This is a genomic window from Streptomyces sp. NPDC059008, assembly GCF_042749045.1.
GTDB lineage: Bacteria > Actinomycetota > Actinomycetes > Streptomycetales > Streptomycetaceae > Streptomyces.
Genome location: NZ_JBHYJC010000014.1, coordinates 115,344 through 171,809, shown reverse-complemented (window position 1 = coordinate 171,809; position 56,466 = coordinate 115,344). Strand labels below are relative to the sequence as shown.

Sequence of the window (56,466 nt, the reverse complement as noted above, 5' to 3'; positions counted from 1 at the left end):
GTCCGCCAGCAGCTGCCCGCGGCCGATCACGATCAAGTGGTCGGCGGTCAGCGCCATTTCACTCATCAGGTGGGAGGAGACGAAGACCGTACGGCCCTCGGCCGCCAGCTGCTTCATCAGGTTGCGCACCCACAGGATGCCCTCGGGGTCCAGGCCGTTGACCGGCTCGTCGAAGAGCAGCACCTGCGGATCGCCGAGCAGCGCCGCGGCGATGCCCAGGCGCTGGCCCATGCCGAGCGAGAAGCCCTTGGAGCGCCGGCCCGCGACGTCCTGGAGACCGACCACGCCGAGCACCTCGTCGACCCGGCGGGCGGGGATGCCGGACAGCTGGGCGAGCGAGAGCAGGTGCTGGCGCGCGCTGCGGCCGCCGTGCACGGCCTTGGCGTCGAGCAGCGCGCCCACCTGGCGCGGCGCGTTGGGAAGGCTGCGGAACGGGCGGCCGGCGATGGTGGCATGCCCCGAGGTCGGCGCGTCCAGGCCCAGGATCATGCGCATGGTGGTCGACTTGCCGGAGCCGTTGGGCCCCAGGAAGCCGGTCACCGCACCCGGCCGTACCTGGAACGACAGGTTGTACACGGCCGTCTTGGCGCCGTAGCGCTTCGTCAGGCCGACTGCCTCGATCATTCTCCGCCCCTCGCGAGATGGTCGGGGCAGAGGTGCTCTCGTACCCCCGTGAGGGTTAGGAGGCTATCCGGGCGTTGACGGTTCCCGTCAATTTCGCTGCGTGCTGCCCGACCGCCGTGCGGGGACGGGCGCGGGCGGCTATGCGTCCCGTCTCTTCAGCAGTACGTAGCCGCCGATCAGGGCGGCCGCGGTCCAGGCGACCATGATGCCGAAGCCGCCCCACGGGCCGTACGGCACATCGCTGCCGACGGGCGGCACCACCTCCATGATCTTCTGGCCCGCCTGGTCCGGCAGGAAGCGGCCGACCTTGCGGGTCGCGGAGACGTTGCCCAGGATGCGCGAGATCAGGAAGAAGAACGGCATCAGGATGCCCAGCGAGAGCATCGGGCTGTGCAGCATCGTGGCGACCGCCATCGAGAACAGCGCGATCAGGGTCATGTAGAGGCCGCCGCCGATCACCGCGCGCAGCACCCCCGGATCACCGAGGTGCGCGCGCAGGTCCTCGCCCAGCGCCGCCTGCCCGGTGAAGAACGCGGCGAAGCTGGTCGCCAGGCCGACGACGAAGACCAGGGCGGTGGCCACCAGCAGCTTGCAGAACAGGAAGGTGCCGCGCTGCGGTACGGCCGCGAGCGAGGCGCGGATCATGCCGGTGCTGTACTCGTTCGAGACCACCAGCACCCCGAAGACGATCATCGCGAGCTGGCCCAGTCCCATCCCGGCGAAGCTCAGGTTGGTCGCGTCGAACGACAGCCGTTCCCGGGCCGGCATGGCGGCGAAGTCGTTGCCGACCAGCGTGCAGATCAGCACGCCGAGCGCGAGGGTGACCACGACGGCGGTGCCCAGCGTCCACACAGTGGACCGCACCGACCTGATCTTGGTCCACTCCGAACGGATGACCTGCCCGAACACCGCCATCGGTCAGCTCCCCTTCTTGCGCCAGTCGGCGCCCCAGCCGGTCGGCCGGAGCGCTTCGGGCCCCGCTCCGGCCGGTCCCGGGGGCCGCGGCGGCCGCTCCGGCGCGGTGTGCGGTTCGCCGTCGTGCGCGTGGTACTCCACCGACCCGGCGGTCAGTCGCATGAACGCCTCCTCCAGGGACGCCTGCTGGGGGCTCAGCTCGTGCAGGATCAGGTGGTGGGCGGTGGCCAGTTCACCGAGCCGCTCGGCGGGCACCCCGTCGACCTCCAGCGAGCCGTCGCCGACCGCCACCGCGTGGATGCCCTCGTCCCGCAGCACACCGAGCAGCCGCTCCCGCTCCGGGCTCCGCATCCGGACGTACGACCGCGAGTTCTGGTGGATGAAGTCCTTCATGGACGTGTCCGCCATCAGCCGGCCCTGCCCGATGACCACCAGGTGGTCGGCGGTCAGTGCCATCTCGCTCATGAGGTGGGAGGAGACGAAGACCGTACGGCCCTGGGCCGCGAGGTTCTTCATCAGGTTGCGGATCCAGTGGATGCCCTCGGGGTCCAGGCCGTTGACCGGTTCGTCGAAGAGCAGCACCCGGGGGTCGCCCAGGAGGGCGGCGGCGATGCCGAGCCGCTGGTTCATGCCGAGGGAGAAGCCCTTGACGCGCTTCTTCGCGACCGAGCTCAGCCCCACCGTGTCGAGCACCTCGGCGACCCGGCTGCGGGGGATGCCGTTGCTCTGCGCCAGGCACAGCAGATGGTTGGCGGCGCTGCGGCCGCCGTGCACCGCCTTCGCCTCCAGCAGCGCGCCTATGTACGTCAGCGGATCGTGCAGCTGCCGGTAGTGCCGGCCGTCTATGCGGACCGTACCGGAGGTGGGGTTGTCCAGATCGAGCATCATCCGCATGGTCGTGGACTTGCCCGCGCCGTTGGGGCCGAGGAAGCCGGTGACGATGCCGGGCCGGACCGTGAAGGTGAGGTCGTCGACGGCGACCGTGTCGCCGTAGTGCTTGGTCAGCCCGTCGAGCTCGATCATGTACAGCACGCTAGGGGCGGCGCACGGGCCCTGCCACCGGGGCGGGGCCGCCCGGTCGACCCCTACGACGGCGCCCCCGTATCCGCCTCGATGGGCGCAATACGGGGGCGCGGTCGCACGGGGGAGTGGTGAAACCTTCCGACAGTCAGCGGGTCTGCTGGGCCGGGACGCCGCGGGAGATGGCCTCCTCGTCGCCGGGGGCGCCGGCCGCGGCCACCGCCGCGCCGGTCAGCGTCGCCAGCATCTCGCGGACGTTGGTCAGCTGCGCGTTGATCGAGTCGCGGCGGTTGGTCAGCGCCGCCAGCTCGCGCTCGGATTCGCTGCGGATGCGGTCGGCCTTGGCGTTGGCGTCCGCCACGATGTCCTCGGCCTGGCGCTGCGCGGTCTCCACCGTCTGGCGGGCCCGGCGCTCGGCGTCCGTACGCAGCTTCTCGGCCTCCAGGCGGAGCTGCTCGGCGCGGTGCTCGATCTCCGCGAGCCGCTTCTCGGCCTTGGCCTGACGCGAGGCCAGGTCGCGCTCGGACTGCTCGCGGCGCTTGGCGAGGTTGGTCTCGAAGTCCGCGGCGGCCTGGGCGGCCTTGGCGCGGGTCTCCTCGAAGAGGGAGTCCGCCTCCTCGCGCTTGGACTGCGCGTCCTTCTGCGCCTCGGCACGCAGCGTGGACGCCTCGCCCTTGGCCTTCTCGACGATCCGGGCGCCTTCGTCCTCCGCCTTCGCCTTGCGCTCGGCGGCGAACGCCTCCGCGTCGTTGCGGACCTGCTGGGCGGCCGACTCGGCCAGCTCGCGGTGCTGCTCGGCGGCCCGGCGGGCCTCCTCGCGCAGATCCTTCGCCTCCTCCTCGGCGAGACGGAGGATCTTCTCCACGCGCGCCCCGAGGCCCGCGTAGGACGGTTCGGCGTCATTGACCTGCGCCTGGGCGTTCTGCGTCTCGAGGTGCAGCTCCTCGATCCGCTTTTCCAGCGACGTGATGCGGGCCAGCGCGCTGTCGCGGTCGGCGACGAGCTTCGTGATGCGGTCGTCCACCTGACCGCGGTCGTACCCACGCCGCACGAGCTCGAAGCCGAAGGGGGAGGAAGTGTCGCTCATGGGGTTCCTGTCGAAGAGACCGGTGAGGTGATAAGGAGAATCCTAGGGGTCACAACGGCGTGTCATCGAGTCATTGCCCGTTTGATCTGGAGAATGACCCCTCATTTGAGTGGCTACCCTTCAGACTGCTTGCCACTCGAACGAGTTGCACCGGCTCCCGCGCCCGCTTTCACCCCGTTGGTCTTGCCTTCTGCGCCCCCACCGGGTGCCTCGAACGACTCCAGGGCTTCCAGAACGTCCTGAACGCGGGAGATTTCGGCGTTGATGTCCTCCCGCCGGCGCACCAGGACCTCCAGCTCCCGCTTGCCCTCGTCCACGATGCGGGCAGCCTCCGCCTCGGCCTCCGTACGCCGGCGCTCCGCGTCGCGCACCGCCTCGGCCTTCTTGTTCTCGGCCTCCTTGATCAGGCCCTCGGCCTTCTTCACCGCCGCGATCCGGACCTTGCTCGCCTCGCTGTTCGCGTCCGCCATCATCCGGTCGGCCTTCTCCTCGGCCTCCACCTGCTGGGCCGTGGCCTGCGCGATGAGCTTGTCGACGCGTTCGCCGGCGTTCTTCATCGTCTCGGCCGACTCCCGGCGGGCCCGCTCGTGCAGCTCCTCGACCTCGGACTCGATGCGCTGGCGCAGCTCTTCGGCGCGCTCCCTTATGGCCGTGGCGTCCCCGCGGGCCTCCTCCAGCAGCGAGTTGGCGTCCGTACGGGCCTTCTCGACCCGCGCGTTGCCGTCGGCGGTCGCCTCCGTGACGATCCGCTCGGCCTCCTTGCGGGCCGCCCCGACCATCGTGTCGGCCTGCTCCTCGGCGGCGGTGGCCGCCTTCAGCGCCTCCTCCTGCGCCTTGGCGACGAGCTGGTCGGCCTGCTCGGCGGCGTCCCCGCGGCGCTTGGCGGCGTCCTTGCGGGCCTCGTCGAGCAGCTGCTCCGCCTCCTGCTGGGCCTCGGCGCGCATCCGCTCGGCCTCCGCCTCGGCGTCCTCCTTGACCTTCGCGGACTCCCCGCGGGTGCGGTTGGCGTGCTCCTGCGCGGCGGTGACCGTCTCGGCCGCCTCCGCCCGGAGCCGGTCCGCCTCCGCGGTGGCCGTCGCGATCATGCGGTCGGCCTGCTCACGGGCGTCGGCCCGGGTGCGGTCCGCGTCCCGCTCGGCGTCCGCGGTGGTCTCGGCCGCGTCGTTGCGCAGCCGCTCCGCCTCGGTCGCGGCCTCCGACATCAGCTCGTCGGCCTGCTGCGCGGCGTCCGAACGCGTCTTGTTGGCCGCCTTGCGCGCCTCGTCGCCGGTCTGCTCGGCGTCCTTGCGGGCGCCCTCCAGCACCTCGGCCGCCTCGGCGCGCAGCCGCTGCGCCGTCTCGGTGGCCTCCGCCACCAGGGACCGGGCCTGCTGCTCGCCCTCGGCGCGCAGCCTCTCGGCGGCCTCGCGGCCCTCGGCGAGGGTGCGGTCCGCCTCGTCCTGTGCCGAAGACGTCAGCTCGGTGGCCTCGGTGACGATCCGTTCGGCCTCCGTACGGGCCTCGGTGATCAGACGGTCGGCCTGCTCCGCGGCGTCCGAGCGCATGCGGTTCGCGTCGTCCCGCGCCTCCGCACGGGCCCGCGCCGCGTCCTGCTCGCCGGACGCCAGCGCGTCCGAGGCGTCCGTACGCAGCTGCTGGGCCTTCGCCGAGGCGTCCGCGACCAGCTTCCCGGCCTGCGCGGTGGCCTCCGACACCAGCCGGTCGGCCTGCTCGCCGGCCTGCGTCCGCGCCGTGTCGGCTTCCCGGCGCGCCTCGTCCAGCACCCCGGCCGCCTCGGCGCGCAGCCGCTCGGACTCCTCGATCGCCTCCGCGACCGACCGTTCGGCCAGGGACTTCGCAGCCTCCGACGCCTCCTGCGCCTCGCGCCGGATCCGCGCCGCGTCCTGCGAGGCGCGCTCCCGCTCGTCGTAGGCGTCGGTGCGGACCCGGTCGGCCTCCTCCTGCGCCTCCGTCCTGGTGCGGTCGGCCGCGTGCTCGGCCGCCGACCGCAGTCCGGCGATCTCCTCGGCGGCCTGCTCGTGCAGCCCGGCGACCGAATCCCGCACCTGCTGTGCGGTCTGCTCGGCCGTCGCCACCAGCTCGGCGGCGCGCCGGTCCGCCTCCTCGACCAGCCGCGCGGCCTCCTCCTGGGCCTCGCTGACCCGCGTACGGGCCGAGGCCAGCAGCTCCTCGCTCTGCTCGCGGGCGGCGGTGCGCTCCTGGTGGGCCTCCTCGCGGGCCTCGCCCAGCAGCTGCTCGGCCTCCCGGCGCCGCCGCGCGGCCTCCTCCTGCGCCTCGGCCAGCGCCTGGGTGGCCTCCGTGCCCGTGCGCTCGGCGGCGGCCGCCGCCTCCGCGCGCACCCGGTCCGCGGTCTCCTGGGCCTCCGCCTTCAGCCGCTCCGCCTCGGCCGCGGCCTCGCTGCGCAGCCGCGAGGCGACCGACTCGCTCTCGGCGCGTGCCGCCGAGGCGTCCGCGGCGGCCTCCGTGCGCAGCCGCTCGGCCTCGTCCTCGGCCTCCTGCTGCAGCGTCCGCCGCCGCTCCGCGGCCTCCGCCTTGAGCCGGGCCGCCTCCTCCTGGGTCTCCCGGCGCAGCCGCTCGGCCTCCGCGCGGGCCTCGCGCAGCGACTCCTCGGCGGCGGCGACCTTGTCGTCCGCCTCACCGCGCAGCCGGTCAAGCTCCGCCTGCGCCTCGGTGCGCCGCTCCTCGGCGGCCGCCTCGGCCTCCGCGCGCAGCCGCGCCGCGGCCGCCTCGGCCTCGTCGGTCACCAGCTCGGCGGCCTCGGCGCCCTCGGTCAGCAGCTGCTCGGCCTCGGCACGGGCCCGCTCCAGCGCGTCCTCGGCCTGTCGGCGCAGCGCCGAGGCGCGCTCGATGGCCTCCGTCCGCACCCGCTCGCTCTCGGTGACGGCGCCCGAACGGGTCTCCTCGGCATCGGACTTCGCCTTGGCCAGCAGGTCCTCGGCGGTACCGGCCGCCTCCTCGATCTGCTGGACCGCCTCCCGGCGGGCCTCGCTGCGGATCCGCTCGCCCTCGGCTACCGCGTCGGCGCGCAGCTGCTCCGCCTCGCCGCGCAGCCGCCGCGCCTCCTCCTGGAGCTCGACGGTCTTGGCGCGGTACTCCTTGGTGTCGTCCTTCGCCGCGCCCTTGAGCTGCGCCGCGGTGTCATGGGCCTCTTCGCGCAGCCGGTCCGCCTCGGACTCGGCCTCCCTGCGCAGCCGTTCGGCCTCCTCGGCCGCGGCCTTGGTGGTGGCCTTGGCGTCCTCCGAGGCCTTGGTCAGCACCTCCTCGGCGGTGCGCGCGGCCTTCGCCAGCTGCGCCGCGGAGTCCTCGGCCACCTTCGACCGCGCGGTCTCCTGCGCCTCGGCGACCAGCCGCTCGGCCTCCGTACGGGCGTCGGAGCGCAGCTGTTCGGCCTCCGCCTTGAGGGCCTCGGCCTCCTTGGTGGCCTCACCGACCAGTCGGGCGATCTCCGCCTTGGCCGTACGGGTGCGCTGCTCGTTCTCCGACTCGGCCGCCGACAGCCGCTTGGTGGCGCTCTGCTGCGCCTCCTCGACCAGCTTCTCCGCCTCGGCGCGCGCCTCGCGCAGCGCCGTGTCCGCCTCCTGGACGCGGGACTCGGCGGTGCGGGTGAGCTCCGTCGCCTGCCGGCGGGCCTCCTCCGCGTCGGTGCCGGCGCTGGTACGCAGCTGCTCGGCCTGGTCGGTGGCCTCCTGGGCCTGGTTGGAGGCGGCGGTCAGCAGCCGCTCGGCGTCCGTACGGGCCCGGCGCAGGATGGATTCCGCCTCGGCGCGGGCCTCTTCGGCCTCGGTGCCGAGCCGCTCACGGGCCCGTTCGACCAGCCGCTGGGCCTCGGCCCGCGCGGAGGCCAGCGCCTGCTCGGACTCCGCCCGGGACTCCTCCATCAGGCGGCGGGCCTGCGACTCGGTACGGGCGCGGAGTTGTTCGGCCCAGGCGACGTTCTCGTTGACGTGCGATTCGACGGTCTGCCGGCGCTCGTTGAGCTCCTCGTCGAGGCGCTGGCGGCGGCTGACCGCCTCGGCGTGCAGCTCGGCCTCCAGCCGGGACTGCCGCTCGGCCTGCTCCTGCAGCAGTCGCTGGGTCTGCGCTCGCGCCTCGCGCAGCTCGCGCTCGGCGTCCGAACGCAGCTGGTCGGCCTGGATCTGCGCATTGCGCAGCAGCTGTTCGGCCTGGTGACTGATGTTGTCGTAGGCAGGGCGGGTCGCGAGGTTGCGGCGCGCCTCATGCAGCTTGGCGCGCAGCACCTCGACCTGGTAGCCGAGGTCGTCGGCGTGCTGGACGGCCTTGTCCCGCTCGGTCTTCAGCCGCTCCATCTCGGCTTCGAACTGCGAGAGGTGGTCGTCAGCCTCGTAGCGGTCGTTGCCCCGCACTGCGCGGTCCCATCCGTCCCCTGGTCATGGTGGCGGCCGGCTCCGGTCCTGCAGTGGTCGTCCCGTACACGTCACGTCGTACCGGACTCACACCCGTTGGAGCCGACCCTTCCGAAGAAATGGTGTCAGATCATCGGCAGAGTATGGATCGAGCCCCATTCCCGTACCCCGGCCGAGGCTGCACTCTACCGGCCGGGGAACGCGAAGGTCAGTGGTCCGTCGCGGCGGGGGGCGCGGCGGTGACGAGTTCGGTCAGCACGCCGTGGCAGTCCTTGGGGTGCAGGAAGGTGATCCGCGACCCCATCGAACCCGTCCTGGGCTCGTCGTAGAGGACCCGGACGCCCTTGTCGCGGATGGCCGCGGAGTCGGTGTCGACGTCCGCGGTGCCGAAGGCGATGTGGTGGACGCCCTCACCGTTCTTGGCCAGCCATTTGCCGACCACGGAGTCCTCGCGGGTCGGCTCCAGCAGCTGCAGGTACGTGGCGCCGCCGTCCGACGTCTCGTTGATCTTGAGCATGGCCTCCCGCACGCCCTGCTCCTCGTTGACCTCGGAGTGGAACACCTCGAAGCCGTACGTGGCACGGTAGAACTCGGCAGTCTTGTCGAGGTCGAAACAGGCGATCCCGATGTGGTCGATTCGCGTCAGCATGGCTCCAGTGCACCCCTCTCACGGCTGGTTACGCAACGTGCGCGCGATCACACCCGCTTGCCGGTGACCCGGCGCGTACCGCTCAGTACATTGACGGGAACCCTCGTTAACTTCCCTGCAAAGGAAGGCCGCATCGCATGTCTGCAACGAACGGCACCACCTCAGTCATCGTGGCGGGAGCACGCACCCCCATGGGGCGGCTCCTGGGATCCCTGCGGACCTTCTCGGGCGCCGATCTGGGCGGTGTCGCCATCAAGGCGGCGCTGGACCGGGCGGGCATCGGCGGCGACCAGGTGCAGTACGTGATCATGGGCCAGGTGCTGCAGGCCGGCGCGGGACAGATCCCGGCACGCCAGGCCGCGGTCAAGGCCGGCATCCCCATGAACGTCCCCGCGCTGACCGTCAACAAGGTCTGCCTCTCGGGCCTGGACGCCATCGCACTGGCCGACCAGCTCATCCGCGCAGGTGAGTTCGACGTCGTCGTCGCGGGCGGCCAGGAGTCCATGACCAACGCCCCGCACCTGCTCCCCAAGTCCCGTGAGGGCTTCAAGTACGGCGCCATCGAGATGCTCGACGCGATGGCCCACGACGGCCTGACCGACTCCTTCGAGGGCATCGCGATGGGCGAGTCGACCGAAAAGCACAACACCCGGCTGGGCATCGCCCGTCCGGAGCAGGACGAGATCGCCGCGCGCTCCCACCAGCGGGCCGCCGCGGCCCAGAAGAACGGGCTCTTCGAGGCCGAGATCACCCCCGTGGAGATCCCGCAGCGCAAGGGCGAGCCGGTCGTCTTCAGCAAGGACGAGGGCATCCGCGCGGAGACCACGGCGGAGTCGCTGGGCAAGCTGCGTCCGGCGTTCGCCAAGGACGGCACGATCACCGCCGGCACCTCCTCGCAGATCTCCGACGGCGCCGCCGCCGTGGTCGTCATGAGCAAGGCCAAGGCCGAGGAGCTGGGCCTGGAGTGGATCGCGGAGATCGGCGCGCACGGCAACGTCGCGGGCCCGGACAACTCGCTGCAGTCCCAGCCGTCCAACGCCATCAACCACGCGCTGGACAAGGACGGCCTCACCGTCGACGATCTTGACCTGATCGAGATCAACGAGGCGTTCGCGGCCGTCGCCGTGCAGTCAATGAAGGATCTCGGGGTATCCCCGGAAAAGGTGAATGTCAACGGCGGAGCGATCGCGCTGGGGCACCCGATCGGCATGTCCGGCGCCCGCATCGTGCTGCACCTCGCGCTGGAGCTGCGCCGGCGGGGCGGTGGCGTGGGTGCCGCCGCGCTGTGCGGTGGCGGTGGCCAGGGCGACGCGCTGATCATTCGCGTACCGGGTAAGTAAGCGCGTACGGGCGGGCCGGACGCGGACGAGCGAGCCGAAGGAGACGGGCAGCGATGGTGGACGTCCCCCAGCTGGTGGAGCAGGCACGGCAGGGCCGGCCCCGGGCCGTGGCCCGGCTGATCTCCCTCGTGGAGGGGGCGGCGCCGGAGCTGCGCGAGGTGATGGCGGCGCTGGCGCCGCTCACCGGCAACGCCTATGTGGTCGGGCTGACCGGCTCGCCCGGAGTCGGGAAGTCCACCACCACCTCCGCGCTGGTGACGGCCTACCGCAAGGCGGGCAAGCGGGTCGGCGTCCTCGCCGTCGACCCGTCCTCGCCGTTCTCCGGTGGCGCGCTGCTCGGTGACCGGGTCCGGATGAGCGAGCACGCCTCCGACCCCGGCGTGTACATCCGCTCGATGGCCACCCGCGGCCATCTGGGCGGCCTGGCCTGGGCCGCGCCGCAGGCGATCCGGGTCCTGGACGGGGCCGGCTGCGAGGTGATCCTCGTCGAGACGGTCGGCGTCGGCCAGTCCGAGGTGGAGATCGCCTCGCAGGCCGACACCAGCGTGGTGCTGCTCGCGCCCGGCATGGGCGACGGGATCCAGGCCGCGAAGGCCGGAATCCTGGAGATCGGCGATGTCTACGTCGTCAACAAGGCGGACCGGGACGGCGCCGACGCCACCGCCCGCGAGCTCAACCACATGCTGGGGCTGGGCGAATCCCGGGCGCCGGGGGACTGGCGCCCCCCGATCGTCAAGACGGTCGCGGCACGCGCCGAGGGCGTCGACGAGGTCGTCGAGGCCCTGGAGAAGCACCGCGCCTGGATGGAGGAGCACGGCGTGCTGTCCGAGCGCCGCCGCGCCCGGGCCGCCCACGAGGTCGAGACCATCGCGGTCACCGCGCTGCGCGAACGCATCGGGGACCTGAGCGGCGACCGCCGTCTGGACGCCCTGGCCGAGCGCATCGTCGCCGGCGAGACGGACCCCTACCGGGCGGCGGACGAGCTGGTGGACGGGTTGACGAACGGGGGCTGACGCCCGGCGTCCGGCCCGTCGGACAGGCCTGGAGGCCGGGGCGCCGTGGTGCCCCGGCCTCCGCGCGGTCCTCAGTCGTCCGCGCCGTCGTTGTCGTCGTCGTCCGCGTCGTGTGCGGGCGCGGCGCTCAGCTTGCCGGTCTGCGGGTCGACCAGCAGCTTGTGCTCCTTGCCGTCCTTGGTGACGGTCTCGACCTCCCAGACGGCCTTGGCCCGGTGGTCGCCGTCCAGCTCGACGGAGGTCACCGTGCCGTGCGACGCGGCGCTGCGGGCGGCGGCCGCGGCGTCGGTGCGCGCGCCCTTGAGGGCGGCCTGGGCACGGGCGTGATCGTCGTCGTCGCCGTGCTCGACGTGCTGGTTCAGCACCCGTGCGGTGCCCGCGTCCAGCGTGAGCTCGTGCCACTTGCCGTCCTTGCCCAGGACGTCCGCGTCCCAGACCAGGCCGGGCCGGTCGGTGTCCAGGTCCAGGCCGGTGACGGCGCCGGGGACGGCCTTCAGGGCGGCGGCCGCGGCCTCGGGCGCGGTCACCTTGGCGGCGCCGGCCTCGCGGACCTCCTCCTGGCCGTGGTCGTCCGCGTCCCGCAGCTGGACGCTGGACTCCTTCGCCAGCTGCGCCGAGGTCTGCGCACCGGACTGGGCGCTGCCGGGGCCGCTGTCGTTGTTGACCGCGACGGCGGTGACCGTGCCCCCGGCGATCAGGGCGGCCGCGGCGGCGGTGGCGATGACGAGGTGGCGCTTCATGTTTCTCTCCCCTGAGGTCGGTGGTGCCAGCGCTTTCGAACGCTGTGTCCCCACCATGGCCGGGCGAAGCTGAAGGGGAGCTGAAGGCACCTGAAGGGGTCTTCAGGTTCGGCCTGGCAAGGTACGTGTATGCGCCCTCCCGTCACCCACCACCACCCTGACCGAGGCGCTGCGCGCCGCCCCCTTCGACTGTTGATCGTGGAGGACGAAAAGCGGCTGGCCCTGTCGCTGGCGAAGGGCCTGCGGGCCGAGGGGTACGCGGTCGATGTGGTGCACGACGGCCGGGAGGGACTGCACCGGGCGGGTGAGGGCGACTACGACCTGATCGTGCTCGACATCATGCTGCCGGGCATGAACGGCTACCACGTCTGCGGGGCGCTGCGCGCGGCCGGCAACGAGGTGCCGATCCTGATGCTGACCGCCAAGGACGGCGAGTACGACGAGGCCGAGGGGCTGGACACCGGCGCCGACGACTACCTGACCAAGCCGTTCTCGTACGTGGTGCTGGTGGCGCGGGTGAAGGCGCTGCTGCGGCGGCGCGGGCGCAGTGCGCAGCCCGTGCTGCGGGTGGGGTCGCTCGCCATCGACCAGGGGGCGCGCCGGGTCGAGCGGGACGGCGCGGAAGTGGCGCTGACCACGAAGGAGTTCGCCGTACTGGAGCAGCTTGCGTTGCGGCCGGGCGACGTCGTCTCCAAGGCGGAGATCCTGGAGCACGTCTGGGACTTCGCCTACGAGGGCGATGTCAACATCATCGAGGTCTACGTCAGCGCGCTGCGGCGCAAGCTCGGCGCCGGGCACATCGCGACGGTGCGCGGCGCGGGATACCGGCTGGTGGCCGGTGACTAGGGCGCCGGGGTCCGTACGGGCCAGGGCGGCGGCCGGCGCGACCGTGGTGGTGGCGCTGGCGCTGATCGCGGCGGGCACCGCGGTGCTGCTGGTGCTGCGCGGCAATCTGCAGCAGCAGGCCGGGCTGCGGTCCGAGGTCGCCGCGCGCGAGGTCGCCGCGCAGATCGCCACGGGCACCGGGTATCCGAAGCTCGATCTGCCGGACGGCGACGATCACCCGGTGGTGGTCACCGACGAGGACGGCCGGGTGCTGGCGGTGGGCGAGGACGTACGGGCGGTCGACGGCAGGCGCGTGGCGGGCGGGCAGCAGGGCGCGGGGCACGCCCCGCCGCCGGACGAGGACGACGACGGCGGGGATGACGACGACGCGACCGGGCTCAGGCCCGGCGAGGTCGACGAGGACGTCCGCTATCTGGACGGCACCGCGGACGTCGACGGTACGGTCGGCGACTACCGGTTCGCGGTGGTCGAGGCCAAGGACAGCCGCGGGGAGAAGGCCACGGTGCGGGCGGGCTCGGCGCTGGCGCCGGAGCGGGACGCCGTCGGGTCGGTGCGCGACGCCATGCTGGTCGGGCTGGTGCCGCTGCTCGCGGTGGTGGCGGGGGTGACCTGGCTGGTGACCCGGCGGGCGCTGCGGCCGGTGGAGGGGATCCGTGCGGAGATGGCGGCGATCACGGCGAGTACGGACCTGTCGCGGCGGGTGCCGGAGCCGGCCGCGCGGGACGAGATCGCCCGGCTGGCGCGGACGACCAACGAGACGCTCGCCGCGCTGGAGACGAGCGTTGAGCGGCAGCGGCGCTTCGTGGCGGACGCCTCGCACGAGCTGCGCAGCCCGATCGCGAGTCTGCGCACCCAGCTGGAAGTGGCGGTGGCGCACCCGGAGTTGCTGGATGTGCCGGGAGCGGTGGCCGACACCGTACGGCTGCAGCGGCTGGCGGCGGATCTGCTGCTGCTGGCCCGGCTGGACGCGGGGGAGCGGCCGGCCGACGCCCGCGTGGACCTGGCGGCGATGGTGCGCGAGGAGAGCTCGCAGCGGGTCGGGGACCGGATCCCGGTGCGGGTGGGCGAGTCGGCGAGCGTGGAAGTGGCCGGGTCCCGGAGCCAGTTGGGGCGGGTACTGGGCAATCTGCTGGACAACGCGCAGCGCCATGCGGACTCGTCCGTGCGGGTGGACGTGGTGCGCGCGGGGGAGTGGGCGGTGCTGCGGGTCGAGGACGACGGGCCGGGGGTCCCGGAGGCGGAGCGGGAGCGGATCTTCGAGCGGTTCGTACGGCTCGACGACGCGCGGGCGCGCGACGACGGCGGGGCCGGGCTGGGGCTGGCCATCGCGCGCGATGTCGCGGTGCGGCACGGCGGCTCGCTGGCCGTCCGCCAGGGCGCGGTGTTCGAGCTGCGGCTGCCGGTGGCCGGGTGATCCGGCGCCGCGGCCCCGGGGCGGGGCCGCGGGGCTGATGGGTCAGAGGCCGCCGCGATGCGTGCGGAGGTGTTCGGCCACCGGAGTGAGCGAGGCGCGCAGCGCTTCGAGGTCGTCGGGGGCGAACAGGTCGATGAAGTGCTTGCGGACCGATGCGACATGGTGCGGGGCGACTCGGCGCATGGTGTCCCAGCCCTCCTCCGTCAGCACGGCGTACAGGCCCCGACGGTCCGACTCGCAGCTCTCGCGGCGCACCAGACCGGCGTTCTCCATCCGGGTGATCTGGTGGGAGAGACGGCTCTTGGACTGCAGGGTGCTGGCTGCCAGGTCGCTCATCCGCAGCCGGTGGTCCTCGGCCTCGGAGAGGTTGACCAGGATCTCGTAGTCGTTGTTCGTCAGGCCGAACGGCTGCAGATCCCGCTCCAGTTGGTGCATCAGCAGCCTGCTGACGTCCAAATGGGTGCGCCAGGCACGCTGCTCCTGGTCGGTCAGCCAGGGGGTGTCGCTGTCGGTCGTCATGGATGAATTCTATCCGTAAAAGTTGAATAATTAATTAATCGTGCCGGGATGGCGGCGCCGGCCGGTCGGGGTCGGACGTTGGTCATTCGTTCGACGTCACCGTCCGCAGACTACCGCTCACAGCCCGAAGCGGCGTTGGAGGCTGCCGAGGTTGCCGGGCAGTTGGGGCAGTTGTGAGCCACTTTGCGGGGGGTGTCCGCCGCCGTGCGGGCCCTGCCCGCCGCCGCCCGGCACACCCGCCTCCGCGGGAATCTCGCCGGTCGCCAGCTCCGGCATCAGCTGCTCCGTCGACTGCAGCAGGACCGTGCCGGCGCCGACGAACTCGAACTGGTGCTCCTCGCCCGACGCACCGCCGATGCCAGTGTGCGCCCGCAGCCCGCCCAGGAATCCCCGCAGGTACTGGTGGTCGTAGTGGTGGCAGGGGGAGGGGCAGTCCGCCCAGCCGACGAGCGCCTGCGGGTCCACCCGGAGCGGCGGCTCCATGAAGACCACCGGGCCGTTGGAGGCGGCCACGAACTTGCCCGTACCGATGAGGGTGAGGAAGCCCGGGATGATCGACTGCTTCAGCGACAGAGATGGCTGAAACGCGAGCAAGTTGCCCGAGCGAATAGTGAGGTTGCCCTCATCCAGATCGAAGGAATTCACATCGAACGCACGGTCCGCGAGCAGCATCTTTCCCTGCCCCTCGGCGACGACCCAGTCCGCGGCGTGCAGTGGCGAATGAAAACTTCCGGCGATCAGCCGGTCCAGCCGGCCGTGCCCGATGCCGTGGAAGTCGATCCGCCCGTAGTAGGCGATCATCTTCCCCTTCTGCAGGAACCACTGGCCGTTCAGCTCGACGCTGAAGGCGTACGGATTGACGTTGTCGTCGGCGGGGAGCGAGGAGACGTCGTGGACGACGGGACCGGTCACAGCTTCTCCTCCGACGCCTGTACGTAGACGGTGCCCTGGCCCGACAGCTCCAGCTGGAAGGCCTCGCCCGAGCCGCGGCCGACCATGTCGCGCCAGCCGAGCGCCGTGGACAGTTTGTTGCGGACGTCGCCGCGGTGGGCGACATAGGCCTGCGGGTCGACATGGACCGGGCGCTGGGGCGTGATCGGCAGCTCGATGACACCGCCGTGCGCCATCACCGCGGCCGACCCGACGCCCTTGAGGGTCGTGGTGAACAGGCCCTGGCCGGTGACCTGGCCGCGCACCATGCCCATCACCCCGCCCTGCGAGCCCATGAACATCGTGCCCTGCTGCAGCGAGCCGTCGAAGGCCAGCAGCCGGTCGGCCTCGACGTACAGCGTCTCGCCGGTCAGGTCGACGACCTGGACGTGGTGACCGCCGTGCCCGAACATCACCGTGGCGGTGGGGGCACCTCCCTGGTCATTAAGACCTTGGGGGACTTCTACTGTCATCAGGGGCGTGGCCTCACCGGCGATCCGGCGGCCGATCATCGAGCCGACGCCGCCCTGGCCGCCCTGGATGTTCGGGGTGAAGCTGACCTCGCCGCGGTAGGCGAGCATCGCCCCGCGCTGGCTGAACATCCGCTGGCCCGGACCGATCCTGGCCTCCACCATGCGGGAGTTGAGCGCTGTGAACGGCATCAGACCTCACCGCCCACGGTGTTGCGCTCGCTGGGCTGCACGTACACCAGGCCCTCACCCTCGAAGCGGATCTGGAAGGCCTCGCCAGAGCCCTCCCCTATGAAGCTGCGGAAATTCACCCCGGACTGGAAGTGCTGCTTCAGCTCGCCGGTGTGCGCGACATACGCCCCCGGGTCGACCTGGAGCGGGTACTGCTTGGTGACCCGCAGCACCACCGCGGGGCCGTGGGACATGAGCGCCGCCTGGCCGCTGCCCTCGACCGTCGTGGTGAACAGGCCGTGGCCCTGCGAGGCGCCCCGCAGGCCCGTGAACGTCGTGCCCGTATGCAGCGAGGCGTCCGTGCACAGCAGGTTGCTGGCCTCCACGTACAGCTTCTCGCCCCGCAGCTGCACCAGGCTGATCTCGCTCGCGCGATCGGCGAAGTAGCACGTGCCGTGGCCCTTCACCTCCATCACGGCCATCTGCTCACCCGTCAGCCGGCGGGTGACCATGCCGCGCAGGCCCTCGCCGCCGCCGGTCATCTTCTTGAACGACATCTGGCCGTCGTACGCGACCATCGCACCGTTTTTCGCCTTGACGGCGTCGCCCGTCATATCGACGGCGAGCACCTTGCTCCCCTGGAGCCGAAACTGAGCCACGCGTCAGACGGTAGTCGGCCCGGGCCGCACAGGGCAGGTCCCATGCCCCTGACACCGCCCTGAGATCTCCCGGACGCCGGGGCAGGGGCGCTCCCGGCGGCCCCGCGCGCGGTGATCACCGGGGCGGCTGTAACAATGGGACGCGCTTGTGAACCCTTGCACAAGCATGCGCCCGCCCGTCGCCCGACCTCCACCCCAGAAGACGGCGCCGCGCGCCGACCGCCCATCTGCACCCGAACGAGGTTGTTGTGGACATCAAGACCGCCGCCGCCCTGCACCGCCTGCGCCTGGCCTCCATCCCGGAGGCGATCTCCTTCCCGGCGCTGCTGATCTTCGGCACCGGCTTCCGTCTGGCCTTCGACTACGACGCCCTGGTGATGCCGCTCGGCCTGATCCACGGCCTGCTCTTCATCACGTACGTGGTGCTGCTGCTGGACGTGTGGAACCGCACCAAGTGGTCCTTCAAGCGGGTCGCCTTCTTCTTCCTGCTGGCGATCGTGCCGTTCGGCGGCCTCTACGGCGACCGCGTCCTCAAGCGCGAGGAGGAGGCCGGCGTGATCGCCGCCCGGGCCCGCAAGGAAGGCATCGTCAACGCATGATCGTCGCCTTCTCCGTGAGCCCGCTGGGCGTCGGCGAGGACGTCGGCGAGTACGTGGCCGACGCGGTCCGGGTCGTCCGCGAGTCGGGGCTGCCCAACCGTACGGACGCGATGTTCACCTCCGTCGAGGGCGAGTGGGACGAGGTCATGGACGTCGTCAAGCGCGCGGTCGCGGCCGTCGAGGCACGCTGCGGACGCGTCTCGCTGGTCCTCAAGGCCGATATCCGTCCCGGGGTGACGGACGGCCTGACGTCGAAGGTGGAGACGGTGGAGAGGTATCTCTCCGAGGGGTAGGCCGGGTTGGCCCCCGACGCTTTCGGCTGGCCCGCCGTGGGGGTTTCGCTTGGTTCGCCTGCGGCGGGCTGGTTGCCGCTGCGCGGGGCGTTTTCGGCAGCGGGTGCGGCCCTCCGGACTCCGTCCTGCGGTCCGCCCCCTCCCGTGGGTGGGAGGGGAGGAGACCGGTGGGGGTGAACGTCAGCGTTCGTGTGCCGGTAGTCGACGGACGGGGCCCGCCCCCACCGGCCGTCTTCCACCCACCCACGGGAGGGGACAGACCGTAGGACGGAGTCCGTAGGGCTGTCACCGCACCCGACAAACAAACGCCCGCCGCAGGCGCAACGGCGAAAAACCACCACGGCGGGAAAGCCAAAAACGTGGGAAGCAGCAAAGCGCAGCGAAAGGGCGCAACGGCGAACAACACGCACGGCGCCGCAGCCGACAACGTGGGAATCAGCCGCGCGCAAGCGCGATCCCCAGCGGGGTGCGCTCGTACAGCACCTGGTGCCCCCGGCGACGCGAGGTCAAAAGGCCCGCGTCGCGCAGGACGGACAGCTGGGCCGAGACCGACGAGGGCGCCAGTCCGAGGCGGTGGGCCAGGGCGGTCGTCGTCGACGGGACGTCGAGCGCGGCCAGTACCGCGGCGCGGTTGACTCCCAGCAGGCGGGCCAGCGCCGGCCCCGTCTCCGGTTCGCTCCACAGCCCGCCGATGCCGCGCGCCGGATAGATGACGGTCGGCTGCCACGGCGGATCGAAGCCGCTGACCACGTCCGGCCATACGAAGACGCTCGGCAGCAGCAGCACACCGCGGCCCTTGAGGTCCTGCGTCTGGACGAAGTCGATCCGGGTGCGGACCGTGAGGGTCTCGCCCGACCAGGACACCAGCGGATGCAGATCGGCGAAGAGCCGCTGCAGCCCGCCGCCGGCCAACTGGTGCGACCGGTAGGCGATCTCGGCCTCCAGCAGCGCCCGCAGCCGCGGCCAGTCCGGGGCGAGCAGCGCGTGCCAGGCGCGCTCGGTGACCTCGGCCAGTTCCTGGATCGCCGCCGCCGGATCCGCCAGCGCGGCACGGCCCCGCGCGGAGTCCAGGGCACCCGGCGTACAGGCCAGCGACTTGGCCATCTCTGCGCGGGCGAGCGCCGGATCGGTGGCCCGCAGCAGCGCCAGCTCCTCGTCGAAGGAGGCCATCGGGGTCTTCGGCGGGCGGCCCAGGAAGTCCGGTGTGTAGCCGGGTGGCGGCGACGGCATGAACAGCCACAGCGGCGTCAGATCCAGCCCCGCCAGCGCCCGGCGCATCCGGCGCAGCCACGGTGTGTGGTAGCCGTGCCGGTCGGCGCGCCGCAGGGTGCGTACGGCCTCGTGCGTCTCGCACAGCGGCGAGACGGCGAAGCGGATGCGGAGCAGGTCATCGGCGCCGAATTGCAGATGCAGCGGCATGGTCGCCGGCCCCCTCCCCAGGATTCGGCTGTAGCCGAAAGACTAGGGGGCCCGGTCCGGCCCCGGCAGGCTGCCGTCATGTCCGCGACCACGGGGCCCGTACCGCCGGGCCGCACTCCCCCCTGCCCCGGCGAGGGCCGGGCCGTCGGCGCCGGGCCGGACCGCTCGTCCGGCTACCGTGCCGTCTTCGCCGTCCCCGAGTTCCGCCGGGTCTTCGCCGCGCACCTGCTGTCCTCGCTCGGCGTGGTCGTCTGCGAGATCGCGCTGTCGGTCCTGGTCTTCCGGCTCACCGGCTCGCCGCTGCTGAGCGCCCTGACCTTCGCGCTGGGGCTGCTGCCGTACGTCGTCGGCGGCACGCTGCTGTCGGCCGTCGCCGACCGGTATCCGGCCCGCCGGGTGCTGGTCGGCTGCGATGTGCTGTGCGCGCTGGCCGCCGCGGGCATGGTGCGGCCGGGCACGCCGGTCGGGGCGCTGCTCGCGCTGCGCTGTGTGATCGCCGCCATCGCGCCGGTCTTCGCCGGTACCCGCGCCGCGACGCTGGGGGAGATCCTCGGCGAGGGCGAACTGTTCGTGCTGGGGCGCTCGGTGATCCGCATCGTCAACCAGAGCGCGCAGCTCGCCGGGTTCGGGGCCGGGGGCCTGCTGCTGGCGGTGGCGTCGCCCGGGGCGGTGCTGGGGATCACCGCGGGGACCTTCGCGGGCTCCGCGCTGCTGCTGTGGCTGGGGACCCGCGCCCGCCCGCCGCGCCGGGCCCCGGGTGCCGGTCGCGGGACGCTGCTGGGGGCCTCGCTGGGCGGCCTTCGCCGGCTGCTGGCCGACCGTCGGATCCGGGCGCTGCTGCTGCTGATGTGGCTTCCGCCGGCGTTCGTGGTCGTTCCGGAGGCGCTGCTGATCCCCTACGCCGACCGGCTCGGCGCCGGTCCGGCCGCCGTGGGCCTGCTGATGTGCAGCATGCCCGTCGGCGCGGTGCTCGCCGAGAGCCTGGCCGGCTCGTTCCTCGGCCCCCGGGCGCGCGGTCGGCTCACCTTCCCCATGGGCGTCTTCGCCGTACTGCCCTCGCTCGGCTTCGCGGCGCAGCCCCCGCTCGGCTGGGCGGTGCTGCTGCTGGTGCTGACCGGTACCGGGATCTCGTACAACTTCGGCGTCGACCGCTGGTTCGTCGCCGCGGTACCCGAGCAGCTGCTGGGGCAGGCGATGACGCTGACGCAGGCGGGGCGGATGACGGTCATGGGCCTGGCGATGGGCGCGGCCGGCCTGGCGGCGGAGTACGCCCCCCTGCGGGTGGTGATGCCGGCGGCGGGGGTGGTCGGCCTGGTGAGCGTACTGGCGGTGATCGCCGAGGTCCGCCGTACGCGGCCCGGCCCCCGGTCGCCCGGTCTCCGGGCGACCGAAAACTGAGACAAGGCTGACCACAATATGACCGCCGGGTAGGGTCGGATGCGTGCCGAAGCCGCTCAGCCTTGCTTTCGACCCCATCGCGCGCGCCGACGAACTGTGGCAGCAGCGATGGGGTGCCGTGCCGTCGATGGCCGCGATCACCTCGATCATGCGCGCCCATCAGATCCTGCTGTCCGAGGTGGACGCGGTGGTCAAGCCCTACGGGCTGACCTTCGCGCGCTACGAGGCGCTGGTGCTGCTGACCTTCTCCAAGGCCGGTGAGCTGCCGATGTCGAAGATCGGCGAGCGGCTGATGGTGCATCCGACCTCGGTGACCAACACCGTCGACCGGCTGGTGAAGTCCGGTCTGGTCGCCAAGCGGCCCAATCCGAACGACGGGCGCGGCACTCTCGCCTCGATCACGGACAAGGGGCGCGAGGTGTGCGACGCGGCGACCCGGGACCTGATGGCGATGGACTTCGGGCTCGGGGCGTACGACGCCGAGGAGTGCGCGGAGATCTTCGCGATGCTGCGGCCGCTGCGGGTCGCGGCGGAGGACTTCAAGGACGAGTGACGGGCGCCCGGTCTCCCAGGGGGCGGTGAAGATCGCCCCGGATCGGGTGGTTACGCTCGGGGGCATGAAGCGAAGCGTCCTGACCCGTTACCGGGCGATGGCCTACATCACCGCCGTGATGCTGCTGGTGCTCTGCACGTGCATGATCTTCAAGTACGGCTTCGGGATGGGCAAGGACCTCACCCTCGTCGTCTCGCAGGTCCACGGCGTGCTCTACATCATCTACCTGATCTTCGCCTTCGACCTGGGCTCCAAGGCGAAGTGGCCGTTCGGCAAGCTGCTGTGGGTGCTGGTCTCGGGCACGATCCCCACCGCCGCGTTCTTCGTCGAGCGCACGGTCGTGCGGGAGGTCGAGCCGCTGCTCGCCGGTGACGCTCCGGAGCCGGTCAAGGTCTGACGGCGGCCGCAGCCGCCGCTCCTCACGCGCCCGTCCCCCTTGCCTGGACGGGCGCGTTCGCGTTTCCCGGGTGCCCGCGCCGGTCACGCACCGTGATCCACCCCGACTTGTCACCTCCTGCCGTCGACAATTACTTGGACGTCCTAGTAAATTCGAAGGTATGGACGCTGACGCGATCGATGAAGGCCGCCGTCGCTGGCAGGCTCGGTACGACGCTGCCCGGAAGCGGGACGCGGACTTCACCACGCTCTCGGGTGATCCCGTCGAGCCGGCGTACGGGCCGCGGCCCGGCGACACGGTCGAGGGGTTCGAGCGGATCGGCTGGCCGGGCGAGTACCCCTTCACACGGGGGCTGTACCCGACCGGCTACCGGGGGCGGACCTGGACGATCCGCCAGTTCGCCGGCTTCGGCAACGCCGAGCAGACCAACGAGCGCTACAAGATGATCCTGAAGGCGGGCGGGGGCGGCCTCTCCGTCGCCTTCGACATGCCGACCCTGATGGGCCGCGACTCCGACGACCCGCGTTCGCTGGGCGAGGTCGGGCACTGCGGCGTCGCCATCGACTCGGCGGCCGACATGGAGGTGCTCTTCAAGGACATCCCGCTGGGCGATGTCACGACCTCCATGACGATCTCCGGGCCGGCCGTTCCCGTCTTCTGCATGTACCTGGTGGCCGCCGAGCGGCAGGGCGTCGACCCCGCCGTCCTCAACGGCACGCTCCAGACGGACATCTTCAAGGAGTACATCGCGCAGAAGGAGTGGCTGTTCCAGCCGGAGCCGCATCTGCGGCTGATCGGCGACCTGATGGAGCACTGCGCGCGCGGCATTCCCGCGTACAAGCCGCTGTCGGTGTCCGGCTACCACATCCGCGAGGCCGGAGCCACGGCCGCGCAGGAGCTGGCCTACACCCTGGCGGACGGCTTCGGCTATGTGGAACTGGGTCTCAGCCGCGGCCTGGACGTCAACACCTTCGCCCCCGGCCTGTCCTTCTTCTTCGACGCGCACGTCGACTTCTTCGAGGAGATCGCCAAATTCCGCGCGGCCCGCAGGATCTGGGCCCGCTGGATGCGCGACGTCTACGGCGCGACCAGCGAGAAGGCGCAGTGGCTGCGGTTCCACACGCAGACGGCCGGTGTCTCGCTGACGGCTCAGCAGCCGTACAACAACGTCGTACGGACCGCGGTCGAGGCGCTGGCGGCGGTGCTGGGCGGCACCAACTCGCTGCACACCAACGCCCTGGACGAGACCCTCGCCCTGCCCAGCGAGCAGGCCGCGGAGATCGCGCTGCGCACCCAGCAGGTCCTGATGGAGGAGACCGGGGTCGCCAATGTCGCCGATCCGCTGGGCGGCTCCTGGTTCGTCGAGCAGCTGACGGACCGCATCGAGGCGGACGCGGAGAAGATCTTCGAGCAGATAAGGGAGCGCGGCGCGCGGACGGTGCCGGACGGGCAGCACCCGATCGGGCCGATGACCTCCGGAATCCTGCGGGGCATCGAGGACGGCTGGTTCACCGGCGAGATCGCCGAGTCGGCCTTCCGCTATCAGCAGGCGCTGGAGAAGGGCGACAAGAGGGTCGTCGGTGTCAACTGCCACCACGGCTCGGTCACCGGCGATCTGGAGATCCTCCGGGTCAGCCACGAGGTCGAACGGGAGCAGGTGCGGGTGCTCGCGGAGCGCAAGGCGGCCCGTGACGACGCCCGGGTCGAGGCCGCGCTGAAGTCGATGCTCGCCGCGGCGCGGGACGGCGGCAACATGATCGAGCCGATGCTTCAGGCCGTACGGGCCGAGGCGACGCTGGGCGAGATCTGCGGGGTCCTGCGGGACGAGTGGGGCATCTACACCGAGCCGGCCGGCTTCTGACGCGCCCTCACCGTGTGCGACGCCCCGGGGGCAGTGCCCCCGGGGCGTCGCCCGTGTGGCCCGCCGGCAGGCCCGCTCAGCCGAGTCCGGGCAGGACGTGCCCAAGGGCCGTGCTGACGACGAACATGCCGACGAGGACCCCGATCGTGCTGGTGAGCACGATCGTGCGGGTTCGTGTGCCCCTGGTCGCGTCCCAGGTCTCCCGGAACCGGCGGAAGGTGACGCCGTCCGAGCCGAAGCCGGTGAGCCTGACGAACAACGCCACGGGGAGGTAGAGCAGGACCCCGAAGGCGCACAGGAAGTTCGTCGAGACCTGCGCGCCGTCGGCGAGGAGGTAGCCCGACGTCAGGAGTCCGAGAACGCCGGCGTCGTTGTGCTGGACCGACAGGCTGGTGCCCGCGTCGTAGTCCTTGTTGAAGCTGTCCAGGGACGCCTTGTCGTCGACGGTGCTGCCGTCGTCCGGGCGGAAGACTCCGGCGCATGAGAATTCATTCGTGGGCTTATTCGAACGCCTGGTGGCGGCCTCTTCCGTGCACTCCTTGACCGTGAATGTTCCGTGCGTGCCCGTGAGGCCCGCCGCGGTCAGCCCTTTCATGACAAACACGGCGCTCGCCAGGAGAACGATGACGAGGAGCCCCCATCCGATCCATCGCATCCTGAATGAGGTTTTTCCGGACATGCGGCGGGGCGTGGGCATGGCGGATTGTTCCCTTTCCTGGTCACTGACGGGGGGTGACGTCCATTTCCGGTGGCGCGTCGGACGGAGGTGATCTGTCAAATGTGAAAAGGATCTTCACGGCTCGGTCACTTCCGCCGCGGCGGGCATCGGATACCGTACGCCATGCGATTTATCCGATCCTTACGCCGCAGGTGGAGGAGGACTCATGGCAGGCTCCGGGTACGACGTCGATCCGGCCGTCCTCAAGACGCAGGGCGGTGTTTTCGGTGATATCGGCTCCGAATTCAGTACGGCCGCGAAGAAATTGAAGGCGACTCTCAAGGATGCCGAGGAGTGGGGCAGCGACGAGTTCGTCACGATCTTCAATGACTTCTACAAGCCGGTGAGCGAGGGCATCGTCGATTCGATGCCGCATCTCGGTGAGGAAATCTCCAAGATCGGCGAAAAGCTGGCGGCGATGGGCGCGCGCTATGCCGCCACCGAGCACGACCAGCAGCAGCGCCTCGACACGTACGCGGCCGGCCGTCCCGACATCACGGGCTGAGGCGGCATTCGCTCGACCCGCCCGCCCTTGCCCACCGCACCGACGTTTTCACCGCACCGACGTTCCAACGCTCACGCGCTTCCGGGGGAGTGACTCACCGTGGCCACCATCATGCTTCCGACAGAGGTCGACTGGATCCTCGACCTCCTGGGCTTCCAATGGCCCAATGTCGACGAAGACAAGATGCGGGAGGCGGCCGAGGCCTGGAGTCACTTCGCCGAGGCCTGCCGGCAGGCGGCATCGGACGGTGCCACCGCGGCGAACACCGTGCGCGGCGCCAACTCCGGTGAGGCCGTCGAGGGGTTCGACAACCACTGGAACAAGTTCGCGGGCGATGCCGGGTTCCTCGACGACGCCGCCGATGCCGCCGAGACCATCGCCGTCCTGCTCCAGGTGGTGGCCATGATCGTCATGATCATGAAGATCGCGGTGATCGTGCAGCTCATCGCGCTGGCCATCGAGCTGGCGATGGCCCAGGCCGCCGCGCCGGTCACGCTGGGCGCCTCCGAGGCCGGGGCGGCCGCGGCCACCGCGACCACCCGGACCATCGTCCGCAAGATCTTCGACGAGGCGAAGACGAAGATCGTCCAGGCCGTCAAGGAGGCCCTGGCGAAGGAGCTGCGGAAGAACTGGAAGGACATGCTCAAGGACCTGGGCCTGGACCTCGCCAAGGACGCGGCCAAGAAGCTCGGGGGAAACCTCGCCTCGCAGGGGATCAAGAACTACTTCGGGGCGCAGGACGGGTTCGACGTCAAGGACGCGGCGAAGGCGGCGGTCAACCCCGTGGTGGAGAAGGCCAAGGACGTCGGCAAGGTCGGCACCGGCGCGTACCACATGGCCGAGGGCGTCGGCGAGATGGCGCAGGGGGACTTCGCCAAGGGCGGCAAGGACTTCCTCGCGGGGCAGCAGGAGACCGCCGACGGCGCCAAGAGCGTCTACGACATCGCCTACAAGAAGAAGGGGGAGGCGCCGGCCGAGGGCGACGGTACGGGCGGCGGCTCGTCGGCCGACGGTGATTCGGGCTCCGGGGGGTCGTCGGGCTCGTCGTCCGAGGGCGGTTCCGGCTCCGGAGGGTCCTCGGGCTCGTCGTCCGACGGCGGGTCGGGCGGTTCGTCCTCCTCCGGCGGTTCGTCCTCCTCGGGCGGTTCGTCCTCCTCCGGCGGTTCGTCCTCCTCGGGCGGTTCGTCCTCCTCCGGCGGTTCGTCCTCCTCCGGCGGCGGCTCCGACGGATCGTCGGCCGCCCCGGCGGGCGGGACGAGGTCCCGGCTCGCGGACGGCATCCCCGACACCGAAGCCGCCGACCAGGACGGCGAGAGCAACCAGGGCGAGGCCGCGCGCGTCCGCAACGCCTTCGGCTGACACACCGGCCGGCACCCACGGAGAGGAACCCCCAGAACCCCATGAGCACCGACAGCGCCTTCACCTCGCCCGGCGACCGCGACTACCCCGTCGAGGAGCGGGACCTCTCCGAGGAGCAGAACGAGCATCTGACGACGTCCCTGCGGGCCGTACGGAACAACCCCTCCGCGCCGCCCGCTCTTCAGGACCTCGCGCGCAAGATGCTGGGCGGGCGGCTGGAGATGAAGGACGTCCTCGACGATCCGGCCGGGTACCGGGTCCTCACCGACGGCATCGCCGGGATGCGGGAGAGCTGGCGGTCGATGTCCCCGCAGGACCGGCAGACGCTGCGGGGACAGGTCGAGGAGCGGGCCGAGGAGGCGGCGGCCGACGGCGTCGGTGCCGCGTACCGGCCTCGTTGAACGCTTCGGCGTCGCTGTGAACGGCCCGGCCCGCTGAACGGCCCGGCGTCCGCCACGCCGGGAAGCGCGCCCGGCTACGGCTTCCCGGTCGGCATCCGCAGCCGGAACAGCGCCCCGCCCCCCGGCGCCTGCGCCGCGGTGAGCTCGGCGTCGTGGGCGCGGGCGATCTGACGGGCCATGGCCAGCCCCAAGCCCGAGCCGGGCAGGGCGCGGGCGGACTCGGCACGGTAGAAGCGGTCGAAGACATGGGGGAGGTCCTCGGCGGCGATGCCGGGGCCGTGGTCCCTGATGGTCAGCTCCAGCGCGCCCGGTACGGCGCCGAGCGTGGTGTCCACCGGGCCGCCCGGCGGGGAGAACTTCGCGGCGTTGTCGAGGAGGTTGGACAGCAGCCGGGTGAGGCGGGCCGGCACGCCGGGGACGGCCACCTCGGTGGCGGCCGGTTCGACGGCGGCGGTGAAGGCGACCTCCGGCCAGTGCTCGCGGGCGGCGGCCACCGCGTGCTCCAGGAGGGCGGCCGGGCGCACCTGCTCGACCAGGGGCTGCGGCTCCTCGTCGCGGGCCAGCTCGATCAGATCGTTGACGAGCGTGGTGACCTCGCGCAGCTGACGGCCCAGGGCGGACGAGGCGCGGTCGCGCTGGGCGCTCGTCAAGCGGTCGGCGCGGGCGAGGAGTTCGGCGTTGGTGCGCAGCGCGGTCAGCGGTGTGCGCAGCTCGTGGGAGGCGTCGGCGACCAGCCGGCGCTGAGCGGCGACGGACTGCTCCAGCTCGCCGAGCATGGTGTTGAAGCTGGCCGCGAGGCGGGTGATCTCGTCCGCGCGGTCGGGCGGGCCGTCCGGGATGTCGATGCGGTGGCGGGCGTCGCGGGTGCTGGCGATGCGCTCCGCGGTGGCGGTGAGGCGGGCGACCGGGGCCAGGCCCGTACGGGAGACCCAGTAGCCCAGCGCGGCGGCCAACAGCACGCCGGCGCCGCCGACCGCCAGTAGTGCCGCGGCGGCCTGCCGTACGCCGCGGTCGACGGTGTCGGAGCGCAGCGCGACCTGGAGTGCCAGGTCCTTGCCGGGGTGACGGGTGGTGTAGATGAGGACGGGGTGGCCGGCGACGGTGAACTTGCCGTAGTACGCCTCCTGGCGGCCGGACGCGACCGCGCGGGTGGCGTCGGTGACGGGGAGGGCGTAGGGCTCTCGCGGGTCCTTGGCCCGGTCGGCGGGGACGATCTGGATGCAGGGCGAGGCCGGGTAGCGGCAGGTCGTCTCGCCCACCATCGGCCCCCAGCTGCGGGTCTGCTGACGGAACTGGGTCGCCGTCTGGGCCAGATTCAGTTTGAGCTGACGGGTCATCTGGTACTGGATGACGACGAACGCGGCGGCGCAGACGCCGACGGCCACCAGCGCCACCGCGGCGGTGGTGGCCAGCGCGAGGCGGGTGCGCAGTGGCCGGCGGCTTCGCCACTGTGATCGGGGGTGGCGGGACCCGCACCGGCGCCGCCGCCACCGGGCCCCCAGGCCGCGGGTGCCGGTCACCGGTCCTCCGCGTGGCCCAGGCGGTAGCCGACGCCGTGCACCGTGTGGACCAGGCGCGGCTCGCCGCCCGCCTCCAGCTTGCGGCGCAGATAACCGATGTACACGGCCAGGGAGTTGGAGTCCGGCCCGAAGTCGCGGCCCCAGACCCGCTCCAGGATCGTCTCGCGCGGCAGCACCTGGCCCGGGTGCAGGAGCAGGAGTTCCAGCAGCGCCCATTCGGTGCGGCTGAACTCCAGGGGGCGGCCCGCCCGGTGGCCGCTGCGGGTCACCGGGTCGACGACCAGGTCGTCGAAGGAGAGCCGGGTGTCCTCGACCGCGCCGAGCGAGGCGCGGCGCAGCAGCGCCCGGACCCGGGCCACCAACTCGTCCAGCGCGAACGGCTTGACGAGGTAGTCGTCGGCGCCCGCGTCGAGCCCGTCGACCCGGTCGCTGACCGAGTCCAGGGCGGTCAGCACGAGGATGGGCGTACGGTCGTCCAGCGCGCGCAGCCGACGGCAGACGGCCAGGCCGTCCAGGACGGGCATCATCACATCCAGCACGAGTGCGTCCGGCTGCCAGGCCGCGACCTCCGAGAGGGCGGCCAGGCCGTCGGCCGCGCCGCGTACCGCATAGCCCTCCACGGCGAGGCCGTCCGCCACGGCGGCGCGCACCTCCGGTTCGTCGTCGACGACCAGGATCTTGGGGGCCGGAGTGGCGCCGGGCGTGGGCGGCGGGGGCAAGGGGTTGGACATAGGCTGCCAAACACCTCTCTTAGAACGTTCTTAGGGCGCCTCGCGAGCGTGGCGGCCATGCGCACACCACTCTCGGTCGTGATCGGTGCGGGCGGCACCGGCGGCCACATCTATCCCGGTCTCGCCCTCGCCGACGCACTCCGCCGGGCCGTCCCCGATGCGGTGATCTCCTTCGTCGGCACCGAACGCGGGCTGGAGACGCGGCTGATCCCGCAGGCCGGGTACCGGCTGCACACCGTCGACATGATTCCCTTCGACCCCTCGCTCGGTGCCCGACGCTATCTTCTGCCGGCCGCGCTCCTTAAGTCGGGCGCCCAGTGCCGGGCGATCCTCAAGGAGCAGAAGGCCCAGGTCGCGGTCGGTATGGGCGGCTACCCGAGCGCTCCGGTGATCGTCGGGGCGCGGCTGGCGGGGCTGCCGAGCCTGATCCACGAGTCCAACGCGGTGCCCGGCCGGGCCAACAGGTTCGCCGCCCGGCTCACCCCGCACCTCGCCCTCGCCTTCGACCGCAGCCGCCCCCATCTGGCCGGCGGCGAGGGGGCCGAGACGGTGGGGATGCCGCTGGTCGGACCGCTGGCCACACTGGACCGTACGGCGTTGCGGCCGGCCGCCCGGCGGGCCCTGGGCATCCCCGGCCCGGCGCGGCTGCTGCTGGTCAACGGCGGGAGCCTGGGCGCGGCCCGGCTGACCGAGGCGGCGGTGGGACTGGCCGGCCGCTACCGGGGGCGCACCGACCTGCGGCTGCTGATCAAGACCGGGCCCGCGGCCCTGGAGGAGACCCGGGCCCTGCTGGCGGCCAACGGCGGGGACGCGGTCGCCGAGGCCGTGCCGTATCTGGACCGGATGGACCTGGCGTACGCCGCCGCCGACCTCGTGGTGTGCCGGGCCGGTTCGGCGACCGTCGCCGAGCTGGCCACGATCGGCATGCCGGCCGTCCTCGTGCCCTACCCCCACGCGCCGGGCGACCACCAGACCCATAACGCGCGGGTGCTCTCCGACGCCGGGGCGGCGCTGCTGCTGCCCGACGCCGAGGCCTCGGACGAGCGGCTGGACGCGCTGGTCACCCCGCTCCTCGACGACCCCGGCCGGCTCGCCGAGATGGGCGCGGCCGCCGACCCCGGCACCCATGCGCGGGCCGCCGATCTGCTCGCCGCCAAGGCGTTGGCCCTGGCCGGGCACGCCCACACACCCCACCCGAGCACCAACCTGAAGGAGTCAGCATGAGCAGCAGCAGTACACAGCAGTGGGCGGGCCGCACGGTCCTGGTCACCGGGGCCGAGGGCTTCATCGGCTCGACCCTGGTCGACCTGCTCGTCGAGGCGGGCGCCGACGTACGCGCCCTGGTGCACTACAAGCCGGCCGTACGCGGAGAAGGGCAGCCTGGCGCGCTACCTGGGGCCGGGCAGCCCGGTCGAGATGATCGCGGGGGACGTCCGGGACGCGGGCCGGGTGATGGACGCGGTCGCGGGCTGCGACACCGTCTTCCATCTGGCCGCGCTGATCGGCATCCCGTACAGCTACGACTCACCGGGCGCCTATGTGCAGACGAACGTGGTGGGTACGGAGAACGTCGCGGAGGCCTGCCGGCGGCACGCCGTGCGGCGGCTGGTGCACACCTCCACCAGCGAGGTCTACGGCACCGCGCTGACCGCGCCGATCGGCGAGGACCACCCGCTGCAGCCGCAGTCGCCCTACTCCGCCTCGAAGATCGGCGCGGACATGATGGCGCTGTCGCACTGGCACGCCTTCGAGCTGCCGGTGACGGTGGTGCGGCCCTTCAACACCTACGGGCCCCGGCAGTCCGCCCGCGCCGTGATCCCCACGATCCTGGCCCAACTCCACGCCGGTGCCCGGCAGATCAAGCTCGGGTCGCTGACCCCGACCCGGGACTTCACCTACGTCACGGACACCGCGGCCGGGTTCCTGGCGATGGCGGACTGCGACCGGGCGCTGGGAGAGGTCGTCAACCTCGGTACCGGGCGGGAGATATCGATCGGGGCGCTCGCCGAGGCGCTGATCGCGGCCTCGGGCCGGGAGGCGGAGATCGTGGTCGACCCGGCCCGGTTGCGGCCCTCGGGCAGTGAGGTCGAGCGACTGCTTTCGGACAACTCCCGGGCGCGGCAGTGGGCTTCGTGGCAGCCCGAGGTCTCCCTGGCGGACGGCTTGAAGCGGACCTCGGAGTGGGTCGCGGAGCATCTGCACCTGTTCGCCGCGGACCGCTATCAGGTGTGACCCCCGGGCCCGGGTGCCGAGGTGCCCGGGCCTTCGGGCGCCCCCAGCCCCGCCAGCCCGCCGAGGAAGAGCGCGGCGAAGTCGCGCCCCCACTCCGCGTCCACGGGTTCGCCGCTGACCAGGGTGCGGTGCACCACCGCACCGGCGATCACATCGAAGATCAGGTCCATGTTGCGGGCGGCCGCCCGGGCGCCGTCCTCCCCGGGGGTGTCCGGCGGCAGCTCGCCGCGGTCCTGGGCCCGTGCGCGCCCCAGCAGCACCAGCCGCTTCTGGCGGTCGACGATCGCCGAGCGGATCCGTTCGCGCAGCGCCCCGTCGGTGGTGGACTCGGCGACCACGGCCATCAGTGCCGTCTTGGTCTCGGGCCGCGCGAGCAGCGCGCCGAACTGGAGCACCACGCCCTCGATGTCGGCCCGCAGGCAGCCCCGGTCGGGGAGTTCGAGCTCGTCGAAGAGGACCGCCACCGCGTCCACGACCAGCTCGTTCTTGTTGGCCCAGCGCCGGTAGAGGGTGGTCTTGGCGACGCCGGCGCGGGCCGCCACATCGCTCATGGTCAGCCGTCCCCAGCCCAGGTCGACGAGCGCGGCACGGGTGGCGCGGAGGATCGCGTGATCGGTCTCGGCGCTGCGCGGGCGGCCCGTGCGGCCCTTCCGGGGGCTGGCGGAGTCGTGCATGCGGGCGACCATACCGGCCGGTAGTCGAGCGGCGGCCGTGAGGGAGATCACCCCGCATGGCGCGAGGCCCGGTGTCGCGCGGGGGCGACGGCGAGTTACGCTACGGGTCGTAGCGTAAGAGTGATGACCACTGGCCGTGGGTGGGGACCCATGGCCGCACCCGGCCCCGCTCAGGCCGATCGCAGTACCGAACACCACACATACCGCGTCGCCGGCCACATCGCTTTTCCGGATCGCTTTTCGGAACGGACCGCCCAGGGGGGAGGATGGACCCATGCAGCCACGCAATATGTCCATGAGTGGAGTCGTCGACCTCGCAGCGGTGAAGGCGGCGGGCGAAGCGAAGCAGAAGGCGGAGCAGGCCCGCGCCGAGGCCGCCCGCACGGGTCAGCCGCCGGTGAGCGGTGCCCGCCTGGTGTTCGACGTCGACGAGGCAGGGTTCCAGCAGGAGGTCCTGCAGCGCTCCACCGAGGTCCCGGTCGTCATCGACTTCTGGGCCGAGTGGTGCGAGCCGTGCAAGCAGCTGGGTCCGCTGCTGGAGCGTCTCGCGGGGGAGTACGCCGGCAAGTTCGTGCTGGCCAAGATCGACGTCGACAGCAATCAGATGCTGTTCCAGCAGTTCGGGGTGCAGGGCATCCCGGCGGTCTTCGCGGTGGTCGCCGGCCAGCCGATCCCGCTGTTCCAGGGCGCGGCCCCGGAGGCGCAGATCCGGCAGGTCCTCGACCAGTTGGTGCAGGCCGCCGAGCAGCAGTTCGGCATCGTCGGGGCGCCGGTCTCCGCACCGGACGCGGACGAGCAGGCGGCCGAGGCGCCGGTGCCGGCCGGTCCGTACGACGCACTGCTGGAGGCCGCGAGCCAGGCGCTGGACTCCGGCGATCTGGGCGGCGCCATCCAGGCGTACAAGAACGTCCTCGCCGACGACCCGGCCAACCCGGAGGCCAAGCTCGGCCTCGCGCAGGCCGAACTCCTGCGCCGGGTGCAGGACCTCGATCCGCAGGCGGTGCGCAAGGAGGCCGCGGACAACCCGGCCGATGTGCCGGCGCAGATCCGGGCCGCGGACCTGGACCTGGTGGGCGGTCATGTCGAGGACGCCTTCGGGCGGCTGATCGATGCCGTGAAGCGGACGGCCGGCGAGGACCGCGATGCCGCCCGGGTGCGGCTTCTGGAGCTCTTCGAGGTGATCGGGGCGGAGGATCCGCGGGTGACTGCGGCGCGTACCGCGCTTGCCCGGGTGCTGTTCTGACCCGCTGTTGTACTGGGCGTCCGCTTCTGACCAGTACGGGCGCCACGGGTTGACCAAACAAACGAAGCAGCGGCCACGTTTTACCAAAACTTGGTAAACGTGGCCGCTGTTACTTGGAGTAAGACTCACCCACCCCCTTGCGGCATTTTGTCCGCAATTGCCGCGTGTCTGTGCGCGGTCAGCGACGACCCTGTGTACCTGGCCGATCCCGGTCCGTCGAACCTTGGTTATCAGGCCGTTACCCGCAAGTAACGAGCCTCTTGTGTCCAGAGCGTGAATGGACCACGATCGGCGACGCTCGGTCCATTCCCGCAGCCCGACATCCGGTCGGCGCGGCGGGGCACTTGGGTCCCCACCGAGTGGTCGGCGGCAGTGCTGCCGGCCATGGACAGGGGGGTCTCTGCCCCATCCGGCAGGGCCTGTCCAGAGAGGTTGCGCGAGAGCGTGGCCAGTGGTTGTCGCTCGGGGGTGATCGCCGGTATTCGGAACACGATGTGCCTCCGAGAACAGGCGCTCTCCTTCCCGAGGACGTAGCACTTCTCCCATCCCAGGTACCGCCGGCCCTCCCACGGCGGCCGGTACCGGAGATGTACGTCCGAGAAGGAGGAAAGTCATGGAGTCCCTGGCTCGTGGCGGGACCAGATGGAAGCGGTTCGCCGTTGTCATGGTGCCGAGCGTGGCGGCGACCGCCGCGATCGGCGTCGCCCTCTCGCAGGGTGCGCTCGCGGCGTCGTTCAGCGTGTCCGGCCAGCAGTTCAAGGTCGCTACCGACCGGCTGGACGGCACCGGCTTCGTTCAGTACGGAGCGATCGACGCCCAAAAGGGCGGCAAGCAGATCCCGGTGGCGGTTTCGGGATTCTCCAGCGCCAAGATCAGGAACCTGTGCCAGTCGGTAGTGGTGCCGGTCCCGGTCTTCGGCGATGTGTCGATGAAGCTGTCGGCCGGTGGCGACGGCACGCCCGTCGAGGCGAAGAACCTCTACATCGACCTCGACCAGCTGGACGCGGACGCGACCTTCAACAACATCGACATCGGTGTTGCTGCGGGCTCGACGACCAAGGGTCCGGGCATGCACAAGGGCGACAAGGCCGACCCGGGCTCGTTCGCCCAGCAGGCCGACTCGGCCACGCTGACCCACGTCAAGCAGACGGCGTGGGCCACGACGGCCGGCACGTTCAAGCTCAGCGGCCTGAAGATGAGCGTCGCCAAGGGCAAGAGCGAGTGCTTCTGACGCACTGAGCGTACGGGTGCGGGGCGTTTTTGCCCGCGGCGCCACCAGCCGTTCCCCGCACCCGTGCGCCCGGTAGCGCAAAGTACGACACTCCAGCTCAGAACCACCGATTTGCCAGTCCCGAGGAGCTGTACGACATGAGCGAGCCTCGCGAGCGAATTATCGACAAGTGCGCGCCGCGCGAATGCAAGGCCGAGCGAAGCGAGGTATCGGCATGAGCGCCGAAACGCGACCACGGCTGATCGAGGGCATCGGCCGGAAGCGGACTTCGTTCCGGGAGTGGCGCGGACACCGCCCGTTCTGGGGCGGATTGCTGACACTGCTGGCCGGTATCCCGATCATGTACATCCCTTACGCGAATCTCACGATCGGATCCCTGACCGTCCGCATGGCGACCACCGCCGGTGCCGGCTCGCTGATCATCGGCGTACTGCTGGTGGTGCTGGGTCTGACCATGTGGTTCCAGCCGGCCTCGCGGGTCTTCGCGGGCGTGGCGGGGATCCTGCTCTCCCTGGTCTCCCTGGTCGTCTCGAACTTCGGCGCCTTTTTGGTCGGCTTCCTGATGGGGCTGATCGGCGGTGCGCTGGGTGTCGCCTGGGCGCCGGGCAAGGCCGAACGCAGCGGCGACGACGCCGACGCCGAACCGGCCCGCACCGTCGCCGGACCGGTGGTCGCCACCAACCCCGCGCCGGCCGGACCCGGGTTGGGCAACGGACTGGACGACCTGTCAGGAACGAGCCCGACCAACGACGGGAGGCACCGTGCCGGGTGACGAGCTGCATGAGGAGAACGCAGCCGCCGGGGCGACCAGGAACTCCCCGCGCCGTTCAGGCATGGGGAACGGGCCGAGGCACGCGGCGCCCAAGAAGCCGCTGCTGACTCGGCTGCACGTGCCCGCGGGCAAGGCGATAGCCATCGCCGCCATGCCGTCCGCGGTGCTCATGGGGATGGGGCTGACACCCCAGATGGCGATCGCCAAGCCGACGCCGCCCCAGAGCCCCTTCAAGGACGGCCCCTGCGTCACCGCCCCGGACAAGGTGGAGGGCAAGGACGCCAAGTCCGAGGACGAGGCGAAGGACGACAAGGCCACCGCCCAGCCGTCCGCCACGCCCTCGGCCAAGCCCTCCGCCTCGCCCTCGCCCTCCGCCGGCAAGGAAGCGGACAAGGCTCCCGAGCCCACGCCGTCCGACTCCGCCGAGACCGACGAGCCGTCGGGCTCCGCGACGCCGTCGCCCTCGCCGTCGGCCTCCGAGGAGGAGAAGGACGGGGGCCTGCTGGGCGGCATCGGTGATGCGCTCGGCGGTCTCCTGGGCGGCGACGATTCCGAGGAGTCCAGCGCTTCGCCGAGCCCCTCGCCGTCCGCGTCGGAGTCCGAGGCACCGAAGGCCGCGGACACCGCGGACGAGGACTCCGTGGCCGACAAGGTCACCGAGCCGGTCGACAAGACCCTCGACGGGGTCAAGGACGGTGCCGACAAGGTCACCGAACCCGTCAAGGACGGTTCGAAGACGGTCAACGACACCGTCCACGGCGCGGTGGGCGCGGCGGACAACGCGCTGCCCGGCGGCGGTGTGGACGGCAAGGACGCCGACGGCAAGCAGTCCTACCCCTGCGTCGTCGAGAACAAGCAGCAGGGCAAGGACGAGCAGACGCCCGTCACCCTGCCCGACGCCCCCTGGCACCTGGAGTCCAGCGGGCTCACCCTGCGCGGTCTGGACTACGTGGGCGTCGTCAACGTCACGACGCAGGGCGGCCGTACCAAGCAGGCCCTGAAGTTCACCGCCGACAGCATCGACATCGGCGATCTCCACCAGATCGTCGACGACCCGTCGTCCGGGAAGAAGTACCACGTCCGGTCGACGCCGGGGTCCACCTCCACCATCCGCGGCGGCAAGGTGACGCTGTACACCGAGCGGCTGCAGGGCAACCTCTTCGGTCTGATCCCGATCGTGTTCGACCCCGAGCACCCGCCGCCGCTCAATGTCCCCTACGCCTACTTCACCAAGGTGAAGCTGGACCAGGCGGGCCAGTTCGGCGGCAATCTCCATGTCCCGGGCATGCATGTGACCATCGAGGACTGACCCGGCCGAAGCCTTTCCGGGAGCCGCGAGAACGGCGGTGGGCCGCCCCCTTCAACAGGGGGCGGCCCACCGCCGTCTTCGCTGCCGGGCGGGTCAGGCGCGCCGGCCGCCCAGGTGGTGCACCCGGACCATGTTGGTGGTGCCGGGCACGCCGGGGGGCGAGCCGGCGGTGATCAGCATGGTGTCGCCCTCGCTGTAGCGCTTGAGCTTGAGCAGCTCGGCGTCCACCAGATCGACCATCGCGTCGGTGTTGTCGACGTGCGGGACGAGGAAGGCGTCCACGCCCCAGCTCAGCGTGAGCTGGTTGCGGGTGGCGACGTCGGTGGTGAAGGCCAGGATCGGCTGGGCCGCGCGGTAGCGGGAGAGCCGGCGGGCGGTGTCACCGGACTTGGTGAAGGCCACCAGCGCCTTGCCGTCCAGGAAGTCGGCCATCTCGCAGGCCGCACGGGCCACCGCGCCGCCCTGCGTACGCGGCTTCTTGCCGGGCACCAGCGGCTGCAGGCCCTTGGACAGCAGCTCCTCCTCGGCCGCCTCGACGATCTTCGACATCGTCTTGACGGTCTCGATCGGGTACTGGCCGACCGAGGACTCCGCGGAGAGCATCACCGCGTCGGCGCCGTCGAGGATGGCGTTGGCGACGTCGGAGGCCTCGGCGCGGGTCGGCCGGGAGTTGGTGATCATCGACTCCATCATCTGGGTCGCGACGATCACCGGCTTGGCGTTCCGGCGGCACATCTCCACCAGGCGCTTCTGCACCATCGGGACCTTCTCCAGCGGGTACTCCACCGCCAGGTCACCGCGGGCGACCATGACCGCGTCGAAGGCCATCACGACCTCCTGCATGTTGGCCACCGCCTGCGGCTTCTCCACCTTGGCGATGACCGGGACCCGCCGGCCCACCTCGTCCATGACGCGGTGCACGTCCTGGACGTCCTTGGCGTCGCGGACGAAGGACAGCGCGACCATGTCGCAGCCCATCCTCAGGGCGAACTTGAGGTCCTCGATGTCCTTCTCGGACAGCGCGGGGACGTTCACCGCGGCACCGGGCAGGTTGATGCCCTTGTGGTCGGAGATGACCCCGCCCTCGATGACGATGGTGCGCACCCGCGGGCCGTCGACCTCGACGACCTGGAGCGCGACGTTGCCGTCGTTGATCAGGACCGGGTCGCCCTTGGAGACGTCGCCGGGCAGGCCCTTGTAGGTCGTACCGCAGATGGTCTTGTCGCCGGGCACGTCCTCGGTGGTGATGACGAACTCGTCGCCGCGCACCAGCTCCACGGGGCCGTCGGCGAAGGTCTCCAGGCGGATCTTGGGGCCCTGGAGGTCGGCCAGGACGCCGACGGCGCGACCGGTCTCCTCGGAGGCCTTGCGGAGGCGGTGGTACCGCTCCTCGTGCTCCGGCTGGGTCCCGTGGCTCATGTTGAATCGGGCCACATTCATGCCGGCCTCGATCAGCGTCTTCAGCTGGTCGTAGGAGTCGACGGCGGGGCCCAGGGTGCAGACGATTTTGGAACGGCGCATGGCGGAATCCTATCGGTTTGTTTCTGAGCGGAATATTCCGGTAGGTGGAAACGCCAATGTCTAGGCGTTGACCAGGGCGTATGTCTGCTGGGCGATCTCCAGTTCCTCGTCGGTGGGTACGACGGCGACCGCGACCCGGGCGTACTCCGGCGAGATCAGCCGCGGCTCGCCGGACCGTACGGCGTTGAGCGAGGCGTCCACGGCCATGCCCATCTCCTCCAGTCCGGCGATGGCGGCCTCCCGTACCGGGGCGGCGTTCTCACCGACACCGGCGGTGAAGGCGACCGCGTCGACCCGTCCGAGCACCGCGCTGTAGGCGCCGATGTACTTCTTCAGCCGGTGGATGTAGATGTCGAAGGCGAGCCGGGCGCGCTCGTCGCCCTCGTCGATCCGGCGCCGGATCTCCCGCATGTCGTTGTCGCCGCACAGTCCGATCAGCCCGCTCTTCTTGTTGAGCAGCGCATCGACGTCGTCCTCGGACATCCCCGCCACCCGCTTGAGGTGGAAGGTCACCGCCGGGTCGATGTCGCCGGAGCGGGTGCCCATGACCAGGCCCTCCAGCGGGGTCAGCCCCATCGAGGTGTCCACGCAGCGGCCGCCGGCCACCGCCGAGGCGGACGCGCCGTTGCCCAGGTGCAGCACGATGACGTTGACCTCGGCGGGGTCCTTGCCCAGCAGCTCGGCGGTCTTGCGGGAGACGTACGCGTGCGAGGTGCCGTGGAAGCCGTAGCGGCGGATGCGGTGCGCGTCGGCGGTCTCCACGTCGATGGCGTAGCGAGCCGCGTACTCCGGCATCGTGGTGTGGAAGGCGGTGTCGAAGACCGCGACCTGCGGCAGGTCGGGGCGCAGCGCCCGGGCGGTCCTGATGCCGGTGATGTTCGCCGGGTTGTGCAGCGGCGCGACCGGCACCAGCCGCTCGATCTCTGCCAGCACCGCGTCGTCGATCACGGTCGGCGCGGTGAACTTCAGCCCGCCGTGCACCACCCGGTGCCCGATCGCGGCCAGCTCCGGGGAGTCGAGCCCCAGGCCGTCGGCGGCCAGCTCCGCGGCGACGGCCTTCAGCGCGGCCGTGTGGTCGGCTATCGCGCCCTCGGTCTCGCGCCGCTCGCCGCCGGTGGCCAGCGGGGTGTGGGCCAGGCGCGAGGACTCCTCACCGATCCGTTCGACCAGGCCGACGGCCAGGCGGGTGCCGTCATGCATGTCGAGCAGCTGGTACTTCACCGACGAGGAGCCGGAGTTGAGGACGAGGACGCGGGTGGCGTTGGCAGTCATGTAGCGCTTTCCGGTGGGGTGGGGGAGGGCTGGGGGATCAGGCGGTGTGTCCGGCGCCGGGCCGGGCGCCCTGCGCCTGGATGGCGGTGATGGCCACGGTGTTGACGATGTCCTGGACCAGGGCGCCGCGCGAGAGGTCGTTGACCGGCTTGCGCAGACCCTGCAGGACCGGGCCGACGGCGACCGCGCCGGCCGAGCGCTGCACGGCCTTGTAGGTGTTGTTGCCGGTGTTGAGGTCCGGGAAGATCAGCACGGTGGCCTTGCCGGCCACGTCGGAGCCGGGGAGCTTGGTCTGGGCGACCGAGGCGTCCACCGCCGCGTCGTACTGGATCGGACCCTCGACCAGCAGGTCGGGGCGGAGCTCGCGGACGATCTCGGTGGCCTTGCGGACCTTGTCGACGTCCGCGCCGGAGCCGGAGGTGCCGGTGGAGTACGACAGCATCGCGATCCTGGGCTCGACACCGAACTGGGCGGCGGTGGTGGCCGACTGGATGGCGATGTCCGCCAGCTGCTCGGCGTTCGGGTCCGGGTTGACCGCGCAGTCGCCGTAGACCAGCACGCGATCGGCCAGGCACATGAAGAACACCGAGGAGACGATCTGGGCGTTCGGCTTCGTCTTGATGATCTCGAAGGCGGGCCGGATGGTGGCCGCGGTGGAGTGCACCGCGCCGGAGACCATGCCGTCGGCGAGGCCCTCCTGCACCATCAGGGTGCCGAAGTAGGAGACATCGGCGACCACGTCGTAGGCCAGCTCGTAGCTGACGCCCTTGTGGGCGCGCAGCTTGGCGTACAGCTCGGCGAACCGCTCGCGCAGCTCGGAGGTCTGCGGGTCGATGATCTGCGCGTCCGCCAGGTCGATGGCCAGGTCGGCGGCGCGCTTGCGGATCGCCTCCTCCTCGCCCAGCAGCGTCAGATCGCACACGTCGCGGCGCAGCAGGACGTCGGCGGCGCGCAGCACCCGCTCCTCGGAGCCCTCCGGCAGGACGACGCGGCGGCGGCCGGAGCGGGAGCGCTCGATCAGCTCGTGCTCGAACATCATCGGCGTGACCCGGCCGGAGCGGGCGACGGAGATCCGGTTCGTCAGCTCCGCGGTGTCCACATGCCGTTCGAACAGTCCCAGTGCGGTCTCCGCCTTGCGCGGCGAGGCGGCGTTGAGCTTGCCCTCGATCGCGAACAGCTCGGCGGCGGTCGGGAAGGATCCGCCGGGTACGGAGACGACCGGGGTCCCGGGGGCGAGCCGGTTCGCCAGCGCCATGATGTCCGGGCCGGGCCGCTCGTCGAGGGTGAGCAGCACCCCGGCGATCGGCGGCGCACCGGCGCTGTGCGCGGCGAGCGAGCCGATGACCAGGTCGGCCCGGTCCCCGGGGGTGACGACGAGGCAGCCGGGGGTGAGCGCCTTGAGGAAGGTCGGCAGCATGGCGCCGCCGAAGACGAAGTCACGCGCGTCCCTGGCGAGCCCGGAGTCGTCGCCCAGCAGCACCTCGGCGCCGAGGGTGTGCACGATCTGGCCGACGGTCGGCGCGGAGAGCGAGCCGTCCTCGGGCAGTGCGTAGCAGGGGACCGGGAGGCGGGCGGAGAGCCGCTCGACGACCGCCTGGCGCAGCTCGGGGGCCACCCGGTTGACGATCATGGCCACCACGTCGCAGCCCAGCGAGTGGTAGGCGCGGTAGGCGTTGCGGGCCTCGGCGCGCACCGACTCGGCCTCCTGGCCCTGGCCGCCGACGACGGCCAGCACCGAGGCGCCGAACTCGTTGGCGAGGCGGGCGTTGAGGTTCAGCTCGGCCGGCAGGCTGGTGCCCGCGTAGTCCGAGCCGAGCACCAGGACGTACTCGTAGTCCCTGGCCACGGCGTGAAAGCGGTCGACGAGCCGGGAGACCAGCTCGTCGGTGCCGCGCTCGGCCTGGAGCGTGGCGGCCTCCTCGTAGCTGAGGCCGTAGACGCTCTCGGGCGACTGGGTGAGCCGGTAGCGGGCCCGCAGCAGGTCGAAGAGCCGGTCGGGTCCGTCGTCGTGCATCAGCGGGCGGAAGACCCCCACCCGGTCGACGTGGCGGGTCAGGAGCTCCATGACTCCCAGCTCGATGACCTGGCGGCCGTCGCCGCGGTCGATACCGGTCACGTACACGCTGCGCGTCACGCGTGCTCTCCGATCCATTCCGTTGGTCGCAAGGTCAAAATCAGCCGTTATTGTGGGCCTGCCCCTCTTGACAATACCTGCGAGGCTGGCTAAGCCGCTCTCCCAGTTTCCCTTGTGGAGCCCGTGCGGGGACAGTAGGGGGCAGGTGCGCGGGTGCGGCCGGGGCCCGTCGGACCATGAAACAATCGGACCGGGTCAGGGAACCGACGAGCGAGCACAGGAGACACAGCACGATGCGTATCGGAGTCCTCACCGCAGGCGGCGACTGCCCCGGCCTGAACGCTGTGATCCGGTCTGTCGTCCACCGCGCCCTCACCGGCCACGGCGACGAGGTCATCGGTTTCGAGGACGGCTTCAAGGGCCTGCTCGACGGCCGCTTCCGCAAGCTCGACCTCGAAGCGGTCAGCGGCATCCTCGCCCGCGGCGGCACCATCCTCGGCTCCTCCCGGCTGGAGCGGGCCCGCCTGCGCGAGGCCTGCGAGGACGCCAAGGACCACTCCAAGGACTACGGCATCGACGTGCTGATCCCGATCGGCGGCGAGGGCACCCTCACCGCCGCCCGGATGCTGTCGGACGCCGGGCTGCCGGTCGTCGGGGTGCCCAAGACCATCGACAACGACATCTCCTCCACCGACCGCACCTTCGGCTTCGACACCGCCGTCGGCGTCGCCACCGAGGCGATCGACCGCCTCAAGACCACCGCCGAATCGCACCAGCGCGTGATGGTCGTCGAGGTGATGGGCCGGCACGCGGGCTGGATCGCGCTGGAGTCCGGTATGGCCGGCGGCGCCCACGGCATCTGCCTGCCCGAGCGCGGGTTCGACGTCAACGACCTGGTCACGATGGTCGAGGAGCGCTTCGCGCGGGGCAAGAAGTTCGCCGTGATCTGTGTCGCCGAGGGCGCGCACCCGGCCCCCGGGACGATGGACTACAAGAAGGGCGCCATCGACCAGTACGGCCACGAGCGGTTCTCCGGCATCGGCACCGCGCTCGCCCACGAACTGGAGAAGCGCCTCGGCAAGGAGGCCCGCCCGGTCATCCTCGGCCACGTCCAGCGCGGCGGCACCCCCACCGCCTACGACCGGGTGCTCGCCACCCGCTTCGGCTGGCACGCCGTCGAGGCCGCCCACCGCGGCGACTACGGCAAGATGACCGCGCTGCGCGGCACCGACATCACGATGGTGCCGCTGGCCGAGGCGGTCACCGAACTCAAGACCGTGCCCGGGTGGCGGATGGACGAGGCGGAGTCGGTCTTCTAGGGCCTGACCCATCGGACAGGCCCTAGGACCCGGCCGGATCCACCGGGCCGCGCCCCGGCCCGCTCCCGCAGACGCACCGAAGGCGGCGCGCCGCCCCTCGACCGAGGGAAGGCGCGCCGCCGTCGCGCGTGGGGCCTCACTGCGCCCCGATCGCCTCCAGCATGTTCAGCCGGGCCGCCCGGCGGGCCGGCCACAGCGCTGCCAGCACTCCCACGACCAGCGCGATCAGCAGGAACAGTCCCAGCCTGCCCCAGGGCAGCACCATCTCGTACGTCGGGAACGACGAGCCGACCAGGCTGCCGCCGGCCCAGGCCAGGAAGATCCCCACGCCCATGCCGAGCACCGCGCCGAACAGCGAGATGACCACCGACTCCAGCCGGACCATCTGCTTGATGCCGCTGCGCGCCAGGCCGATCGCCCGCAGCATCCCGATCTCCCGGGTCCGCTCGAACACCGACATCGCCAGGGTGTTGACCACGCCGACCACCGCGATGATGACGGCCATGCCCAGCAGCCCGTAGACCATGTTCACGACGGTGTCGATCTGGCCGGCGTTCTCCTTGCGCAGGTCCTCGCGGCTCTGGACCTTCAGCAGCGGGCTGTCGCCGAGCGCGTGCCGGATGTCCTTGACCAGTGCGGGGGAGGGGTCGCCTGCGGCCTTGACCAGCAGTTCTTCGTTCTTGAACCGGAGCAGGTGCGGGTCGACCAGCGAGACGTCGCCGAAGGCCTCGCCCAGCGCCTCGTTCTCCTTGTAGACGGCGGCGACCTTCAGCCTGGTCTTCTTCTTCTCGTCGAAGCTGACGCTCACCGTGTCACCGACGTGCCAGCCGTGGTCCTTGGCGCCCTTCTCGGAGACGGCGATGGCGCCGGCGGCCCGGACGGCGTCCAGCGAACCGTGGGTGAAGGTCAGCCGGGCGACCTTGTCGATCTGGGTGAGGTCGGTGCCGCGCAGGTAGCCGAAGCCGCCTTCGCCGGGGGCGCCGTCGCCGGTGCTGAAGCCCGTGCCGCGCAGCGGGGCCATCGCCGCCACGCCCGGAACCTTCGCGACCTTCTTCGACAGGGCGGGGTCCAGGCCGACATAGGTCGAGGTCGTCACCTTGTAGTCGGCGGCCAGCCCGTTGGCGGCCATCTTGTCCATGCCCAGCTGGGCGGAGTGCCCCACGACCGTCATCCCGGTGATCAGGGTGAGCCCGATCATCAGCGCGGACCCGGTCGCCGCCGTACGGCGCGGATTGCGCAGCGCGTTCTCCTTGGCCAGCTTGCCGCCGACCCCGAACAGCCGGATGGTGACCAGGCCGGCCAGCGAGACCAGCGGACGGGACAGCAGCGGCGCCAGGATGATCACGCCGACCAGCGTCAGCATCGAGCCCAGCATGGCGATCGGCAGATCGTCACCGGACTTCAGGGTGGAGACGTAGAACATCACCGCGACGCCCAGCCCGGTGATCACCGCGCCGATGGTGTTGCGCAGGACCAGGCTGCGCATCGCGGGCGGTGCCTCGACGCTGCTCAGCGCCTCCACCGGCGCGATCTTCGCCGCCTTGCGGGACGGCAGCCAGGCGGCCAGTACGGTCACCACGACGCCCACCGCCAGCGCGGCGCCCACCGTGGACGGGCTGATGACGACCGGCCCGTCCGGGAAGCCCGCGCCGTTGGCGTCCAGCACCGCCCGCAGCCCCACCGCGATCCCGAGGCCGAGCGCGAAGCCGACGACCGAGGAGATCAGGCCGAGCAGCGCCGCCTCGGCGAGCACCGAGCGCACGACCTGCCGACGCGAGGCACCGACCGCGCGCAGCAGCGCGATCTCGCGGCTGCGCTGGGAGATCAGCATGGTGAAGGTGTTGGCGATGATGAACACCCCGACGAACAGGGCGATACCGGCGAACGTCAGCAGCGTCTTGCTCAGCGCGCTGTTCTGCTCGGCGATCATCCGGGACTGCTCGGCGGCCAGCTCGGCGCCGCTGGTCGCCTCGGCCCGGTCCTTGGGCAGCACCTCGCGGACCTTCGCGGTCAGCGCCCGCTCGTCGGTGCCGGGCGCGGCGGCCACGACCAGCTCGTCGAACTGGCCGGGGTGCAGATACAGCCGCTGCGCGGTGGCGGTGTCGAACAGCGCCAGGCTGCCGCCCGCGGTCACCTGCGGATCGTCGCTGGCCACGATGCCGACCAGCTTCTTCTTCAGCACCGGGCCGTCGGTGGCGAACCGCACGGTGTCGCCGAGCCGGACGCCGGCCGCCTTCGCGGTGCTCTCGGCCAGCGCGATCTCGCCGCCGTCGGCCGGGCCGCGGCCCTGGAGGAGCGGATAGCGGCTGTCCTTGCCGTCCTTGCCCGGCTGGTAGTTGACGGCGCGGTTCTGCCAGCCGTTGCCGACGGGCTGGTCGTCGGGGCCGGCGAGGGTGGCCTCGCCGGTGACGTTCGCGCGGACGGAGGCGACGCCGGGCAGTGCGCGGATGCGGTCCGCGATCTTGTCGTCGAGGGCGGTGGCCCGCTTGCCGTCCTTCTCCGCGTCGACGGCGTCGGGCGCGTCGGGGGCGCTGTCGGTGGCCTGGACGGAGACGGCCACGTCCTTGAGGTTCTTGGCGGAGGCGTTCTTGACGGCCTCGCCGACGCTGTCGCTGAAGATGAGGGTGCCGGCGACGAAGGCGACGCCCAGCAGCACCGCCAGCGCGGTCATCATCAATCGGGCTTTGTGCGCAAGGACGTTGCGCAGGGCAGTACGGAGCATGGTGGTGGTGTCAGTCCTGGGTCCGGTTCTCGGGATGAAGGGCCGCGCCCGGGGCACGGCGGGGGGCGCGCGGCGCCCGCGTGGGCTCGTTCGGCCCCCGGCTAGCTCGTCCGGCCCTTGGCGTCGAACAGCCGCATCCGGTCGAGGACGGCGTCCGCGGTCGGCTCGTGGAGCTCCTCGACGATCCGGCCGTCCGCGAGGAAGACCACCCGGTCCGCATAGCCGGCCGCGACCGGGTCATGGGTGACCATCACCACCGTCTGCTCCATCGCCCGCACCGACTCCCGCAGGAAGCCCAGCACCTCGGCGCCGGAGCGGGAGTCGAGGTTGCCGGTCGGCTCGTCCGCGAAGATGATCTCCGGCTGGGCGGCCAGTGCGCGGGCGACCGCGACCCGCTGCTGCTGGCCGCCGGAGAGCTGCGCCGGCCGGTGGGCGAGGCGTCCGGACAGGCCGACGGTCTCGATGACGGCGCTGAGCCACTCCCGGTCGGGCTTGCGGCCCGCGATGTCCATCGGCAGCGTGATGTTCTCCAGCGCGGAGAGCGTCGGCAGCAGGTTGAACGCCTGGAATATGAAGCCGATCTTGTCCCGGCGCAGCCGCGTCAGCTGCTTGTCGTTGAGGGACGCCAGCTCCACGTCGCCGATCCGGGCCGAGCCTGCGGAGATCGTGTCCAGGCCCGCCATGCAGTGCATCAGCGTCGACTTGCCGGAGCCGGACGGGCCCATGATGGCGGTGAACCGGGCCTTGCCGAACTCGACCGAGACGGAGTCCAGCGCCACGACACGGGTCTCCCCCTGGCCGTAGACCTTGCTCAGCTCGGTCGCGCGGGCGGCGACGCCGGCGGCGGCGCGGGTGGACGTGGGGAAGCCGGGAACGGCTGCCGCGTGGGACACGGGTACTCCTGGGAAGGGGGCGGAAGATTCGACCGTCCCATTCTTTCTGCGCAGGTCAGCGCCTACCTCAGCCAGGAGGACCGAAAGCCGCACCGGCCGGAAGTGCCATCACCGTCCTCGGCGTCATCCTCTGGGGGGACGCCACTCCGACCTGGGGCCGACGGGATCCCTCGGGGTTGCCCCGGACCCCGGGGCCGCTACTGGCCGACCCGCTTCCAGAACTCGGCCAGGATGTCGTCCACAAAGGCGCGCCCCGTCTGCCCGGACTCCTCGGTACCGCCCCCACCGCCCCAGTTGAGCGTAGCCGTCATCGACGCCTGATAGTCGGCGTGCAGCTCCTGCAGGACGTCCTGGACGTCCTCTTTGGGGAGGGAGGTGAGCTTGCCGACCGGCCGGACGTAGGCCTGCCAGCGGGTGGTGACGGCGCTGGTCAGCAGCTCGGTCAGCTTCTCGGCGCGGCCGGTGAAGCGGAGCAGCGCGGGCAGCGGCAGCGTCAGCGTCCGGGCGAGCGCCGCGGCCTGCCGGTCGTTGCCGCGCCAGGACCCGCCGGCCTCCAGCCGCTCGTACGCGGCCTGGTCCATGCCGATGGCCAGCGCCAGACCGTCCGGGGACAGGCCGTGCGCGAGGCGGTATTCGCGCAGGGTGTTCGGCGCGCCCAGCAGGTCGCCGGGCGCGCACCACAGGGCGCCGGCCAGCGCGGTCAGCTCGGGCTCGGTGGGGGCGGCCTCCCCCAATTCCCAGGACGCCACCGTCGCCGGCGATATCTGTATTCCGAAGGCGGCCCAAATTCCGTAGGCGACATGGGCGGGGGTCATGCCGAGGTTCTCGCGGAAGCGGCGGGCGGCCTCGGCGTTGAAGGGGGGCCGGCGCGGCTCTGCGGCGTGCGTGTTCACCGGCACACGGTAAGTGACGGGGTGGCTGGAAACCTATGGTGCGGATAGCCAAGGTTGAATGTCGTAGGAAGCTACTAACTGGACGGTTTTACCCGGTCGGCGGAGTTCCCTTTGCCGGCATCCGGCCGCTCACCAGCGCCGTCGAGGCCACGGAAGTTTCACCGGCCTTCACTAGCCCTTCACCGCCCCGCCGAGCGCGAAGCCGCCTCCCAACCGACGCGAAATAAGGATGTACAGCAGCACGACCGGTGTCGAGTAAAGGATCGAAAATGCCGCGAGTTCACCGAAGGCGATGGCGCCGTAATTACCGAAGAAATTGAAGATGCTCACCGAAGCGGGCAGTTGCTCGGGCGAGAGCAGCAGCATGAAGGGCACGAAGAAATTGCCCCACATCATGATGAAGGTGTAGATCGCGACGACGCCGAGACCGGGCCCCATCAGCGGCAGGATCACCCGCAGCAGCGTCTGCGGCCAGGAGGCGCCGTCCGTCCACGCCGCCTCCTCCAGGACCTTCGGGACCCCGTCCATGAAGTTCTTCATCAGCCAGATGGCGAACGGCAGTTGGGCGGCGGCCAGGAACAGCGCGGTGCCGTAGCGGGTGTCGATCAGGTCGACCTGCACGAACAGCCCGTAGACCGGGACCATCACCGCGGTGATCGGCAGACAGGTCGCGAACAGGATCGTCAGCAGGTACGGGCGGGCGAAGCGCGAGCGGTAGCGGGACAGCGGATAGGCCGCCAGCGCCGCGCAGACCACCGTGAGCAGCGTGGCGCCGCCGCAGATCAGCAGGCTGTTGAGCATCGGGGTGAAGGTGATCTCGTCGGTCAGCACCGCCGAGAAGTTCGCCGTCGTCGGGGACTGGGGAACCCGCACCCGCAGCGTCGCCTCCGCGTCCAGCGACGACAGCACCAGCCAGACCAGCGGCACGGCGAAGGCCGCCGCCGCGGTGAGCGCCGCGGCGTCGGCGGCGATCCGGTGGCGGACCCGGCGGGGCAGCGGCACGGCTTTAGACCTCCTCGCGCAGCAGGCGAAGATAGACCACCGAGAACAACCCGCCCACCAGCAGCAACAGCAGCGCCACCGCGGTGCCGTAGCCGATCAGCGACTTCATGAACGCCTGGTCGTACATGAACACCGGGAGCGTCTGGCTGCGGCCTCCGGGACCGCCCCGCGTCATCGCCCAGATGAGGCCGAAGACGGAGAGCGTCTGCAGGGTGTTGAGCATCAGATTGGTGCCGATGGAGCGGCGGATCATCGGCAGCGTGATGTGCCACAGCCGCCGCAGCCCGCCCGCGCCGTCGACCTCGGCGGACTCGGTGACCTCCCGGGGGATCCCGGAGAGCGCCGCGGAGTAGATCAGCATCGAGAACGCCGTACCGCGCCAGACGTTGGCGAACGACACGGCCAGGACGGGCAGCGTGAACAGCCAGTTCTGGGCGGGCAGATGGAGCCACTCCAGCAGGGCGTTGAGGGTGCCGCGCCGCTCGAAGAAGGTGTAGAGCAAGAAGCCCACGACGATCTCCGGGAGCACCCAGGCGGTGATCACCATCGCGCCGGTCAGCGACCGTACGGGCCGCGAGGCGCGGCGCAGCAGGCCGGCCAGCGCCAGCCCCAGGGTGTTCTGCCCGAGGATCGAGGAGAGCACGGTGAAGACCAGGGTGAGCGCGACCGCGTTGCGGAACGCCGGATCGCCCACGGCGCGGCGGAAGTTGGCCAGCCCGACGAAGGATGCCGACTCCTGGCCGGTCAGCTGGGTGTCGGTGAAGGCGATCCAGGCGCAGTAGCCGATCGGGCCGGCGAGGAAGAGCAGCAGCAGGACGGTGGCGGGGACGATCGGGGACCACCGCAGCAGCCGGCCGCGCACCGGGACGGCACGAGGCGTACGGGCGGCGGCCGGGCCCCGCGCGGCGGCGCCGGCCGTCATGGCTTGGCGACCGTCCGGCCGTCCACGAGGGACCCGAGCGCCTGGTCGTAGTCCTTGGCGGCCTTCTCCGGCGAGGAGTCGTCGGCGGTGACCGCCTCCATCGCCTCACCGATCGCCGCGGCGACCTTCGGGTAGGCGGGCAGCGCCGGCCGGTAGCGGCTGATCTCGACCAGGCCGGTGAAGAAGCCGATGCCGGGCACGGACCTCAGATACCGCGGATCGGCCGCGACGTCCTTGCGGACCGCGATCTGCGCGCCGCGTACGCACCACTCCAGCGCGTTGGCCCTCGTCTGGAAGGTTTTGATCAACTTCCAGGCCAGCTCGGGCCGCTGGGCCTTCCGCGGCACCGACCACGTCCAGCCGCCGGCCAGGCTGACCTTGCCGGGCGGGGCGCCGTGCTGGGTGGGGAACGGCGCCTGGCCGAGCGTGGTCGACCACTCGGGCCAGGGATTGCCGCCGCCCGTCTTCTGCCACTGCTGGCCCAGCCAGGAGCCGTCGAGGTCGATCGCGAGCTTCTCCTCGGGCAGCAGCTCGGCGGCCACGTTCGTCTGGATGTTGGGGCTGAGGGCGTCGGAGACCTCCGGCCCGAGCCCCTCCTTGTAGACCGTGTCGATGAAGGTCAGGCTGTCCTTGAAGCCCTTGGTGCCGGTGACCCACTTCTTGCTCGCCGGGTCGTAGAGCTGGTGCTCGCCGGTGCCGTACAGCAGCATCTCGAAGCCCTGCATCACGGCGGCCTCGCCCGCGCCCTTGCCGGTGAAGACGTTCAGCGGGACGACCCCGGGGACCTCGCGTTTGACGGTCCGGGCGGCGTCCAGCACCTCGGCCCAGTTCCTCGGCCGCCAGTCGGCGGGCAGTCCGGCCTTCTTGAAGATCTTCTTGTTGAACCACAGCCCGCGGGTGTCCGTACCGTCCGGGACGCCGTAGGTCTTGCCGTCCTGGCCCCTGGCCGCGGCCTTCGCGGCCGGCTGGAACTGCCGCCAGTCGTCCCAGTCGTCGAGGTAGGGGTCCAGCGGCCGCAGCAGCCCCGCCTTGATGTCGGAGTTGACCAGGAAGGTGTCCTCGTAGACCAGGTCCGGCGCGGTCCTCGGGGAGCGCATCATCTGCTGGATCTTGGTGTAGTAGTCGTTCTCCGACGCCTGGATGGGGATGAGCCGGACCTTCTTGCCGGGGTTGGCCTGCTCGAACTGCCGGGCCACCAGGCGGATGTAGTCGTCCCGGACGGTGACCTTGGCGTTGGTGTCCTTGATGAAGGCGACCTTGACGGTGTCGCCGTCGCTCCCGGACCCGCCGCCGCAGGCGGTGAGCGTACCGGCGGCCACGACGGCGGCGGCGAGCAGAATCTGCGGGGCGGTGGGGCGCACGGCACGACCTCCAGCGACGAACCACGGTCAACGGCGACGGTCAACTGGCCACGGTGTACTGCCAGCTGAAAGTAAGTCACCGATCACAGTGGGTCAATGCCCCGACCAGCGGTAGCGCAATTCGGGGCGGCCGACCTGGCCGTACTGCGGGGCGCGGGCGGCCCGGCCGCTCTCCACGAGGTGTTCGAGGTAGCGGCGCGCGGTGATCCGGGAGATGCCCACGTCGGCGGCCGTCTCGGTCGCCGTCAGCCCGCCGCCGGAGGCCCGCAGCACATCGGTCACCGCCCGCAGGGTGGCCGCGGTCAGGCCCTTGGGCAGTGCGGCCGGGCGCGGTGCGCGCAGCGCGGCGATCGCCCGGTCCACCTCGTCCTGACCGCTGGCCTCGCCGGTCGTGGCGCGGAACTCCGCGTAGCGGGTGAGCCGGTCGCGCAGGGTGGAGAAGGTGAACGGCTTGAGCACGTACTGCACCACGCCCAGCGAGACGCCCTCGCGCACCATGGCCAGATCGCGGGCCGAGGTGACCGCGATGATGTCGGCGGTGTGCCCGGCCGCCCGCAGCGTACGCACCAGCTGCAGACCGTGGCCGTCGGGCAGGTACAGGTCCAGCAGCAGCAGGTCGACGGCGTGCTGGTCGAGGTGGCGACGGGCGTCGCCCATGGAGTGCACGGTGCCCGAGACGGTGAAGCCGGGCACCCGCCCCACGTACAGGGCGTGCGCGGCGGCGGCCACCGGGTCGTCCTCGACGACCAGGACCCGGATGTCACAGGGGCTCACCGGGCACATCCTCTCGCGGCCGGACCGTCCTGGCCCGTCGGTCCGCTCATGTCGTGGCCTTGGTCCGCAGCGGCAGCCGTACGGTGAACCGCGCGCCGCCTTCCGGTGCGCGGTCCAGCGCGATGGTGCCGCCGTTGCGCCGTACCGCCTGCTGGACCAGGGCCAGGCCCAGGCCGTGGCCGTGCCCGGGGCCCCGGTCGGGCGCGGGGGCCGGCTGCTTGGTGGTCCAGCCGCGCCGGAAGATCTCCTCGGCGTCGTCCGCGGCCACCCCGGGCCCGTTGTCCGCCACCGTCAGCAGTAGCTCGCCGCCGGTCGCCCGCGCGGTGACCCGCACCCGCGGCGGCACCGCGGCGCCGTGTCCCGGCGTCGGGGCGGCGGCGTCGATGGCGTTGTCGAGGAGGTTGCCCAGTACCGTCACCAGATCGCGGGCCGGCAGGCCGGGCGGCAGCAGCCCGTCGTCGATCCGGCTGTCGGGCGTCAGCGCCAGCTCGACGCCGCGCTCGTTGGCCTGCGCCGCCTTGCCGAGCAGCAGCGCGGCGAGCACCGGCTCGGCGACCGCGCCGACGACCTGGTCGGTCAGCGCCTGCGCCAGCTCCAGCTCCGCGGTGGCGAACTCCACGGCCTCCTCCGCCCGCCCCAGCTCGATCAGCGAGACCACCGCGTGCAGCCGGTTGGCCGCCTCGTGGGCCTGTGAGCGCAGCGCCTCGGCGAAGCCGCGTACCGAGTCCAACTCGCCCGACAACGCCTGGAGTTCGGTGTGATCGCGCAGGGTCACGACGCTGCCGCGCTGCTCGCCGCCGGAGATCGGGGAGGAGTTGACCACCAGCACCCGCTCGCCGGTCAGATGCAGCTCGTCGACCCGCGGGCCGGGCGAGTGCAGCGCCTCGGCCAGCGGCTGCGGCAGCCCCAGCTCGGTGACCGGCCGACCCACCGCGTCCCCCGGCAGCCCCAGCAGCTCCCGTCCGCCGTCGTTGATCAGGGCGACCCTGCGCTGCCCGTCGAGCATCAGCAGCCCCTCGCGCACGGCGTGCAGCGCGGCCTGGTGGTAGTCGTGCATCCGGCTCAGCTCCTGGGCGTTCATCCCGTGCGTGTGCCGCCGCAGCCGGGCGTTGATCACATACGTTCCCGCGCCGCCGAGCGCCAGCGCCGCGGCCGCCACCCCGACCAGCGCCAGGACCTGGTCGCGCAGCTGCTCGCTGATCGTCTCGATGGTGATCCCCGAGCTGACCAGCGCGGTGATCTTCCCGCCGCGCCGCGGGTCGTGGACCGGCGCGACGACCCGCACGGACGGGCCGAGCACGCCCATGTGCGTCTCGGGGAAGATCTCGCCGCGCAGTGCCGGGCCGATGTGCCCCAGGTACTTCCCGCCGATCGCGGACGGCTCCGGGTGCGTCCAGCGGGTGCCGTCCGGCGCCATCACCACCACGAAGTCGACGCCCGCATCGCGCCGCAGCCGTTCGGCGTACGGCTGGAGCGCCGCGGTGGGGTCCTTGGTGCGGGCCGCCGCGACGACGGCCGGGGAGTCGGCGACGGCGGTGGCGGCCGCGGTCGCCTGCCGTCGCGCGGTCTCCTCCGCCTGCCGGCCGGCGCTGACGTACGCGAAGACGGCGCAGCCCACGACGACCGCCGCCACCAGCACGACCTGCATCGCGAAGAGCTGCCCGGCGAGGCTGCGGGGGCCGCGCAGCCGGCGGGGCGGCCGGGGTCGGGGGAGTCGCATACAGAACAGTCTGCCCGGTCACTTTTACGTGAACGAAATGCACGTAAGGGTGACGGGCGCCACACGGGCGTGCATAGTCGCCGGGACTTGTTGTGCGCCGGAGCCTCCCCCAGTGCCTGAACGGCCTGGGGGCCCGGACCGGGCGCAGAGCCGTAGACGAGGAGGCAGCCGTGGCTGCACAGACCCCGCCGTCCGGGGGCACCACCGAGGACAGAGCGCCGGCCAAGCGGGACCGGACCCACTTCCTCTACATCGCCGTCATCGGGGCGGTGCTGCTCGGCATCATCGTGGGCTTCGCCGCCCCCGGTGTGGCCGTCCAGCTCAAGCCGCTCGGCACCGGCTTCGTGAACCTGATCAAGATGATGATCTCGCCGGTCATCTTCTGCACCATCGTGCTGGGCGTCGGCTCGGTGCGTAAGGCCGCCAAGGTCGGCGCGGTGGGCGGGCTGGCCCTCGGCTACTTCATGGTGATGTCCACCGTGGCGCTCGCCATCGGCCTGGTCGTCGGCAACATCCTGCAGCCCGGTTCCGGGCTGCAGCTGACCGAGACCGTGCGGCACGCGGGCCAGGCGCAGACCGAGGGCGGCGGCGAGTCGCTCCCCGACTTCCTGCTCGGCATGATCCCCAAGACGCTGGTCTCCGCCTTCACCCAGGGCGAGGTGCTGCAGACGCTGCTGGTGGCGCTGCTGGTCGGCTTCGCCCTGCAGGCGCTGGGCTCGGCGGGCGAGCCGGTGCTGCGCGGCATCGGGCACATCCAGAAGCTGGTCTTCCGGGTACTGGCCATGATCATGTGGGTGGCGCCGGTGGGTGCCTTCGGCGCCATCGCGGCGGTGGTCGGCGAGACCGGCCTGGACGCGCTGAAGTCCCTGGTCATCATCATGGTCGGCTTCTACGTCACCTGTCTGCTGTTCGTGCTCGTGGTGCTCGGCACGCTGCTCCGGCTGGTCGCCGGGATCAACATCTTCATCCTGCTGAAGTACCTCGCCCGCGAGTTCCTGCTGATCCTCTCCACCTCCTCCTCGGAGTCCGCGCTGCCCCGCCTCATCGCCAAGATGGAGCACCTGGGCGTCAGCAAGCCGGTGGTCGGCATCACCGTCCCGACCGGCTACAGCTTCAACCTCGACGGCACCGCCATCTACCTGACGATGTCCTCGCTGTTCGTGGCCGAGGCGATGGGCAAGCCGCTCTCGCTCGGCCAGCAGATCTCGCTGCTGGTCTTCATGATCATCGCGTCGAAGGGCGCGGCCGGGGTCACCGGCGCGGGCCTGGCCACGCTCGCCGGCGGCCTGCAGTCGCACCGCCCCGAACTGGTCGACGGCGTCGGCCTGATCGTCGGCATCGACCGCTTCATGAGCGAGGCGCGCGCCCTGACCAACTTCGCGGGCAACGCGGTGGCCACCGTCCTGGTCGGCACCTGGACCAAGGAGATCGACAAGGCCAGGGCGGCCGAGGTGCTGGCCGGCCGGATCCCGTTCGACGAGAAGACGCTGGTCGACGACGCCCACGCCGAGCCGCTCGCCCCGGAGGTCGTCGAGCCGCGCGACGGCGGCGCGAAGGAGTCCGCCAAGGTCTGAGCCACACCACGCAGGAGGGGAGAGGGGGCGGGCGCCGCACAGGGCGCCCGCCCCTTCGCGATCCGCGGTCCGGCGCTCAGGCCGGCGTGAACCAGACCGTCGCCAGCGGGGGGAGGACGGTCGTGACGGAGGAGCCGCGACCGTTCCAGGGGGTGGGCTCGGTCTTGAGGAGGTCGGGGTTGGCGACGCCGCTGCCGCCGTAGCGCGGGTCGTCGGTGTTGAGGACCTCGCGCCAGGCGGGGATGTCGTCGGGGACCCCGAGCCGGTAGGCGTGGCGCACGACGGGGGAGAAGTTGCTGACCGAGATCAGGGGGGAGCCGTCGGCGGCGAAGCGCAGGAAGGAGAAGACGTTGTCCTCGCTCGCGTCGCCGTCGATCCAGCGGAAGCCGGCCGGATCGGTGTCGCGCTCCCACAGGGCGGGGGCGGCCGCGTACCGGCGGTTGAGGTCGCGGACGAGGTCGCGTACGCCCCGGTGGTCCGGCTCCGCCTCGTAGGAGGAGTCGAGCAGCCACCAGTCCGGGCCGTGGCTCTCCGCCCACTCCGCGCCCTGCGCGAACTCCTGCCCCATGAAGAGAAGTTGCTTGCCCGGGTGGGCCCACATGAAGCCGAGGTAGGCCCGGTGGTTGGCCCGCTGCTGCCACCAGTCGCCGGGCATCTTCGACACCAGTGCCCGCTTGCCGTGCACGACCTCGTCATGGGAGATCGGCAGCACATAGTTCTCGGAGTAGGCGTAGATCATGGAGAAGGTCATCTCGCCGTGGTGGTACTTGCGGTGCACCGGCTCCTTGGAGACATAGCCGAGCGAGTCGTGCATCCAGCCCATGTTCCACTTCAGGCCGAAGCCGAGGCCGCCGAAGCCGCCGGGCCCGACGTGGTGTGTGGCGCGGGTGACGCCGTCCCAGGCCGTGGACTCCTCGGCGATGGTGACGACTCCGGGGCAGCGGCGGTAGACCGTCGCGTTCATCTCCTGGAGGAAGGCCACCGCGTCGAGGTCCTCCCGGCCGCCGTGGACGTTGGGCGTCCAGCCGCCGTCCTCGCGCGAGTAGTCGAGGTAGAGCATCGAGGCCACGGCGTCCACCCGCAGTCCGTCGATATGGAACTCCTCGCACCAGTACACCGCGTTGGCGACCAGGAAGTTGCGGACCTCGGTGCGGCCGTAGTCGAACTCCAGGGTGCCCCAGTCCGGGTGCGCGGCGCGGGCCGGGTCCTGGTGCTCGTAGAGCGGGCGGCCGTCGAACTCCGCCAGCGCCCAGTCGTCGCGCGGGAAGTGGGCCGGCACCCAGTCCATCAGGACGCCGATCCCGGCCCGGTGCAGCGCGTCGATCAGGAACCGGAAGTCGTCGGGCGTGCCCATCCGGGCGGTCGGCGCGTAGAACCCGGTCACCTGGTAGCCCCAGGAACCGCCGAAGGGGTGCTCGGACACCGGCATGAACTCGACGTGGGTGAACCCCAAGTCCTTGACGTACACCGGAAGTTGATCGGCGAGCTGGCGGTAGGTGAGGCCGGGCCGCCAGGAGGGCAGATGCACCTCGTAGACGGAGAACGGCGCCTGGTGCACCGGCCGCCTGCCGCGTCGGGCCATCCACTCGGCGTCCTGCCAGCGAAAGCGCGACGCGTCCACCACCGAGGCGGTCGCGGGCGGGCACTCGGTCCGCCGGGCCATCGGGTCGGCGCGCACGGTCCGGGAGCCGTCCGGCCGGGTGATCTCGAACTTGTACAGCTCGCCGGCGCCGATCCCGGGCAGGAAGAGCTCCCAGACACCGGAGGAGCCCAGCGACCGCATCGGGCCGGCGGTGCCGTCCCAGTAGTTGAAGTCGCCGACGACCCGGACGCCCCGGGCGTTGGGCGCCCAGAGGGTGAAGCGGGTGCCGGTCACGCCCTGGTGCTCCATGGTCCGCGCGCCGAGCGCCTGCCACAGCTGCTCGTGCCGGCCCTCGCTGAACAGGTGCAGGTCCAGCTCGCCGAGCGCGGGCAGGAAGCGGTAGGGGTCGGGGACGGTCAGGGCGTGTTCGCCGTAGTCGACCAGCAGCTCGTACTCCGGGGCGGTGCGCAGCGGCAGCACCCCGGCGAACAGGCCGTCGCCCTCGGAGGGCAGCTCGGCGCGCAGCCCCTTCGCCACGACGGTGACGCTCCGGGCGTGCGGCCGCAGGGCGCGGACGAGCAGCCCGCCGCGTACGGGGTGCGCGCCGAGCAGCGCGTGCGGGTCGTGGTGCGCGCCGCCCAGCAGCCGGGCGCGGTCCTCCTCGGGCAGCGGGGCGGCGGGCCGCACCCCGTGCGTGCCGGCCGGCGGCTCGGTGTCGCGGGCGCGGGCGCGGGAGCGGGCCGCGGGCCCGGCGGTCGGCCCGGTCGCCGCGGCCTGTTTGGTGCGCGCGGGGGCGGAAGGGGTACGGCCGGACGGCGGCGGTCCGGTGGCGGGAGACGGGCGGGCGGTCACGAGTGGAGC

Annotated in this window: 48 protein-coding genes and 1 pseudogene (1 of these 49 cut by a window edge); 21 read left to right on the top strand and 28 right to left on the bottom strand. The window is 71.6% G+C overall.

From position 1 onward, the window contains the following. The 6 genes from ACFWZH_RS19325 to mce all read right to left on the bottom strand — a co-directional run. On the bottom strand, nt 1-624 hold the 5' end (the start) of the coding sequence (locus ACFWZH_RS19325) for an ABC transporter ATP-binding protein (protein WP_384432131.1). Its footprint begins 678 nt before the window's first position; 624 of the gene's 1,302 nt are visible here — the first part of the coding sequence; the start codon lies at nt 622-624; its stop codon lies beyond the left edge, outside the window. A 138-nt stretch (nt 625-762) separates the two neighbouring features. After that, nucleotides 763-1,539: an ABC transporter permease gene (locus ACFWZH_RS19320; RefSeq protein ID WP_384432128.1), complete on the bottom strand. Its 777-nt coding sequence runs from the start codon at nt 1,537-1,539 to the stop codon at nt 763-765. Nucleotides 1,540-1,542: 3 nt separating this feature from the next. Then, nucleotides 1,543-2,562: an ABC transporter ATP-binding protein gene (locus tag ACFWZH_RS19315; protein WP_384432125.1), complete on the bottom strand. Its 1,020-nt coding sequence runs from the start codon at nt 2,560-2,562 to the stop codon at nt 1,543-1,545. Between the two features lie 145 nt (nt 2,563-2,707). After that, nucleotides 2,708-3,646, bottom strand: coding sequence for a cellulose-binding protein (locus ACFWZH_RS19310; protein ID WP_384432122.1), 939 nt, complete (start codon nt 3,644-3,646; stop codon nt 2,708-2,710). 113 nt (nt 3,647-3,759) lie between these two features. Next, nucleotides 3,760-8,010, bottom strand: coding sequence for a polarized growth protein Scy (gene scy / locus ACFWZH_RS19305; RefSeq protein WP_384432119.1), 4,251 nt, complete (start codon nt 8,008-8,010; stop codon nt 3,760-3,762). A gap of 208 nt (nt 8,011-8,218) precedes the next feature. Then, a complete protein-coding gene (gene mce / locus ACFWZH_RS19300) occupies nt 8,219-8,659 on the bottom strand; it encodes a methylmalonyl-CoA epimerase (protein WP_384432116.1) in 441 nt (146 codons plus the stop codon). A 137-nt stretch (nt 8,660-8,796) separates the two neighbouring features. Here mce and ACFWZH_RS19295 point away from each other — a divergent pair, with 137 nt between their 5' ends. Then, nucleotides 8,797-9,999, top strand: a complete 1,203-nt coding sequence (locus ACFWZH_RS19295; protein ID WP_384432113.1) for an acetyl-CoA C-acetyltransferase — start codon at nt 8,797-8,799, stop codon at nt 9,997-9,999. 53 nt (nt 10,000-10,052) lie between these two features. Next, a complete protein-coding gene (gene meaB, locus ACFWZH_RS19290; RefSeq protein WP_384432110.1) occupies nt 10,053-11,012 on the top strand; it encodes a methylmalonyl Co-A mutase-associated GTPase MeaB in 960 nt (319 codons plus the stop codon). A 71-nt stretch (nt 11,013-11,083) separates the two neighbouring features. On the opposite strand, the gene ACFWZH_RS19285 is transcribed toward meaB, so the two are convergent. Then, nucleotides 11,084-11,752, bottom strand: coding sequence for a PepSY domain-containing protein (locus tag ACFWZH_RS19285; protein WP_384432107.1), 669 nt, complete (start codon nt 11,750-11,752; stop codon nt 11,084-11,086). Nucleotides 11,753-11,881: 129 nt separating this feature from the next. Between ACFWZH_RS19285 and ACFWZH_RS19280 the strand changes: the two genes are divergently transcribed. Continuing rightward, nucleotides 11,882-12,598 carry a response regulator transcription factor gene (locus tag ACFWZH_RS19280; RefSeq protein ID WP_384432104.1) on the top strand — a complete coding sequence of 239 codons (717 nt, stop codon included), beginning with the start codon at nt 11,882-11,884 and terminating at the stop codon, nt 12,596-12,598. Further along, entirely contained in the window at nt 12,591-14,012 is a 1,422-nt protein-coding gene (locus ACFWZH_RS19275) for an ATP-binding protein (protein WP_384432100.1), read from the top strand. Before ACFWZH_RS19280 ends, ACFWZH_RS19275 begins: the two co-directional genes overlap by 8 nt. A 42-nt stretch (nt 14,013-14,054) precedes the next feature. Here the strand turns inward: ACFWZH_RS19275 and ACFWZH_RS19270 are convergent, their stop codons facing one another. The 4 genes from ACFWZH_RS19270 to ACFWZH_RS19255 all read right to left on the bottom strand — a co-directional run bounded on the left by ACFWZH_RS19270 (nt 14,055) and on the right by ACFWZH_RS19255 (nt 16,761). Next, a complete protein-coding gene (locus ACFWZH_RS19270) occupies nt 14,055-14,531 on the bottom strand; it encodes a MarR family winged helix-turn-helix transcriptional regulator (RefSeq protein ID WP_384432097.1) in 477 nt (158 codons plus the stop codon). 117 nt (nt 14,532-14,648) lie between these two features. Next, nucleotides 14,649-15,443: an AIM24 family protein gene (locus tag ACFWZH_RS19265; RefSeq protein ID WP_384432094.1), complete on the bottom strand. Its 795-nt coding sequence runs from the start codon at nt 15,441-15,443 to the stop codon at nt 14,649-14,651. Further along, the gene (locus tag ACFWZH_RS19260) at nt 15,440-16,123 is read right to left on the bottom strand and encodes an AIM24 family protein (RefSeq protein ID WP_384432091.1); all 684 of its coding nucleotides are present in this window, start codon (nt 16,121-16,123) and stop codon (nt 15,440-15,442) included. Before ACFWZH_RS19260 ends, ACFWZH_RS19265 begins: the two co-directional genes overlap by 4 nt. Next, nucleotides 16,123-16,761, bottom strand: coding sequence for an AIM24 family protein (locus tag ACFWZH_RS19255; RefSeq protein ID WP_384432088.1), 639 nt, complete (start codon nt 16,759-16,761; stop codon nt 16,123-16,125). Before ACFWZH_RS19255 ends, ACFWZH_RS19260 begins: the two co-directional genes overlap by 1 nt. Nucleotides 16,762-17,009: 248 nt before the next feature. Here ACFWZH_RS19255 and ACFWZH_RS19250 point away from each other — a divergent pair, with 248 nt between their 5' ends. After that, entirely contained in the window at nt 17,010-17,360 is a 351-nt protein-coding gene (locus tag ACFWZH_RS19250) for a DUF3817 domain-containing protein (RefSeq protein ID WP_384432085.1), read from the top strand. Then, complete coding sequence (locus ACFWZH_RS19245) at nt 17,357-17,653, top strand: MTH1187 family thiamine-binding protein (RefSeq protein ID WP_189451380.1); 297 nt, start codon at nt 17,357-17,359, stop codon at nt 17,651-17,653. The genes ACFWZH_RS19250 and ACFWZH_RS19245 overlap by 4 nt, the downstream gene beginning before the upstream one ends. A gap of 435 nt (nt 17,654-18,088) precedes the next feature. Here the strand turns inward: ACFWZH_RS19245 and ACFWZH_RS19240 are convergent, their stop codons facing one another. Continuing rightward, nucleotides 18,089-19,072, bottom strand: a complete 984-nt coding sequence (locus ACFWZH_RS19240; protein ID WP_384432081.1) for a DUF5937 family protein — start codon at nt 19,070-19,072, stop codon at nt 18,089-18,091. 78 nt (nt 19,073-19,150) lie between these two features. Here ACFWZH_RS19240 and ACFWZH_RS19235 point away from each other — a divergent pair, with 78 nt between their 5' ends. The 4 genes from ACFWZH_RS19235 to ACFWZH_RS19220 all read left to right on the top strand — a co-directional run bounded on the left by ACFWZH_RS19235 (nt 19,151) and on the right by ACFWZH_RS19220 (nt 23,281). After that, entirely contained in the window at nt 19,151-20,470 is a 1,320-nt protein-coding gene (locus tag ACFWZH_RS19235) for an MFS transporter (RefSeq protein ID WP_384432078.1), read from the top strand. Between the two features lie 43 nt (nt 20,471-20,513). Further along, entirely contained in the window at nt 20,514-21,023 is a 510-nt protein-coding gene (locus ACFWZH_RS19230; RefSeq protein WP_384432075.1) for a MarR family winged helix-turn-helix transcriptional regulator, read from the top strand. Nucleotides 21,024-21,087: 64 nt separating this feature from the next. Beyond that, a complete protein-coding gene (locus tag ACFWZH_RS19225; protein WP_384432072.1) occupies nt 21,088-21,420 on the top strand; it encodes a DUF3817 domain-containing protein in 333 nt (110 codons plus the stop codon). Between the two features lie 160 nt (nt 21,421-21,580). After that, entirely contained in the window at nt 21,581-23,281 is a 1,701-nt protein-coding gene (locus tag ACFWZH_RS19220; protein ID WP_384432069.1) for a methylmalonyl-CoA mutase, read from the top strand. Between the two features lie 76 nt (nt 23,282-23,357). On the opposite strand, the gene ACFWZH_RS19215 is transcribed toward ACFWZH_RS19220, so the two are convergent. Beyond that, on the bottom strand, nt 23,358-23,876 hold the full coding sequence (locus ACFWZH_RS19215; RefSeq protein ID WP_384432066.1) for a hypothetical protein: 519 nt from the start codon (nt 23,874-23,876) through the stop codon (nt 23,358-23,360). Nucleotides 23,877-24,165: 289 nt separating this feature from the next. Here ACFWZH_RS19215 and ACFWZH_RS19210 point away from each other — a divergent pair, with 289 nt between their 5' ends. From ACFWZH_RS19210 to ACFWZH_RS19200, 3 genes are all read left to right on the top strand, one after another. Next, the gene (locus ACFWZH_RS19210) at nt 24,166-24,504 is read left to right on the top strand and encodes a hypothetical protein (protein WP_384432063.1); all 339 of its coding nucleotides are present in this window, start codon (nt 24,166-24,168) and stop codon (nt 24,502-24,504) included. Nucleotides 24,505-24,615: 111 nt separating this feature from the next. Then, on the top strand, nt 24,616-25,863 hold the full coding sequence (locus ACFWZH_RS19205; protein ID WP_384432060.1) for a hypothetical protein: 1,248 nt from the start codon (nt 24,616-24,618) through the stop codon (nt 25,861-25,863). A gap of 41 nt (nt 25,864-25,904) precedes the next feature. Beyond that, nucleotides 25,905-26,264, top strand: a complete 360-nt coding sequence (locus tag ACFWZH_RS19200; RefSeq protein ID WP_384432057.1) for a hypothetical protein — start codon at nt 25,905-25,907, stop codon at nt 26,262-26,264. A 74-nt stretch (nt 26,265-26,338) separates the two neighbouring features. On the opposite strand, the gene ACFWZH_RS19195 is transcribed toward ACFWZH_RS19200, so the two are convergent. Further along, entirely contained in the window at nt 26,339-27,784 is a 1,446-nt protein-coding gene (locus tag ACFWZH_RS19195; RefSeq protein ID WP_384432054.1) for a sensor histidine kinase, read from the bottom strand. Next, nucleotides 27,781-28,515: a response regulator transcription factor gene (locus ACFWZH_RS19190; RefSeq protein ID WP_384432051.1), complete on the bottom strand. Its 735-nt coding sequence runs from the start codon at nt 28,513-28,515 to the stop codon at nt 27,781-27,783. The genes ACFWZH_RS19195 and ACFWZH_RS19190 overlap by 4 nt, the downstream gene beginning before the upstream one ends. A 57-nt stretch (nt 28,516-28,572) precedes the next feature. Here ACFWZH_RS19190 and ACFWZH_RS19185 point away from each other — a divergent pair, with 57 nt between their 5' ends. Together ACFWZH_RS19185 and ACFWZH_RS19180 are read left to right on the top strand one after the other, a co-directional pair. Then, nucleotides 28,573-29,739 carry a glycosyltransferase gene (locus ACFWZH_RS19185; RefSeq protein ID WP_384432048.1) on the top strand — a complete coding sequence of 389 codons (1,167 nt, stop codon included), beginning with the start codon at nt 28,573-28,575 and terminating at the stop codon, nt 29,737-29,739. Next, nucleotides 29,736-30,747, top strand: a pseudogene (locus ACFWZH_RS19180) (GDP-mannose 4,6-dehydratase). The gene ACFWZH_RS19185 and the pseudogene ACFWZH_RS19180 overlap by 4 nt, the downstream one beginning before the upstream one ends. On the opposite strand, the gene ACFWZH_RS19175 reads toward ACFWZH_RS19180, so the two are convergent. Then, on the bottom strand, nt 30,738-31,433 hold the full coding sequence (locus ACFWZH_RS19175) for a TetR/AcrR family transcriptional regulator (protein ID WP_384432045.1): 696 nt from the start codon (nt 31,431-31,433) through the stop codon (nt 30,738-30,740). The pseudogene ACFWZH_RS19180 and the gene ACFWZH_RS19175 overlap by 10 nt on opposite strands. Before the next feature lie 262 nt (nt 31,434-31,695). Between ACFWZH_RS19175 and ACFWZH_RS19170 the strand changes: the two genes are divergently transcribed. From ACFWZH_RS19170 to ACFWZH_RS19155, 4 genes are all read left to right on the top strand, one after another. Further along, complete coding sequence (locus ACFWZH_RS19170) at nt 31,696-32,664, top strand: tetratricopeptide repeat protein (protein WP_384432041.1); 969 nt, start codon at nt 31,696-31,698, stop codon at nt 32,662-32,664. Nucleotides 32,665-33,277: 613 nt separating this feature from the next. Beyond that, nucleotides 33,278-33,895: a DUF6230 family protein gene (locus tag ACFWZH_RS19165; RefSeq protein ID WP_384432038.1), complete on the top strand. Its 618-nt coding sequence runs from the start codon at nt 33,278-33,280 to the stop codon at nt 33,893-33,895. A 214-nt stretch (nt 33,896-34,109) separates the two neighbouring features. Next, a complete protein-coding gene (locus ACFWZH_RS19160) occupies nt 34,110-34,667 on the top strand; it encodes a DUF6114 domain-containing protein (protein WP_384432035.1) in 558 nt (185 codons plus the stop codon). Beyond that, nucleotides 34,657-35,976, top strand: coding sequence for a hypothetical protein (locus tag ACFWZH_RS19155; RefSeq protein WP_384432032.1), 1,320 nt, complete (start codon nt 34,657-34,659; stop codon nt 35,974-35,976). The genes ACFWZH_RS19160 and ACFWZH_RS19155 overlap by 11 nt, the downstream gene beginning before the upstream one ends. A gap of 93 nt (nt 35,977-36,069) precedes the next feature. On the opposite strand, the gene pyk is transcribed toward ACFWZH_RS19155, so the two are convergent. From pyk to pta, 3 genes are read right to left on the bottom strand one after another with little or no spacing between them, the layout of a single operon-like run. Continuing rightward, nucleotides 36,070-37,497: a pyruvate kinase gene (pyk, locus tag ACFWZH_RS19150; protein WP_384432029.1), complete on the bottom strand. Its 1,428-nt coding sequence runs from the start codon at nt 37,495-37,497 to the stop codon at nt 36,070-36,072. A 60-nt stretch (nt 37,498-37,557) separates the two neighbouring features. Beyond that, complete coding sequence (locus ACFWZH_RS19145; protein ID WP_384432026.1) at nt 37,558-38,769, bottom strand: acetate kinase; 1,212 nt, start codon at nt 38,767-38,769, stop codon at nt 37,558-37,560. A 37-nt stretch (nt 38,770-38,806) separates the two neighbouring features. Then, nucleotides 38,807-40,903, bottom strand: a complete 2,097-nt coding sequence (gene pta / locus ACFWZH_RS19140; protein WP_384432023.1) for a phosphate acetyltransferase — start codon at nt 40,901-40,903, stop codon at nt 38,807-38,809. 233 nt (nt 40,904-41,136) lie between these two features. On the opposite strand from pta, the gene ACFWZH_RS19135 reads away from it, so the two are divergent. Continuing rightward, the gene (locus tag ACFWZH_RS19135; protein WP_384432020.1) at nt 41,137-42,162 is read left to right on the top strand and encodes an ATP-dependent 6-phosphofructokinase; all 1,026 of its coding nucleotides are present in this window, start codon (nt 41,137-41,139) and stop codon (nt 42,160-42,162) included. A 136-nt stretch (nt 42,163-42,298) separates the two neighbouring features. Here the strand turns inward: ACFWZH_RS19135 and ACFWZH_RS19130 are convergent, their stop codons facing one another. The 8 genes from ACFWZH_RS19130 to ACFWZH_RS19095 form a co-directional block, all read right to left on the bottom strand. Continuing rightward, nucleotides 42,299-44,884, bottom strand: coding sequence for an ABC transporter permease (locus ACFWZH_RS19130; protein ID WP_384432017.1), 2,586 nt, complete (start codon nt 44,882-44,884; stop codon nt 42,299-42,301). Between the two features lie 101 nt (nt 44,885-44,985). Beyond that, nucleotides 44,986-45,777, bottom strand: coding sequence for an ABC transporter ATP-binding protein (locus ACFWZH_RS19125; protein WP_384432014.1), 792 nt, complete (start codon nt 45,775-45,777; stop codon nt 44,986-44,988). Nucleotides 45,778-45,974: 197 nt separating this feature from the next. Further along, the gene (locus tag ACFWZH_RS19120) at nt 45,975-46,676 is read right to left on the bottom strand and encodes an XRE family transcriptional regulator (protein WP_384432011.1); all 702 of its coding nucleotides are present in this window, start codon (nt 46,674-46,676) and stop codon (nt 45,975-45,977) included. A gap of 165 nt (nt 46,677-46,841) precedes the next feature. Then, nucleotides 46,842-47,672, bottom strand: a complete 831-nt coding sequence (locus ACFWZH_RS19115; RefSeq protein ID WP_384432008.1) for a carbohydrate ABC transporter permease — start codon at nt 47,670-47,672, stop codon at nt 46,842-46,844. Nucleotides 47,673-47,676: 4 nt separating this feature from the next. Continuing rightward, on the bottom strand, nt 47,677-48,594 hold the full coding sequence (locus ACFWZH_RS19110; protein ID WP_384432004.1) for a carbohydrate ABC transporter permease: 918 nt from the start codon (nt 48,592-48,594) through the stop codon (nt 47,677-47,679). After that, complete coding sequence (locus ACFWZH_RS19105) at nt 48,591-49,955, bottom strand: extracellular solute-binding protein (protein WP_384432001.1); 1,365 nt, start codon at nt 49,953-49,955, stop codon at nt 48,591-48,593. The genes ACFWZH_RS19110 and ACFWZH_RS19105 overlap by 4 nt, the downstream gene beginning before the upstream one ends. Nucleotides 49,956-50,048: 93 nt before the next feature. Beyond that, the gene (locus ACFWZH_RS19100; RefSeq protein ID WP_384431998.1) at nt 50,049-50,738 is read right to left on the bottom strand and encodes a response regulator; all 690 of its coding nucleotides are present in this window, start codon (nt 50,736-50,738) and stop codon (nt 50,049-50,051) included. A gap of 37 nt (nt 50,739-50,775) precedes the next feature. Then, nucleotides 50,776-52,449: an ATP-binding protein gene (locus ACFWZH_RS19095; RefSeq protein ID WP_384431996.1), complete on the bottom strand. Its 1,674-nt coding sequence runs from the start codon at nt 52,447-52,449 to the stop codon at nt 50,776-50,778. Nucleotides 52,450-52,619: 170 nt separating this feature from the next. Between ACFWZH_RS19095 and ACFWZH_RS19090 the strand changes: the two genes are divergently transcribed. Further along, a complete protein-coding gene (locus ACFWZH_RS19090; RefSeq protein ID WP_384431993.1) occupies nt 52,620-54,023 on the top strand; it encodes a cation:dicarboxylate symporter family transporter in 1,404 nt (467 codons plus the stop codon). Between the two features lie 76 nt (nt 54,024-54,099). Here the strand turns inward: ACFWZH_RS19090 and glgB are convergent, their stop codons facing one another. After that, nucleotides 54,100-56,457: a 1,4-alpha-glucan branching enzyme gene (glgB, locus tag ACFWZH_RS19085; RefSeq protein ID WP_384431990.1), complete on the bottom strand. Its 2,358-nt coding sequence runs from the start codon at nt 56,455-56,457 to the stop codon at nt 54,100-54,102. Nucleotides 56,458-56,466: the final 9 nt, after the last annotated feature.

Excerpts from the sequence above, each read along its gene's own strand:
- ACFWZH_RS19310 (WP_384432122.1), bottom strand. The coding sequence starts at position 3,646 with ATGAGCGACACTTCCTCCCCCTTCGGCTTCGAGCTCGTGCGGCGTGGG.
- meaB (WP_384432110.1), top strand. The coding sequence starts at position 10,053 with ATGGTGGACGTCCCCCAGCTGGTGGAGCAGGCACGGCAGGGCCGGCCC.
- ACFWZH_RS19270 (WP_384432097.1), bottom strand. The coding sequence starts at position 14,531 with ATGACGACCGACAGCGACACCCCCTGGCTGACCGACCAGGAGCAGCGT.
- ACFWZH_RS19280 (WP_384432104.1), top strand. The coding sequence starts at position 11,882 with ATGCGCCCTCCCGTCACCCACCACCACCCTGACCGAGGCGCTGCGCGC.
- ACFWZH_RS19165 (WP_384432038.1), top strand. The coding sequence starts at position 33,278 with ATGGAGTCCCTGGCTCGTGGCGGGACCAGATGGAAGCGGTTCGCCGTT.
- ACFWZH_RS19145 (WP_384432026.1), bottom strand. The coding sequence starts at position 38,769 with ATGACTGCCAACGCCACCCGCGTCCTCGTCCTCAACTCCGGCTCCTCG.
- pyk (WP_384432029.1), bottom strand. The coding sequence starts at position 37,497 with ATGCGCCGTTCCAAAATCGTCTGCACCCTGGGCCCCGCCGTCGACTCC.
- ACFWZH_RS19095 (WP_384431996.1), bottom strand. The coding sequence starts at position 52,449 with ATGCGACTCCCCCGACCCCGGCCGCCCCGCCGGCTGCGCGGCCCCCGC.
- ACFWZH_RS19260 (WP_384432091.1), bottom strand. The coding sequence starts at position 16,123 with ATGCCGTTCACAGCGCTCAACTCCCGCATGGTGGAGGCCAGGATCGGT.
- ACFWZH_RS19175 (WP_384432045.1), bottom strand. The coding sequence starts at position 31,433 with ATGGTCGCCCGCATGCACGACTCCGCCAGCCCCCGGAAGGGCCGCACG.
- ACFWZH_RS19110 (WP_384432004.1), bottom strand. The coding sequence starts at position 48,594 with ATGACGGCCGGCGCCGCCGCGCGGGGCCCGGCCGCCGCCCGTACGCCT.
- ACFWZH_RS19235 (WP_384432078.1), top strand. The coding sequence starts at position 19,151 with ATGTCCGCGACCACGGGGCCCGTACCGCCGGGCCGCACTCCCCCCTGC.
- ACFWZH_RS19130 (WP_384432017.1), bottom strand. The coding sequence starts at position 44,884 with ATGCTCCGTACTGCCCTGCGCAACGTCCTTGCGCACAAAGCCCGATTG.
- ACFWZH_RS19170 (WP_384432041.1), top strand. The coding sequence starts at position 31,696 with ATGCAGCCACGCAATATGTCCATGAGTGGAGTCGTCGACCTCGCAGCG.
- mce (WP_384432116.1), bottom strand. The coding sequence starts at position 8,659 with ATGCTGACGCGAATCGACCACATCGGGATCGCCTGTTTCGACCTCGAC.
- ACFWZH_RS19220 (WP_384432069.1), top strand. The coding sequence starts at position 21,581 with ATGGACGCTGACGCGATCGATGAAGGCCGCCGTCGCTGGCAGGCTCGG.
- ACFWZH_RS19160 (WP_384432035.1), top strand. The coding sequence starts at position 34,110 with ATGAGCGCCGAAACGCGACCACGGCTGATCGAGGGCATCGGCCGGAAG.
- ACFWZH_RS19205 (WP_384432060.1), top strand. The coding sequence starts at position 24,616 with ATGCTTCCGACAGAGGTCGACTGGATCCTCGACCTCCTGGGCTTCCAA.
- ACFWZH_RS19135 (WP_384432020.1), top strand. The coding sequence starts at position 41,137 with ATGCGTATCGGAGTCCTCACCGCAGGCGGCGACTGCCCCGGCCTGAAC.
- ACFWZH_RS19190 (WP_384432051.1), bottom strand. The coding sequence starts at position 28,515 with ATGTCCAACCCCTTGCCCCCGCCGCCCACGCCCGGCGCCACTCCGGCC.
- ACFWZH_RS19215 (WP_384432066.1), bottom strand. The coding sequence starts at position 23,876 with ATGAAAGGGCTGACCGCGGCGGGCCTCACGGGCACGCACGGAACATTC.
- ACFWZH_RS19245 (WP_189451380.1), top strand. The coding sequence starts at position 17,357 with ATGATCGTCGCCTTCTCCGTGAGCCCGCTGGGCGTCGGCGAGGACGTC.
- ACFWZH_RS19185 (WP_384432048.1), top strand. The coding sequence starts at position 28,573 with ATGCGCACACCACTCTCGGTCGTGATCGGTGCGGGCGGCACCGGCGGC.
- ACFWZH_RS19295 (WP_384432113.1), top strand. The coding sequence starts at position 8,797 with ATGTCTGCAACGAACGGCACCACCTCAGTCATCGTGGCGGGAGCACGC.
- ACFWZH_RS19320 (WP_384432128.1), bottom strand. The coding sequence starts at position 1,539 with ATGGCGGTGTTCGGGCAGGTCATCCGTTCGGAGTGGACCAAGATCAGG.
- ACFWZH_RS19200 (WP_384432057.1), top strand. The coding sequence starts at position 25,905 with ATGAGCACCGACAGCGCCTTCACCTCGCCCGGCGACCGCGACTACCCC.
- ACFWZH_RS19315 (WP_384432125.1), bottom strand. The coding sequence starts at position 2,562 with ATGATCGAGCTCGACGGGCTGACCAAGCACTACGGCGACACGGTCGCC.
- ACFWZH_RS19240 (WP_384432081.1), bottom strand. The coding sequence starts at position 19,072 with ATGCCGCTGCATCTGCAATTCGGCGCCGATGACCTGCTCCGCATCCGC.
- ACFWZH_RS19285 (WP_384432107.1), bottom strand. The coding sequence starts at position 11,752 with ATGAAGCGCCACCTCGTCATCGCCACCGCCGCCGCGGCCGCCCTGATC.
- ACFWZH_RS19225 (WP_384432072.1), top strand. The coding sequence starts at position 21,088 with ATGAAGCGAAGCGTCCTGACCCGTTACCGGGCGATGGCCTACATCACC.
- ACFWZH_RS19210 (WP_384432063.1), top strand. The coding sequence starts at position 24,166 with ATGGCAGGCTCCGGGTACGACGTCGATCCGGCCGTCCTCAAGACGCAG.
- ACFWZH_RS19100 (WP_384431998.1), bottom strand. The coding sequence starts at position 50,738 with ATGTGCCCGGTGAGCCCCTGTGACATCCGGGTCCTGGTCGTCGAGGAC.